This window comes from Nocardioides ultimimeridianus (assembly GCF_054777895.1).
On sequence record NZ_BAAHAB010000011.1, the window covers coordinates 1 to 56985 of the forward strand.

Consider the following 56985-nt stretch of genomic DNA (forward strand, 5'->3'; position numbering starts at 1 on the left):
GCGGGCTCCGGCGGCGACGTACCGCACGCGCTGCGCGAGCTCGCCGCCCTCCCCGGGGCCGGGGACCTCCGGGTCGCCGCGGCGGCCTGGCAGGTCGCCCACCGCACCGGCCACGGGCTCGCCGACGCGCTGGGCCGCGTTGCTGACGAGCTCCGCGCCGCCGAGCAGACCCGCCGGGTCGTGGCGGGCGAGCTCGCCTCGGCCCGGGCGACCGCGCGTCTGGTGGCCGCCCTCCCGCTGGCGGCGCTGGTGCTCGGCACCGGCGCCGGGTCGGACCCGTGGGCGTTCCTGCTGCACCAGCCGCTGGGCTGGGGCTGCCTGGCGGGCGGGCTGGCCTTCGGCCTGGCCGGGCTGAGCTGGATCGAGGCACTCGCGGCCGACGTGGAGCGGGCCCGATGAGCGCGCTCGTGGTCCTCTGCGCGGCCGCAGGTGTCGCGCTGCTGGTCGCGCCCGACCTCTCCGCCGTGCCGCCGACGCGCCCGGGGCCGTCCGCAACCCCGCCTGCCGACGGTCTGCTGCGCCGGTGGCGGTCGGTCTGGGCGGTGCTCGCAGGCGCGGGCGGCGGGCTGCTCGTCGGTGGCGCGCTCACGGTGCCGTCTGCCCTGGCGATCGGCGCGATCGTGTGGGTGATGGCGGGCCGGATCGAGCCGGCCGCGATACGCCGCAACCGCGAGGACGTACGCCGCGACCTGCCGCACGTCGTCGCCCTGCTCGCCTCCGCCCTTCGGGCCGGCGTCGCGCCCGCGACCGCGATCGGCCTGGTGGCGCGGGCGCTCCCCGGCCCCGCGGCCGACCGGCTGACCGCGGTGGCGGCCCGCCTCGAGCTCGGCGGCGAGCCGGCGGAGGTGTGGCGATCCCTGGCCGCCGACGACGTGCTCGCCCCGCTGGGCCGCACCTTGGCGCGGGTCCACCGCACCGGGGCTCCCGTCGTCGCCGAGATCGAGCGGCTCGGAGCCGAGCTCGCCCGGACCGCCCGCGCCGAGGTGGAGGACCGGGCCCGCGCCGTCGGCGTACGGGCCGCCGTGCCGTTGGGCGTCTGCCTGCTGCCCTCGTTCCTGCTGCTCGGCATCGTCCCGCTGGTGGCCGGGCTGGCCTCCGCGATCAGGTGGTGAGGGGTCCCGCGAGTCCCTCGGACCCCACGTCGGGCCGTTCTCGAGGCCGCGGCCTGTGGAGATCACCGGTCCTCCACAGGCCACGGCACGGGGAGGCGCCCGATGTCGACGCCGAGGCGCAGTGTTGCCCTCCCGCGGCCGCATCGGGTGGCCGCAGACCTGCTGAGGAGAACCAGATGACCTCCACGATCCGACCGGCGCAGCACGACGAGCGCGGCATCACCACGGCGGAGTACGCCGTCGGCACGGCCGCCGGCGCAGGCCTCGCCGGTCTCCTCTTCAAGCTGCTGACCGGCGGCTTCGGGGACCACCTGCTCAAGACACTGTTCGCGCACGTGCTGTCCCTGCTCGGCATCGGCTGAGCCGTGCTACGGACCGAGCGGGGCGCCGCGACGGCAGAGCTGGCGATGGGGCTGCCGCTGCTGTTCGGGGTGACCCTCGGCCTGGTGTGGCTGCTCTCGGTCGGAGCGGCCCAGGTCCGCACCGTCGACGCCGCGCGCGAGGCCGCCCGTGCGGCCGCTCGGGGCGACGACCCGGCGGCCGCGCTGGCGGCCGGGCAGCGGGTGGCGCCCGACGGGGTCACCGTCGCGGTGACCAGCGGCGGAGGGCAGGTGATCGCCACTGCGACCGGGACGGTGGCGGGTCCGGGCGGCCTGTTCGGCTTCCTGCCCGGCGCCCACGTCCACGCGCAGTCGGTCGCCCTCGCCGAGGGCGAGTCGTCGCCATGAGCGCGGACGGGGAGCGGGGTGGCGCGACCGTCCTGGTGGTCGCCGTCCTCGGCGTCCTGCTGTTGCTCGGCGCCGCCCTGGGGGTGGTCGGGGCGATGGTCGCCGCTCACCGCCGGGCCCAGGCGGCGGCCGATCTCGCGGCGCTCGGTGCCGCCCGGGTCCTGCAGGCCGGTGGCGACGCCTGCGGTCGGGCGGCCGGGCTGGCCACCGCCAACGGCGCGGTCCTGACGGCTTGCACGGTGGAGGGCCCCGACGTACGGGTCGAGGTCACGGCCGAAGGACCCCGCTGGCTCGGCCAGACCGCCGACCTGGCGGCCCAGTCCCGGGCCGGGCCGGGCCCGTGATCAGGAGTCGAGCAGGGCGTCCAGCAGCAGGACGGCGCCGCGCTTGTCGAGCGGGTCGTTGCCGTTGCCGCACTTGGGGGACTGGATGCAGGACGGGCAGCCCGCGTCGCACTCGCACGCGGCGATGGCGTCCCGGGTGGCGGTGAGCCAGGTGCGGGCCGTGCGGTAGCCGCGGGCCGCGAAGCCGGCGCCGCCCGGGTGCCCGTCGTGGACGAAGACGGTGAGCTGGCCGGTGTCGGGGTGCAGCGCGGTCGAGACCCCGCCGATGTCCCAGCGGTCGCAGGTCGCGAACAGGGGCAGCAGGCCGATCGAGCAGTGCTCGGCGGCGTGCGCGGCTCCGGGGAGGTCGGCCGGGTCGATCCCGGTCGCCTCGACGACGGCCGGCGGCACGGTCCACCACACGGCGGTCGTCCGCAGGGTCCGCTCGGGCAGGTGGAGCGGGGTCTCGTCGATGACCTCGCCGGAGACGGCCCTCCGGCGCAGGTACGACGTCACCCGGCTCGTCACGTCCACGGTCCCGGTCGACAGCCGGCACTCTCCCCACCGCTCGGACGCGGACTCGGAGACGATCGCGATGTCGGTGATCTCGCGGGCGGTGGTGCTGTAGTCGACGAGGCTGAGCTGCATCACGGCCACGTGCTCCTCGAGGTCCAGCGACTCGACCAGCCACGTCTCGCCGCGGTGCAGGTACACCGCGCCCTCATGGGCGACCGAGTGGGCGCGACCCCCGTCGACGGTGCCCACGACCCGGCCGCTGCCCCCCTCGATGAGCTGGACGGCCGTGCCGCCGGTCGAGCGGATGTCGGCCAGGTCGGCGGCGCGGCGGCTGTCGGTCCAGAACCAACCGGCCGCCCGCCTCCGGAGAAGACCGACCTCCACCAGCCCGCCGAGGACCTCCCGGGTCCGCGGCCCGAAGATCGCGAGCTCGTCGGGTCGCAGCGGCAGCTCCTGCGCGGCCGCGCACAGGTGCGGGCCGAGGACGTAGGGGTTGTCGGTGTCGAAGACGGTGCCCTCGACCGGTGCGCCGAGGAGCGCCTCCGGGTGGTGGACCAGGTAGGTGTCCAGCGGGTCGTCGCGGGCCACGAGCATCCCGAGGGCCGCGCCCCCGCTGCGCCCTGCGCGCCCGACCTGCTGCCAGAACGCCCCACGGGTGCCCGGGTAGCCCGCCACCACGACGGCGTCGAGCCCGTGCACGTCGATGCCCAGCTCCAGCGCGTTGGTGGCGGCCATCCCGAGGAGGCGTCCCGCGCGCAGGTCGGCCTCCAGGGCGCGTCGCTCCTCGGGCAGGTAGCCGCCGCGGTAGGCCGCGACCCGGTCCCGCAGCTCCGGGTCGACCTCGGCCAGCCACTCCGAGGCCCGCATCGCCACCGTCTCCACCCCGCGCCGCGAGCGCACGAACGCCAGCGTCCGCACGTCGTTGAGGACCAGGTCGGTGAGCAGCTCGGCGGTCTCGGAGGTGGCCGGGCGGCGTACCGGTGCGCCCTGCTCGCCGGTGTGCTCGGTCAGCGGCGGCTCCCACAGCGCGATCGCGGTCGCGCCGCGAGGGGAGCAGTCGTCGGTCACCGCCGTCACCGGCAGGCCGGTCAGTCGGGCCGCGGCGACCTCCGGCTCGGCCACCGTCGCCGAGGCCAGGACGAAGACCGGCTCGGCGCCGTACGCCGCACACACCCGACGCAGCCGGCGCACGATCTGGGCGACGTGGGCGCCGAAGACGCCGCGGTAGTGGTGGCACTCGTCGATCACCACGAACCGCAGCGACCCGAAGAAGCGCGCCCAGCGCGCGTGCGCGGGCAGCAGCGAGCGGTGCAGCATGTCGGGGTTGGACAGGACGTACTCGGCGTGGTCGCGCGTCCACTCCCGCTGCTCGGGCGTCGAGTCGCCGTCGTGGGTGGCGACCCGTACGTCGAGCCCCAGCCCCTCGATCGCCGAGCGCTGGTCCTGGGCCAGCGCCTTGGTGGGGGCCAGGTAGAGCACGCTCGCCCCCCGCTGTCCGCGCGGGCCCCGTGCCTCGCGGATCGCGGTGAGCGCGGGGAGCAGGTAGGCCAGCGACTTGCCCGAGGCGGTGCCGGTCGCGAGCACCACGTGCTCGCCGCGCCGGGCCGCCTCCGCCGCGACGACCTGGTGGCGCCAGGGCTGCTCGACCCCGCGCCGGCGGTACCCGGCGAGCACCTCGGGATCGGCCCACGACGGCCACGCCTCCATCACCGCGGCCCGCGCCGGGAGCGTCTCCAGGTGGGTGAGCCGGTCCGCCCGCCCGGGGGCGGACATCAGCCGCTCGAGCACCGCGGCGGGGTCGGTCCCGGCCGTGGTCTCGGGGACCGGAAGTGCGCTCACCGCACGATCGTGACACGCCCCGCCGACGATGGGCAGGCCCACCCGCGACATGGCCGCGACGTGACCGCGGTGTGACAGTCTGCTCGTTGTCGTGCGCATGTTTCTCCGCCGTGGTTTGATAGCAGCGCTGAGACGTCGGGAAATCTCTGGAGTTGTCGTGGACTTGACGCTGTCGACGAGTGTGGTGGGGAGCCGCACCATCGTCGCCGTAGGCGGCGAGATCGATGTGTACACCGCGCCCAAGCTGCGCGACACCATCACCGATCTCGTCGCGGCGGGAACCTATGAGCTGGTCATCGACATGACCGCCGTCGAGTTCCTCGACTCCACGGGCCTCGGTGTCCTGGTCGGCGGTCTGAAGAAGGTGCGCGCCAACGGCGGCAGCCTGGAGCTGATCTGCAACAACGACCGCCTGCTCAAGATCTTCAAGATCACCGGCCTGGCGAAGGTCTTCGTCATCCACGCCTCCTCCGAGGCGGCGCTCGCCTGAGCGAGCAGGCCGCTGAGGCCGACGAGACCCTGAGCGTCTCCACGCTCGAGCTGTTCTTCGACCTGGTCTTCGTCTTCGTCGTCACCCAGCTGTCCACGGTCCTCGAGGAGGGCCGCTGGCACGGCCCGGCGTACGCCGCCCTGGAGCTGCTCGCCGTCTACTGGATGTACGGCGGCTTCTCGTGGCTGACCAATGCGCTCGGTGGCTCGGTCTGGCGCCAGCGCGTGGCGCTCGGCGCCGGCATGTTCGCCTTCTTCGTGGTGTCGCTGGCGGTCCCCGGGGCGTTCGGCAGCGACGCGGTGGCCTTCGGCATCGCCTATCTCGGGCTGACGGTGGTCCACACCATCGCATTCCTGACCCTGGGCCGCTCCGGCACCTTCGGCGCGATGATCCGGATCGGCAGCACCAACCTCGTGGCCGCGGGGCTGATCCTGGCTGCGGCGTACGCCGATCACACCCTGCGCTGGGCGCTCTGGATCGCCGCGGTCCTGCTGCAGTGGGCGCCTCCGCTGCTCGGCTTCGTGGCGGGCTTCCCGGTCGCCGTCGCCCACTTCGCGGAGCGGCACGGTCTGATGATCATCATCGTTCTCGGGGAGTCGCTGCTGAGCATCGCGAGCGCCGCGCTCGGCGAGGACGTGACGATCCACCTGGTGCTCGGCACGACCGGCGGGCTGCTGGCGGCGTTCGCGCTGTGGTGGTGCTACTTCGACGGCGAGGACGACGCGGGCGAGGCTGCTCTGCGCGACTTCGCTCCGGAGCAGCGCGGCATCCGCGCCCTCGTCGGCTACGACATCACCCATGTGCTGATGCTCGGCGGCGTGGTCGCCATCGCCGGTGGCACCCGCGGCGGCCTGCCCGACCTCGCGGCGCCGGCCGACACCGAGTCCGCGGTGCTGGTGGCGGCGGGCGCGTCGGCGTACCTGCTGGGCCTGGTGGGGTTCCGGCTGGTCCTGCGCCACGCGCCGGCGACCCTGCGCGCCGTGGCGGCGCTGGTGGTCCTCGCCGCGATCCCGGTGGGCACCTCCGCGGGCACGTCCGAGGAGCTGGCCGTGATCGCAGCGATCATCACGTCGATGCTCATCGTCGAGCGCCTCACCCGACGCTCTACCGTGGACCCGTGACCCTGGGACCCGAGCTCGCCGCCCGCCTCCGCCCCGCCCTCGAGGACGCCGACTTCACCTACGACGCGGTCAGCGAGCTGCTCGGCGAGGCAGCCCATGCGGCGCTGTCGCGCAACGAGACGACGCCCGCGCTGCGGCGTACCCTGCGCGACTCCGGCCCCCTGGCCACCCTGGTCAAGCTGTTCCTGCTGCAGCGCGAGGTCGACCGCGCCGACGCCGAGCGGGCCCTGCCCGGCCTGGTCGACGAGCTCGCTGCCGCGGGCTTCGTGGCGCAGAGCGTCGGCGAGGTCGCGGCCCGGATGGACTGCCGTCCGTACGCCGTCGAGGGCGCCGACCTCTGGGTCGTGAGCGACCTGACGCCCGGCCTGGACGGCACGCCCACCGTCGTCAGCGGCGACTACGTGCTCGGCATCAGCCAGGCCTCGTCGTCCCTCGCCCAGCTCACGCTGCGCCACGACGTCGACAGCGCGCTCGACCTCGGCACCGGCTGCGGCGTGCAGGCCCTCCACCTCGCCGAGCACGCCGATCGGGTGGTCGCCACCGACGTCAACCAGCGTGCGCTGCGCATGGCGCGGTTCAACGCGTACCTCAACGAGGTCGACGACAAGGTCGACGTGCGCGAGAGCAGCTTCTTCGAGGGCCTGCAGGGCGAGCGCTTCGACCTGATCGCGACGAACCCGCCGTTCGTCATCTCGCCCGCGACCGGCGAGCGCCTGGTCTACCGCGACTCCGGCCTGCCCGGCGACGGCGTCGTCGAGCACATCGTGCGTACGGCGCCGCAGCACCTCACCGAGGGCGGTTGGTGCCAGGTGCTGGCCAACTGGGTGATCGACGAGGGCCGCCCCTGGGACGAGCGGATCGGGTCCTGGCTGCCCGCCGACTGCGATGCGTTCGTGGTGCAGCGCGAGGTGCTGGACCCGGCGTCGTACGTCGAGCTCTGGCTCAAGGACTCCGGCCACCACCCCGCCACCGGCGGCGATCGTCGTCAGTACGCCGAGCGCTACGACACCTGGCTGTCCTGGCTCGAGCACCAGGGGGTCGGCGGGATCGGGTTCGGCTGGATCAACCTGCACCGCTCCGGCGGAGCGCGCACCGTGGAGCTGCTCGAGTGGCCCTACGAGGTGGAGCAGCCGATCGCCCCGGCGATCGGCTCGTGGGCCGACCAGGTGGCCGTCGCCGCGACCGTCGGACCGGACTCCCGGCTGACCCTGCGTGAGGACGTCGTCCAGGAGACGCAGGGCCCGGCCGGTGCCGAGGACCCCTCCACGATCGTGCTGCGCCAGCAGCGCGGCTTCCGGCGTGCGCGTCAGGCCGACACCGTCGTCGCGGCGGTCGTCGGTGCCTGCGACGGCGAGCTGTCCGTCGGGCAGATCCTCGACGCGGTCGCGCAGCTGCTCGAGCGCGACGCCGGAAGCCTGCGCGAGGTGTACCTCCCCGAGATCGCCGACCTGGTCCGCGAGGGCTTCCTCTCCTGACCCGCTGGCACACTGGCGGGGTGACGAACGCAGGCTGGTACCCGGACCCCGCGGGCACGCCGAACACCTATCGCTACTGGGACGGCCGGGCCTGGAGCCAGGTGACCAGCACGGACCCGTTCGGCCAGGGCGGGCCCCAGCAGCCGGCGCCCGCGACCACCCCGCCGCCGATGGTCCCGCCGGCGCCCCCGGCACCGCCCGCACCACCGGCGCCGCCGGCATCCCCCCAACCCCAGGCGTACGGCGCCCTGCCGGACACTCCGCAGCAGTGGAGCCCGATGCCGGGCGCGCCGATCCCGGCCCAGCCCGGCGGCGGCTCGCACACCGGCCGCACCATCGCGATCGTGACCGCGGCCGTGGCCTTCCTGGTGCTGCTCGCCATCATCGCGTTCGTCGCGGTCCGCACCCTGGGCAGCGACGACGCGGGCCCGAGCGCGGAGCCGGCCACCAGCGACACCCCCACGGCCACCGACTCGACCACTCCCGGCACCGCCCCGAGCGGCGGAGTGGTGCCCTCCGCCCCGCTCGGGAGCATCACGCCCACGGCGTTCCAGTGCGACGGTGTCACGCCCCAGATCGGCGGTTCGTCGACGGCCGGCAGGATCCGCGGAGGGGGCCTTTCCGCGCCGGCGTTGGCGGACCACGGCTACAGCGTCGATCGCGCCGATGCCGGCGCCATCACCTTCGCATCAGGCGTCAGCATGGTCAGCAAGGTGGTGTCCCAGGGCTGGATCTCGATGATGGCGCTCGGTTCCCTGCCGAAGGCCAACGGCTTCCACTCGCCGGAGCAGGCCGCGCGCGTGGTCGTCGCGTGCATGGCCGCCGACCCGAACATGTACCGCGGCGCCTACGCAGTTCCGGAGGTGTCGGCCCAGAACACGAAGGTGGACGGGCACGCGGCCTTCTCGCTCGTGCAGCAGATCAAGGTCAACGACCCGACGACCACTGCGCTCGGTGACACCGTCCAGGTGGTGGTCGTGGACACCGGGAACGCCAAGTCGTACGGGGTGTTCCTGATGGGGGTGCCGATCGGCAACAAGTCCCTCGAGGCTCTCGAGAAGTTGACCGCTGCCAACGTACGTGTCGGTTGACGACCCGTCTCCGCTTCGGATCCTCTCCTGAGGAGGTGCTTGGCAACCGACGATGGCAGCGGCCTGTGGATGCCCGGTTTCCCCTTTACGCGGTGGGGTAGGCGGCCTTCACGTCGGCTCTTTCTCGGGAGGTTGAAAATGTTGGTCCAGAGGCGCGCGCATGTCGCGCTATTCGTTCGCATCCTGGTCTTGGTGATGGTGGCGATGGTGGCGACGGTCTCGCTGGCTGAGCGGCGGCCCGGCGGGCGGCCGGAGGCAGTGCCGGAGATCGCTCCAGTCGTGGCGGACTATCCGTGCGAGCACCGCCGGTCGCCCGGTAGGAGATGCCACCCGTTCGTCAGCCCCAGTCGCATCATGGTGCGGGAATTCAAAGGTGGCTACCTGGGGACGGCACGCGGGATCCGGCTACCGTCGTGGGTATTCAGGCGGGCCAAGGAGTACGTCCTGGCACATCCGAGCGTGGCGCCATGCTCCGCGAATCCGGCGTGCTACGGCCCGCTGCTCCGCCAGCGTGGTCTGGCTCCGCGCGGAATCAGTTGGCCCTGGCATTGGGGATGGTTGCAGTGGACCGCGCGCACGCTGAATGATGGCCGATGCGTTTCTGTGCCCACGCCGGCAACGCTGCCCTTGTGGTTCTTCGGCTGCCACAGCACGCCCGACTGGGTCCAGGAAACGCGCCGAGTCGAGGTGATCTGTGGCGGTGCTGGGATCATCATCGGCTTCGCTACGCGCAATCCGATTGCGGTCGGCAGCGGTGTCTCGACCTGTGCTTGGAGTCAGACCAGCTCGAAGTTCTGGAGGTAGGTGAGTTGTCGAATCGACGAGGGGATTTCTGGGGACCTCCCGTGTGGAGGCAGGTACTTATCGGCGTGCTGGGCTTGCTCGTGCTCGGAGCCTGGTTCTACCTCGCCGCGCGGTTCTTGGGAGGTTAGCCGCGCTCGCTCCAAGGGTCCTTCACTGAAGTGAGCCCGCCCACAGAGCGGGCTGCGGGAAGCGGCGGACTGGACAGCACCCGCTACCGTGATCGGCCGTGAGGACCTGACATCGGGGATCGGTGTCCTCCTGAACGGTTCGAGCACAGCAGTCAGACAGCAGATAGGCGCTTCCCAGTGGCACACAAGTTGGTGATCGTCGAGTCACCGGCCAAGGCCAAGACCATCGGCGGGTACCTCGGCGACGGCTTCGTCGTGGAGTCCTCGATCGGTCACATCCGCGACCTCCCGAACAACGCGGCCGACACCCCGGCGAAGATCAAGAACGAGCCGTGGGGCCGGCTGGCGATCGACGTGGACCACGGCTTCACGCCGTACTACGTGGTGCCGCGCGACAAGAAGAGCCACATCTCCAAGCTGAAGCAGCTCATGAAGGACGCCGACGAGCTCTTCCTCGCCACCGATGGTGACCGCGAGGGCGAGGCCATCGCCTGGCACCTGCTGGACGAGCTGAAGCCGAAGAACATCCCCGTGCACCGGATGGTCTTCCACGAGATCACCAAGCCCGCCATCCAGGAGGCCGCCGCCCACCCGCGCGAGCTCGACATGGACCTGGTCGAGGCGCAGGAGACGCGCCGGCTGCTCGACCGGCTCTACGGCTACGAGGTCAGCCCGGTCCTGTGGCGCAAGGTCATGTCCGGCCTGTCGGCCGGCCGCGTCCAGTCGGTCGCAACCCGGCTCGTGGTCGACCGCGAGAAGGAGCGGATGGCCTTCAAGCTGGCCTCCTACTGGGACCTGGAGGGCACCTTCGACGCGGGCGCCGACCGCGATCCGCGGATGTTCCCGGCCAAGCTCTACACCGTCGACGGCTCCCGGGTCGCGTCCGGCGCCAACTTCGGCGACGACGGCGTGCTCAAGGCGTCGGCCAAGAACGTGGTCCACCTGGACCGCGCCAAGGCGGAGGCGCTGTCGGCGGCACTGGCCGACACGACGTACGACGTCCGCTCGGTCGAGTCCAAGCCCTACAAGCGCAGCCCGTACCCGCCGTTTCGCACCACCACGCTGCAGCAGGAGGCGAGCCGCAAGCTCGGCATGAGCTCCTCGACGACGATGAGCGTCGCGCAGCGGCTGTACGAGAACGGCTTCATCACCTACATGCGTACCGACTCGACCACGCTCTCCGGCGCGGCCATCGGTGCGGCCCGGGCCCAGGTCCAAGAGCTGTACGGCGCCGAGTACGTCCCCGACGCGCCCCGCAGCTACGCCAACAAGGTCAAGAACGCCCAGGAGGCGCACGAGGCGATCCGTCCCGCCGGCGACAGCTTCCGTACGCCGGCGCAGACCGGCCTCAAGGGCGAGCAGTTCCGGCTCTACGAGCTGATCTGGATGCGCACCGTCGCCTCGCAGATGAAGGACGCCGTCGGCCAGTCGGTGTCGATCCGGATCGGTGGCTCCGCCGCGACCGGCGAGGACGTCGTCTTCTCCGCGTCCGGCCGGGTCATCACCTTCCACGGCTTCCTCAAGGCGTACGTCGAGGGCACCGACGACTCCTCCGCGTCCAAGGACGACACCGAGACGCGACTCCCGAACCTGCTCGAGGGCGACCGGGTCACCTCGGCCAGCGTCAGCGCGAGCGGCCACGAGACCAAGCCGCCGTCGCGCTACACCGAGGCGACGCTGATCAAGGAGCTGGAGGATCGCGAGATCGGCCGGCCGTCGACGTACGCCTCGATCATCGGGACCATCCTCAACCGCGGCTACGTGTTCAAGAAGGGCACCGCCCTGGTGCCGCACTGGATCGCGTTCTCGGTCACGCGGCTGCTGCAGGAGCACTTCACCCGGCTCGTGGACTACGAGTTCACGGCCGGGCTGGAGGAGATCCTCGACGAGATCGCGCGCGGCGAGAAGGACAAGGTCACCGAGCTCCAGGAGTTCTACTTCGGCTCCGAGAAGCTGGCCGGCGTCAAGCCGCTGGTCGACGGGCTCGGCGACATCGACGCCAAGGAGCTCGCGACCTTCCCGGTGCGCGAGCCCGACGGCAGCGACACCGGCATCGCGCTGCGGGTCGGCAAGTACGGGCCCTACCTCGAGGGCCCCGGCCCGGACGGCGGTGACGGCGCGGCCGTCCGCGCCAACGTGCCCGACGACCTGCCGCCCGACGAGCTGACCGCGGCCAAGGCCCGCGAGCTGCTCGCCAACCCGGCCGGCGAGGAGATCGAGCTCGGCACGCACCCGGAGACGGGGCTGCGGGTCGTGGCGAAGAACGGCCGCTTCGGCCCCTACGTCACCGAGGTCCTGCCCGAGGACGCGCCCAAGAGCGCCAAGCCGCGCACCGGGTCGCTGTTCAAGTCGATGAGCCTGGACACGATCACCCTCGAGGACGCGATCCGGCTGATGTCGCTGCCCCGCGTCGTCGGCGCCGACCCCGAGTCCGGCGAGGAGATCACCGCCCAGAACGGCCGCTACGGCCCGTACCTGAAGAAGGGCACCGACTCCCGCTCGCTGACCACCGAGGACCAGATCTTCGGCATCACCCTCGACGAGGCGCTGAAGATCTACAGCCAGCCCAAGCAGCGCGGCCGCGCCGCCGCCGCGCCGCCGCTCAAGGAGCTCGGCCCCGACCCGGTGTCGGGCCAGCCGATCGTGGTCAAGGCCGGCCGGTTCGGGGAGTACGTCACCGACGGCGAGCACAACGCGACGCTGCGCAAGGACGACACCGTCGAGGCGATCACCCTCGAGCGGGCCGCCGAGCTGCTGGCGGAGCGGCGGGCCAAGGGTCCGGCGAAGAAGGCCACGAAGAAGGCGGCCAAGAAGGCGCCCGCGAAGAAGGCCGCCGCCAAGAAGGCTCCGGCGAAGAAGGCTCCGGCCAAGAAGACGGCTGCCAAGAACAAGAAGACGGCTGCCAAGAAGTCGTAGGTCTCGTATCGAAACCACCGTCGGCGGTACGGCGTACCTTGGCCGCATGCAACGGGTCCGGATCCACAACCTCGGCATCTCCCTGGACGGCTTCGGCACCGGGGAGGGGCAGTCGCTCGAGTCGCCGTTCGGCCACGCCGGGCACCGGCTGATGGAGTGGTTCTTCCCCACGGCGACCTTCCGCGCGATGACCGGGCAGGGCGACGGCCTCCCGGGCTCCGAGGCCGATGACGCGTTCGCGTCGCGCTGGGGCGAGGGGATCGGCGTGGAGATCATGGGCGCGAACAAGTTCGGCCCGCCCGGCTGGCAGGACGACGCTGCGTGGCAGGGCTGGTGGGGCGACGAGCCGCCGTTCCGCACCCCCGTCCTCGTGCTGACGCACCGGCCGCGGCCCTCGATCGAGATGGCCGGCGGCACCACCTTCCACTTCCGCGACGCGTCGGTCGAGGACGCCCTCGCCGAGGCGCGCGAGCTCGCCGGCGACCTCGACGTCCGCATCGGCGGCGGCGTCACGGTCGCGCGCGACTTCCTCGCCGCCGGCCTGGTCGACCACCTGCACGTCGTCGTCTCGCCGATCGTGCTGGGCCGCGGGGTCCGGCTCTGGGACGGCCTGGAAGGCCTCGAGGCGTCCTACGACGTGGCCACCGAGCGCACCCCGAGCGGCGTCACCCACGTGACCTTCGAGCGCTGAGCCCAGGCTAGGTTGTGGCGGTGAGCTCGTCCGGGATGTACGCCGACTCCGGGCTGTTCGTCTGCTTCGAGGGCGGTGAGGGCGGCGGCAAGTCCACCCAGTCCCGGCTGTTGCGCGACCGGCTGGAGGCGGCCGGCCACACGGTGCGCCTGACCTTCGAGCCCGGCGACACCCCGGTCGGCAAGGAGATGCGCCGCATCGTGCTCTCGCCGGAGACCGGCGCGCTCGCCAACCGCACCGAGGTCCTGCTGTACGCCGCCGACAAGGCCGAGCACGTCGACACGGTCGTGCTCCCGGCGCTCGAGCGCGGCGAGGTCGTCATCACCGATCGGTACGTCGACTCCTCGCTGGCCTACCAGGGCGCCGGCCGGGCCGAGGACCTCGCCGGCGTCGAGGCCGTGCAGCGCTGGGCGACCCGCGACCTGCGCCCGCACCTGACCGTGGTGCTCGACCTGGAGCCGGCCGCCGGACTCGGCCGCTTCGAGGGCCGCGACCGGATCGAGGGCGAGTCGCTGGAGTTCCACCAGCGGGTCCGCGCCCACTTCCTCGAGCTCGCGGCCACCGATCAGGAGCACTACCTGGTGCTCGACGCGCGGGGAAGCATCGAGGAGCTCCACGAGCGGATCCACGACCGGGTGGAGGCACTGCTGCGATGACGGTGTGGGACACCCTGGTCGGCCAGAGGCCCGCCATCACGGCCCTCTCGGCAGCCGCCCGCGGCGACGGCATGACCCATGCCTGGCTGTTCACCGGCCCGCCCGGCTCCGGCCGCTCCAACGCCGCGGTCGCGTTCGCCGCGGCACTGCAGTGCCCGCGCGGAGGCTGCGGCGAGTGCCACGAGTGCCACACGGTGCTCGCGGGCAGTCACGCCGACGTGTCCGTCGTCCGCACCCAGAAGCTCTCGATCGGCGTCGCCGAGGTGCGCGACCTCGTGCGCAAGGCGGCACTCACCCCGATGGGCGACCGCTGGTCGATCCTGATCGTCGAGGACGCCGACCGGCTCACCGAGCAGGCCTGCAACGCGCTGCTCAAGGCGATCGAGGAGCCCAACGGCCGCACGGTCTGGATGCTCTGCGCGCCGACGGTCGAGGACGTCCTGCCGACGATCCGCAGCCGCTGCCGGCTGGTCACCCTGTCCACGCCGACCACCGCCGAGGTCGCCGCGTTCCTGACCGCCAAGGGCGTCGCGGAGCCGCTGGCGACGTACGCCGCCCGCGCCAGCCAGGGCCACATCGGCCGTGCGCGGGCGCTCGCGTTCGACGAGGATGTGCGCAAGCGGCGGGGCGACGTGGTCGCGATCCCGATCGGGCTGACCTCGCTCGGCCGGTGCATGGCGGCGGCATCGCTGCTCGCCGACACGGCCAAGGCGGAGGCGGACGCGATCACCAGCCAGCTGGACGCGCAGGAGAAGGCCGACCTGGACGCGGCGTACGGCGTGGTCGAGCGCGGGCGCCGGCCGCGCGAGTACGCCCCCGCGCTCCGCGACCTCGAGAAGGACCAGAAGACGCGGGCCAAGCGCCGCCACCTTGACGTCATCGACCGCGGCCTGACCGACCTGATGTCGGTCTACCGCGACGCGATCGCGGTGGCGGCCGGTGCGGCCGGCGACTTGGTGAACGAGGAGATCCGCGTCGACGTCGTACGGCTCGCGGAGGCGTCCACGCCCGAGCTCAACCTGCGCCGGATCGGCGCGATCTTCGGCGCCCGCGAGCAGATGCTGGAGTTCAACGTGCCACCGGCGCTCGCGCTGGAGTCGATGATGGTGGCGCTCGTGGCGCCGACACGATGAGGGAGACGCGGATGCGCAAGAGGATCGTGGCCGGGCTGGCGGCCTGCCTGCTGCTGGCGGGCTGCATGGACTCCGGCGGCTCCGGTGGCTCGGCGCAGCCCACCCCTGCGGCGACGCACGGCTCGACGTCCACCGGCGCGGGTCTGGGCGGCCTGGCGACGTACTACCAGCAGAAGCTGGACTGGTCGGCCTGCGGCGACGACCAGTGCGCCTCGCTGTCGGTGCCGGTCGACTACGCGCACCCCGCGAAGGCGAGCGTGAGCCTGCACGTCGAGAAGGCGCCCGCGACCGGCGCGAAGCCGATCGGGGCGCTGGTCGTGAACCCGGGCGGCCCCGGCGCACCCGGCGACTACCTGGCCTCGGACGCGAAGAGCTACTTCGCGCCGCCGCTGCGGGCGGCGTACGACATCGTCGCCTTCGACCCGCGCGGGACCGGCAAGTCGGACCCCGTCGACTGCCTCAGCGACACGCAGGTGGACGCGTACATCGCGGAGGACCCCGCGCCGTCCACCCCCGCCGAGGTCCGGCAGTACGTCGCCGCGGGCCGCACCTTCTGGAAGGGCTGCCAGCAGCGCTCCGACGCGCTGATCAGCCATGTCAGCACCGTCGACGCCGCGCGGGACATCGACATCCTGCGGGCCGCGCTCGGGCAGGACAAGCTGGACTACCTGGGCTTCTCCTACGGCACCAAGCTGGGCGCGACCTATGCCGAGCTGTTCCCGAAGAAGGTCGGCCGGATGGTGCTCGACGGCGCCGAGGACGTCGCGCTGAGCACGCGCGAGAGCGCGCTGCACCAGGCGGCCGGGTTCGAGACGGCCCTGCGCTCCTACGTCGGCAACTGCGTCGACCAGGGCGACTGCTTCCTGGGTTCCAGCATCGACGCGGGGCTGGCGAGGATCTCCGCGCTGCTCGCCTCGATCGAGAAGAAGCCGCTGCCCACGAAGTCCGGCCGCGAGCTGACGATCGGCAACGCCGTCTACGGCGTGATCGCGCCGCTCTACCAGCGCGCGGAGTGGAGCTACCTCGACGCCGGTCTGCAGCAGGCGCTGCAGGGCAACGGCACGATCCTGATGCTGCTCTCGGACTCCTACTCCTCGCGCAACCAGGACGGCACCTACGCCGACAACGGCATCGAGGCGATCGGGGTGATCAGCTGCCTGGACGACCCGTGGGCGATCGCCCCGCAGAAGGTGCCCGGCCAGTACCCCGCCTTCGAGAAGGCCTCGCCCACGTTCGGCAAGATCTTCGCCTGGGGCCTGACCTCGTGCTGGGGCGACCCGTTCCACAACACCGACCGCCCCGGCCTGAAGATCGACGGCGCGGGCGCCGCGCCGATCGTCGTGATCGGCACGACCCGCGACCCGGCGACGCCCTATGAGGAGGCGGTCGCGCTCGCGAAGGAGCTGAAGTCCGGCGTACTCATCAGCCGGGACGGGGACGGCCACACCGGCTACGACAAGGGCAACACCTGTGTCGACGACGCCGTCCACTCCTACCTGATCGACGGCCACGTCCCCCAGGACGGCCTGAGCTGCTGATCCCGATTCGGACGCCGCCCGGCGGTCTCGGTATGCTTCCCCGGTCCGCCGACGTGTCGGCGTACGCCGCCTTAGCTCAGTCGGTAGAGCGAATCACTCGTAATGATTAGGTCGTCGGTTCGATTCCGACAGGCGGCTCCGATAGGGCCACTGGCCCGGGGCCAGCTGGTCACCTGCCGTGCCGGCGCTTGCCGGGCACGCCCGTCGCTCGAGCGAGGAGCGCGTCGATCGCAGGTGTGGGAGAGGCGCTGGTCAGCGCGACCTGCACCTTCGGGAACGCGCCGACGACGTAGCGGGCACGCGGGCGTCGCGCCGTGAGCGCCCGCTCGATGGTGCGCGCCACCTTGTCTGCGGGGGCCGCGAGCTTCTGCGACAACGGGATCGACTTGCGGTAGCCGGCGATGTGGCCGGCGTACAGCTCCTGGGCGGGCTGCGACATCGCGGCGACGTAGCCGTCGAAGTCGGCCTCCGCGTTGCCCCAGATGTCGGTGGCGATCTGGGCCGGTTCGACGAGCGAGACCGCGATCCCCCACGGCCGAAGCTCCATGCGCAGGGCATCGGCCGCCCCCTCGAGCGCGAACTTGGAGGCGTTGTAGGCGCCGGTGAGCGGCGTGGCGATCCGTCCGCTCACCGACGACGTGAAGACGATCCGCCCGCGGGAGGCGCGCAGCCGCGGCAGCAGCTCCTGGGTGAGCGCGATGTGCCCGAAGAAGTTGACCTCCAGCTGCGCGCGAAGGGTGGCCATCGGGAGGCCCTCGATCGGGCCGAGCATCGCGACGCCCGCGTTGTTGACCAGCGCATCGAGCACGGTCACCTCCCGCGCGACGCGGTCGATGTGGGCGGGGTCGGTGATGTCGACGACGATCGGCGTGATCCGCCGGGACTCGGCCGCCAGCGCCGTGCCGTCCTCCTCTCGGCGTACGCCGGCGAGGACGTCCCAGCCGGCGCGGGCGAGGCGGAGCGAGGTGGCGCGACCGATGCCCCGCGAGGCGCCGGTGATCAGGACCGTGGGCATGCGCCGACTGTACTGGCGGACCCGCGCGGTCGCCTGCGGCGCGGGGCCTGACCCGAAAACGTGAAAGACCCCGCTGAGAAGTCTCGGGTCAACTCAGCGGGGTCGAGTAGAAGCATGCCCGAACCGGAGGGCGTTCGCAGGAAAACCCGGCAAATCCAGCGTTTGTGCGGACAAGGACCCGCCGGAATCAGCCGTCGAGGCGCTCCAGGAGGGCCTCGGCCCGCGCGCGGAGGTCCTCCATCTCGGCCAGGACCTCGCGGAGCGCGGCGACGTCCTCGAGGACGGTACGGCGCCGGTCGCCGCCCTCGGCGATCCGCACCATCTCGCCCGGCTCCCAGCCGAGCGCGGTCTCGATCGCACGTTGGCTGGTCTCGCCGACCAGGTTCGCGCCGCGTTCGATCTCGGCGACGGTGCGCAGCGAGAGCCCGGCCGCGAGGGCCAGGTCGGCCGAGGTCTTCATCCCGAGCGCGCGGCGTCGGGTCCGGACCGAGTCCGCGAGACGTACGAGATCCATGCCCGCATCGTCGCAGATCCGGGCCTCACTCCTGAGGAGGGCAGAGGCAGAACGGGTGGCCGTCGGGGTCGATCATGACCCGCCACGATCCGCCGACGCTCGAGGCCGGCTGGGTGTCGGCGACGGTCGCCCCCAGGCCGACCGCGTGCTCGGTGGCGGCCTCCAGGTCGGGCACGCGGAAGTCCAGGTGGAACTGCTGCGGGTGCTCCTGGCCCGGCCATTCGGGGCGGCCGTAGTCGGCGACGGTCTGGAAGTTGAAGGTCGCGCCGAGGACCGACGCGGAGGCGTAGCCGTACTCCGGGTAGTCGCCGGTCACCTCGCCGCCCGTGAGGTCGGCGTAGAAGCGGGCGAGGGCGGCGGCGTCGGCGGAGTCGATGGTGAAGGCGATCAGCTCGGTGATGGGGGTGGGGGTGCTCATGACTCCACCCTGCACCCGACCACCGACATCCTCAGGAGTGGGCGTCGGCGGGCGAATCGGGAGGCAACGGCGCCCCGTTCGCTTCGGAAGGCCTCCTCCACTGCCACACGGGGCAGGCTCAGGAGACGAACGCGTCGACGACGATCCCGTTCCCCGTGCTCGCGGCCTGGTGCTGGCCGGCCACCACCACCCGGAGCGTGTGGGATCCCGTGGTGAGGCCGGTGAAGGTGCGCAGGACCCTCGGTGTCGTCGCCGCCGCATAGTTGTCCACGGTCGCCACCGGTACGTCGTCGATGAGCACCGTGGCGATGCCCTGGTCGGGGCCCTCGGCGGTCTCCCAGGTCACGGTGGTCCCGGAGAAGGTGACCATGGCCTGGGCTCCGGGCTGGGCAGTGATCCGCTCGCCGCCTCCGTCGGCAACCGGTGACGACAGGCCCGCCCATCCGGCGTACCTGACACCGAGGCTGTTGTCGTCGACGTGCACCGTCGCACCGACCAGGAACTCGTCGAGCGAGATGGCGATGCCCGTCGATGCGAGGTTGCGGGTGCCGGTCGAGACGAGCCGCGCGAAGTGGACGCCCGCGCCGAGCCCGGTGAGCGACCGGGTGCGGACACCGGGCGTTGCCGAGTACAGGTCGACCGTGCCCAGCCGACGTCCGTCGACGACCAGCCGGGCGATGCCTCGGCCCGGGCCGGTGCACGCGACGTAGCCGAGCCGACCGCCCGCGAACCACAGGCCGGCCGAGCCGGTGCCGACGTGCTCGCCGCCCTTGCTGGCGCCCGCGGTGGCGACCCTGCTCCACCCGCCCAGGCGCACCGCCTGACCGTTCTCCTGGACGGTGTCGCCGACGACGAGGTCGTGGGTCGCGCTCGCGCTGCCGTGCGTGGAGTTGGCGTTGGTGATCCTCGCGACCACCGCATACAGGCCGGACCGGGGGAACGCGTAGGTGATCTCGTCACCGAACCCCATGCGGGTGCCGAGGTGGCTGCCACCGTCCTGGAACCAGGTCCAGACCACCGAGCACGGCGGCTGGTCGCAGGTGCCGGTGAACGTGAAGGTCACCGGGGCGCCGGGCGCAGGGGTGGTGGCGCTGATGGTGAAGTCGGCCGTCGGCAGCGCCGAGGAGACTGCGGGCGTGAGCGCGACGACCGCTGCTGCGGTCAACCCGGCGAGGACGGCACGGACAGGGCGACGAGGTACGGGCTGGACACGCATGGGGAGCCTCCAGACTCACGGCAGGGATGATCCCTCTCTCGCGATGATCCGCGCGCCCCGCTCGGCTGTCAGCATCCCGCTGGGTAAAGACTCGCCCGCCCAAGGTCCGTACAAGGTTCGCCCCCCGCCGGCCGCTCCCGGCCCGATCCTCAGAGGACGAGCCGGCGTACGTCCTCGGTGATGTGGGCCAGGTGCGCGGTGAAGCGGGCCGCGAGGGCGCCGTCGATGACCCGGTGGTCGTAGGACAGGCACAGGGGGAGCATCAGCCGCGGCTCGAACTCCTCGCCGTTCCAGACCGGCGCCATCTTCGAGCGGACCACACCGAGGATCGCGACCTCGGGGGCGTTGACGATCGGGGTGAAGTGGGTGCCGCCGATGCCGCCCAGGCTGCTGATCGTGAACGTCGCGCCCTGCATGTCGGCGGCGGTCAGCTTCCCGTCGCGCGCCTTCGCGGACAGCTCGCCCAGCTCGCGGCTGAGCTCGGCGATGCCCTTGCGGTCCACGTCGCGTACGACGGGGACGACCAGCCCGTCCGGGGTGTCGACCGCGAGACCGATGTGGACGTAGTCCTTGAGCACCAGCTCGTCGCCGGACAGCGAGCTGTTGACCTCCGGGAACTTCCGCAGGCTCGCGGCAGCCGCCTTGAGCAGGAACGCGAGCAGCGTGACGCGGTAGCCCTCGCCCTTCGCGACCGCGTCGAGCTCGCGGCGGTAGGCGTCAAGGTCGGTGATGTCGGCCTCGTCGGCGTGGGTCACGTGCGGGACGTTGAGCCAGGAGCGGTGCAGGTGCGGGCCGGAGACCTTCTTGATCCGCGACAGCGCGACCCGGCGGACCGGGCCGAACTTCGCGAAGTCGACCTCGGGCACCGGCGGGATCCCCGCGCCGCCGGCGGCCCCGGACGGCGCGACGCCCTTCTCGTAGTGGGTGAGCAGGTCCTGCTTCGTGACCCGCCCCTTGATCCCGCTGCCGGCCACCTTCGCCAGGTCGACCTCGAGGTCGCGGGCGAGGCGGCGTACGAGCGGGGTGGCGCGGAGCGCGCCGCTCAGGGACGCCTCCGCGATCGGGGCAGCCTCCTCGACGGCGGCGGGCTCGGCCTCCGCGGGCGCCTGGACCGCCGCGGGCTCCGGGGCCTCCTCGACCGCAGCCGGCACCGTCACGTCGGCCGACTCCGCGACCGCGACGACGGTGCCCTGGCTCACGGTGTCGCCGACCGACAGGGCGACCGACACGATGGTGCCGCCGACGGGTGCGGGCACGTCCATCGTGGCCTTGTCGGTCTCGATGGTGATGAGGGGGTCCTCGGCACGGATGGTGTCGCCGGGGGCGACGTGGACCTCGATGACGGGTACGTCGGCGTAGTCGCCGATGTCGGGAACGCGAATCTCCATGGGGTCTGTCCTCACGCGTGGGCCGGGTCGGCCCGGTCGGGATCGATGCCGTACTTCTCGATGGCCTGGGCGACGACGTCAGGCGTCACGACGCCCTCGTCGACCAGGCGGCGCAGCGCGGTGACGGCGATGAAGTGCCGGTCCACCTCGAAGTGGCTGCGCAGGTTGCGCCGGTAGTCCGACCGGCCGAAGCCGTCGGTGCCCAGCGCCGTGAACGAGCCGGGCACGAAGGCGCGGATCTGGTCGGCGTACGACTTCATGTAGTCGGTGGCCGCGATGACCGGGCCGTTGCGGCCGGCCAGGCACTCCTCGACGTACGACGTGCGCGGCTTCTCCTCGGGGTGCAGGGTGTTCCACCGCTCGACGGCCAGCCCGTCGCGGCGCAGCTCGGTGAAGCTGGGCGCGGACCACACGTCGGCGGTGATCTTGAAGTCCTTGGCCAGCAGGTCGGCGGCCGCGAGGACCTCGCGCAGGATGGTGCCCGAGCCCATCAGCTGCACCTTGGCCTTCGCGCGTCCGCCCGCGGGCCGCAGCAGGTAGAGCCCCTTGAGGATCCCCTCCGCGGCGCCCTCGGGCATCGCCGGGTGCTCGTAGTTCTCGTTCATCAGGGTCAGGTAGAAGAAGACGTCCTCCTGCTCGACGTACATCCGGCGCATGCCGTCGGCGATGATCACCGCGACCTCGTAGGCGTACGTCGGGTCGTAGGCGACGCAGTTCGGGATCAGCGCCGCCTGCAGGTGGCTGTGCCCGTCCTCGTGCTGGAGGCCCTCGCCGTTGAGCGTGGTCCGGCCGGCGGTGCCGCCGAGCAGGAAGCCCCGCGCCCGCATGTCGCCGGCGGCCCAGGCCAGGTCGCCGATCCGCTGGAACCCGAACATCGAGTAGTAGATGTAGAACGGGATCATCGGGGTGTCGCTGGAGGAGTACGACGTGGCCGCGGCGATCCACGACGACATCGCGCCGGCCTCGTTGATGCCCTCCTGCAGGATCTGCCCGGAGGCGTCCTCCTTGTAGAACATCAGCTGCTCGGCGTCCTCGGGCGTGTAGAGCTGCCCGGACTGGGAGTAGATGCCGACCTGGCGGAACAGGCCCTCCATGCCGAAGGTGCGCGCCTCGTCGGGGACGATCGGGACGATCCGCTTGCCGATCTGCTTGTCGCGCAGGAGCTTGGTGAGGATCTGGACGAACGCCATCGTCGTGGAGACCTCGCGGCCGTTCGTGCCGGCCAGCTGCGGCCCCGCGAAGTCCTCGACGGCCGGGATCTCCAGCGCGGCCGACGTGCGGCGGCGGGTCGGCAGGTAGCCGCCCAGCTCCTGGCGGCGCGCGTGCAGGTAGGCGTGCTCCGGCGTGCCCTCCGCGAACGAGACGTAGGGGTGGTCCATCAGGTGCTCGTCGTCGACCGGGATCGAGAACCGGTCGCGGAAGGCGCGCAGCGCGGGCTCGGCCACCTTCTTGGACTGGTGCGCGATGTTCTGCGCCTCGCCCGCCGCGCCGAGGCCGTAGCCCTTGACGGTCTTGGCCAGGACCACGGTGGGCGAGCCGGTGTGGGCGTTGGCGGCCGCGTAGGCGGCGTACACCTTCTGCGGGTCGTGGCCACCGCGGGTGAGCCGCCAGATCTCGTCGTCCGACCAGTCGGCGACCATCGCCCTCAGCTCCGGGTCGACGCCGAAGAAGTGCTCGCGGACGTAGGCGCCGTCCTTGGACTTGTAGGTCTGGTACTCGCCGTCGACGCACTCCATCATCCGGCGCTTCAGCGCGCCGCTGGAGTCCTGCTTGAGCAGCTGGTCCCAGCCCGAGCCCCAGATCAGCTTGATGACGTTCCACCCGGCACCGCGGAAGACGCCCTCGAGCTCCTGGATGATCTTGCCGTTGCCGCGCACCGGCCCGTCGAGGCGCTGCAGGTTGCAGTTGATGACGAAGACCAGGTTGTCGAGCTTCTCGCGGGCGGCCATCGAGATCGCGCCGAGCGACTCCGGCTCGTCGGTCTCGCCGTCGCCGAGGAACGCCCAGACCTTCCGGCCGGCGGTGTCGGCGAGGCCGCGCGCGTGCAGGTACTTCAGGAACCGGGCCTGGTAGATCGCCATCAACGGCCCCAGGCCCATCGAGACGGTCGGGAACTGCCAGAAGTCCGGCATCAGCCAGGGGTGCGGGTACGACGACAACCCGTTCCCGCCGGTCTCCTGGCGGAAGCTGTCCAGCTGCGCCTCGGTGAGCCGGCCCTCGAGGAACGCGCGCGCGTAGATGCCCGGCGACAGGTGGCCCTGGACGTAGACCAGGTCGCCGCCGTTCTTCTCCGACGGGGCGTGCCAGAAGTGCTGGAAGCCGACGTCGTACAGGGTCGCGGCGGACTGGAAGCTGGACAGGTGGCCGCCGAGCTCGGTCGAGTCCTTGTTGGCGCGCAGCACCATGGCCAGCGCGTTCCAGCGGATCGCGGAGCGGATCCGGTGCTCGATGTCGCGGTCGCCGGGGTGGGTCGGCTCCTCGTCGACGGGCACCGTGTTCACGTACGGCGTCGTCGCGCGGAACGGGACCCGGGCGCCGAGCCGCTGGGCCTCGTCGATGAGCTGGTCGAGCAGATACTTCGTCCGCGGCTCGCCGTCGTACTCCAGGACGGCGGCGAGGGCGTCGCGCCACTCCTGCGTCTCGGCGGGATCGAGGTCGGTCATCAGGCGGGGGCCCTTCAGGTGGGGAAGTGACGTGCGCCACCCATTCTGCGTCCTCAGGACTCATGCGTCCAATGCCTAATCCACGGGATATCCATGCATTAGATGCATGTCAGTGGGCGGTGAGCGCCTTCCTCGCGTTGTGCAGCGCGTGCGCACGGAAGTGCTCCGAGGCGGGCGGGAGCCGGCGGTCCCGGATCCATGCCAGGCCGATCTCGCGGACCGCCCGCACGCCGGCGATCCGCAGGTGCGGGGCGGCGGGGGCGCCGACGCTGTGCGGGTCGGGGAGCAGGGCGACCCCGAGTCCGGCGTACACGAGACCGCGGAGCGTCTCGACCTCCTCGCCCTCGAACCCGAACCTCGGCTCGAAGCCCGCCTCGCGGCACAGGTCCTGGGTCACCGCGCGCAGGCTGAAGCCCGGCTTGAGCACGATGAACGTCTCCTCGGCGACGTCGCGCAGCCGGATCGAGCGGCGCCGGGCGAGCCGGTGGTTCGGTGGGACGACCAGGCGCAGCGGCTCGTCGAGGAGGACCTCGCTCTCGATCTGCGGGTGCAGCGGCCGGTCGCCGGTGATGGCCAGGTCGATGGCGCCCGAGAGCAGGTCGTCGACGAGGCCCGCGTCGCCGTGCTGGCGCAGGTCGAAGCGCACATGCGGGCGCTCGGCGCGGAACGTGCGGACCAGCTCCGGCACCAGCCACGTGCCGAGGGTGTGCAGGAAGGCGAGCGGCACGAACCCGCCGTCCGCCGAGGCCATGTCCCGCACCGCTCCGAGCCCGAGGTCGTAGGCATCGAGCATCCGCCGGGCGTGGACCGCCATCTCGTGGCCGGCGGGCGTGAGCACCAGGCCGCGCCCGACCCGCTGGAACAGGGCTGTTCCCGCCTCCCGCTCGAAGCGCGCCAGGGCGCGGGACATCGCCGGCTGGGTGCGGTGCGCCCGGTCGGCCGCCTCGGTCACGGTCAGGCCGTCGGCGACGGCGAGGAATGAGCGGATGGTCTCGATCTCCACCCACCCATGCTCTCAGTGCATGGGTCAGGAGCCCAGCAGCTCGGCGAGGATCGCGTCGCGAACCTCCGGGAGCCGGTCGCCCACCCCCGCCGCGACATCGGCCAGGTCCGCGCCCGCCCGGGCCCGGTCGGCGTCGCTGAGGACCAGCCGGTCGAGGACGTCGTACGGGTCCCAGCGGTCGTAGACGATGCACTGGAACCGCGCGCCGTCCTTGGTACGCCGCTGCGAGATCCCCACCGCCTTGCGGCCGCCCACGAGCACCTCGCCCGGCCCGAGCGCGCCGAAGCAGACCTGCCGGCCCCACGCGGTCGACTCCAGGCCGCCGCGGTGCAGCTCGGCGTCGAGGCCGACCGAGAGCAGCGCGCGCAGCCACGCCTCACCCAGCCAGTACGTCGAGGCGCGGACGTCGTCGCTCCACCGCGCATCCCCGCGCGGGACGACCACGTCCAGCCACAGCGAGTGCGCGGGATCGACGTACACGGCCCCACCCCCGCTGCGCCGTCGTACGACGGAGACGCCCTCGGCCGCCGCTCGCTCGAGGTCCGCTGCCGACTCCTGCTGCGCGCTGCCGAGGACGAGCGCGCGCTCCGCGGGGGTGAACAGCCATGCCTCGGCCCCCTCCAGACCGGCGGGGATCACGCGGGCGTGGAAGTCGGCGACCGAGCCGTCGACGTGCAGCAGGCGCATGTCCGAGATTGTGCAGGACGGCCGGGGTGGCCCGGAACAAACACACCCGCGGGTCGTGTGGGGCGACCTGCGGGTGTGAAAGACCCCGCCGCGAAGTCTCGGGTCAACGCGGCGGGGTCGAGGTGAAGCATGCCGGTCGGGGGAGCCGCTGTCCCCGGAACCCCGGATTTTGCCCGGACCGGACTAGACCTCTGGTCCGCTGACTCCTCAGATCGTGGTGGCCGGAGCCGACTGGACGGACCTCAGCCCGTCATCTTCGAGGAGACCCATGTCCGTCCTACGCCGTCTGACCGTCAGCATCCTGTGCTGCCTCGCCCTGGGAGTGGGGATGCTGGCCGTCGCGCCGGCCGGCCCCGCCCGAGCCGCCGACTCCGCCGCCTGCACGAATGCCAAGGACGCGGCGGCCCACGCCCTGCACCGCGAGCGCGTCACCCACCACCGCCTGGTCAAGGCGAAGCGGGCGCTCAAGAAGGCCAAGCACAGCCAGCACCACCGCAAGGCCAAGGTGAAGAAGGCGCGCAAGCTGGTCCACAAGCGGACCCGCCAGCACCACCGCGCTGTCGTCGCGCTGCGCCACGCCCGCGCGGCCCAGGCGACCGCCTGCACCAACAACGGTGGCGGCGGCGGTACGACGCCCGACCCGGCCGCGGGCCTGGGCAGCCTCCTCGGTCTGCTCACCGCCGGCCTGAACGGCGGCTCGATCCCGGCGCTGGACGCCAGCCAGCTGACCACGCTGCTCGACACCCTCTACCCGGGCGCCAGCAGCTCGCTCAACCCCGACCAGCTCACCGCGATCCTGAACTCCTTCGGTGGCGCCTCCTCGCTCGACCCGACCACGCTGACGAACCTGCTCGCCGGCCTGCCGGGTGCCGACCAGCTCGACCCGAGCCAGCTCACCGGCCTGCTGACCGGCGGCTCGCTCGACCCGTCCCAGCTCACCGCCCTGCTGACCACCCTCACCGGTGCCCTCGGCGACCTGGGTGCGACCGGCCTGAGCAACCCGGCCGACCCGAGCACGGTCATCACCGAGCTGCTGGGCTCGCTGCTGGGTGCGCAGACCGACCCGGCGCAGGCCCTGGGCACGCTGCTGGGCGCGCTGTCGGCCGCCGGCAACGGCGGCACGCTGCCGGCCCTGGACCCGTCGCAGCTGACCACGCTGCTGGACACCCTCTACCCGGGCGCCAGCACCACCCTCGACCCGACCCAGCTGACCGCGCTCCTCGGCGCGTTCCCGGGTGCGGGCTCGCTGGACGCCACTCAGCTGACCGGCCTGCTCAGCGGCCTCGGCGCGAGCGGGATCGACCCGAGCCAGCTCCAGACGATGCTGACCGGCGCCGGGACCCTCGACCCGTCCCAGGTGACCGCGCTGACCGACGAGATCACCACGGTGCTGTCGAGCATCACCGGTGGCTCGTTCTCCAGCCCGAGCAACCCGCTGAGCACGGTCACCAACACCCTGCAGACCCTGCTCGGTGGCATCATCTGCGGCCTGCTGGGCTGCTGACGCGTCAGTCCTCGCCGGCCGCAGCGCGCTGCGCGTCGGCGAGGATCGACTGAAGGGACCAGAGGAGATGCTCGCGGCCGTGCTCGGCCGCGAGCATCTCGTATCCCACCAGGGTGCTCATGCCCCACACCGTGAAGGCCTCGGCGCGCTCGGGGCCGACGACGGCCTCCATGGCCTCGTGCACGACCTCGTAGCGGCCCTCGTCCACGCGCTTCTGCACCTCGCCCACGCGCGGGTCGATCGCGGCCCACACCCGGATCGCGCCCTCGGTGCGGTGCAGCAGCGCATGGCTGGCCTCGAGCAGCAGCTGCAGCCGGGCGATGGGGTCCTCGGTCTGCCGGGCGATGTCGATGGTCTGCTGGGTCCGCTCCGCGACCCAGTGCGCGAGCAGCGAGTCGGTGAAGTCCTGCCAGTTGTCGAAGGAGTGGTAGAACGACCCGGTCGTCACGCCGAGCCGGCGACACAGCGCGGCCAGCTTGAGCCCGCCGTACCCCTCGGTCGCGAGGATCTCCTCGCCGGCGGCGTACCAGCTGTTGCGCAGGGCCTCGTTGCGGCGTACGCCGGACTCGCTCATCGGCTGCGTTCCTCCCTCGACGGTGGCGACATCGTAGGACCGCCGCGGCCGGCCCGTCCGGACGTCTGTTGATTCCCCTCCGCTCAGGGAGATCGGAACCATTTGTCTACTGATTCAGTAGAGATTGAATGGTCCGCATGTCCCACACCACGACGCACCGCCGACGACGGCTCGCCGCCACCTTCGCCCTCCTCCTCGCCGCGCTCGCAGCCCTGACCGCGTGCTCCGCCAACGCCGAGGGCGGCGGCTCGAACGTCGTGCGCTACCAGGGGTACGCCGGCGCGGTCGACCCGCTGCTCTTCGCCGACGCGCTCGGCAAGCTCGACGGCGTCGAGCTCAAGCGGGTCGGCGACGTGACCGGTGGCCCGCAGGCCCTGCAGGCGCTGGTCTCCCACCAGACCGACATCGGCGCCTCGGCGTTCTACGGGGCGATCGCCCAGCTGGTCTCCACGGGCGCCCCGATCAAGGCGGTGTTCCCGTCCTACGGCGCGAACAGCAAGACCGGCATGAAGCTGGTCGTCCTCGACGGCTCCGCCATCACCGACGCCAAGAGCCTGATCGGCAACCGGATCGCGGTCAACACCCTGGGCGCCAACGCGGAGGCGTTCCTCGACACCTGGTTCCAGCAGCAGGGCCTGACCAGCGACGAGATCAGCAAGATCACGCTCGTCCCGCTGCCGCCGCTCAACACCCCCGACGCCCTCGCCAAGGGCCAGGTCGACGCCGCGGTCGTGAACTACATCGCCTACCAGCAGCTCGCCGCGGAGCACCCGGTCAAGGAGATCACCGACGACGTCAAGGCCCTCGGCGGCCCGTACGTCGGCGGCGCGTTCACCATGCGCGACGACTTCATCAAGGACAACCCGGACGTGGCCAAGAAGGTCGTCGCGGGCATCGCCACCGCGGTGCAGTACCTCGAGACGCACACCAAGCAGCAGGTCTTCGACATCTACTTCCCCTACCTCAAGAGCCACGGCCTCGGCGACTACATCGAGGCGATCCAGGCCAACTACCCCGGTGACCTCGGCCTGCCCGCCAAGCCGGTGATCGAGCCGCAGGACATCTCCCGGTGGACCGACTGGCTCGAAGGGCGCGGCGAGATCAAGTCCGGCTTCGACGTCTCGGCGGTCTACACCAACGACCTCAACCCGAACGCCTGAGGAGGGGCCATGAGCTCACGGATCGAGCTGAGCGGCGTCCGGCAGACCTTCTGGGTCCGCGGCGACGACGACAAGCAGCTGCGCGAGTTCGTCGCGCTGGACGACCTGGACCTCACCATCCAGGCGGGCGAGTTCCTCACCCTGGTCGGCCCGTCGGGCTGCGGCAAGTCCACCGTGCTCGACCTGATCGCGGGTCTGGCGACGCCCTCGTCGGGCCGGCTGACCGTGGACGGGCGGCCGATCACCGGGCCGGGCCTGGACCGCAGCGTGGTGTTCCAGCAGTACACCCTCCTCCCGTGGCGCACCGCCGCCGCCAACATCGAGTTCGCGCTCGAGGCCAAGGGCGGCCTGACCCGGCGCGAGCGGGCGGCCAAGGCCCGGGAGTACCTGCAGCTGGTGGGCCTCACCGAGTTCGCGAACCGCTACCCGCACGAGCTCTCCGGCGGCATGAAGCAGCGGGTCGCGATCGCGCGGAGCCTGTCGTACGAGCCCGAGGTGCTGCTCATGGACGAGCCCTTCGGCGCCCTCGACGCGCAGACGCGCGAGCGGCTCCAGGAGGAGCTGCTGGGGATCTGGCGGCGCACCGGTACGACGGTCGTGTTCATCACCCACGACATCGAGGAGGCCGTCTTCCTGGGCCAGCGGGTCGCCGTCATGAGCGCCCGGCCCGGGCGGATCCGGGAGGTGATCGGCGTCGACCTCGACCGCAGCGACGCGGGGGAGACCGACGTCCGCGCCACCCGCCAGTTCGCCGACTACCGGCACCGGATCTGGTCGCTGCTGCGCCAGCAGCACCTGACCGCCGCCGGGTCCCACCGCAGGGAGGAGGCAGCCGATGTCCAGCTTGCTGGCTGAGAAGACCGAGGCGCGGCCGAACCCGCGCCAGGAGGAGTCCGCCCGCGCGAAGGGGGTCTCGCTCCGGCGTACCAAGGTGGTCACGGTCGCCCGCGGCGTCGCCGGCCTCCTCACGGTCGCCCTGATCTGGGAGTTCGTGCCCCGGCTCGGGCTGGTCGACGACTACCTGATCCCGCCGCTGCACGTGGTGCTGCGCGAGTGGTGGTCGATCGCCACGGACGGCTCGCTGCTGCGGAACCTCCGGGCCAGCGTGGTGCGGTCGGGCGTCGGCTTCGTCGTCGCGATCGCGTTGGCGATCCCGCTCGGCGCGGCGATCGCCTGGTACCGCCCGGTGCGGGAGTTCTTCACCCCCGTGCTCGAGCTGTTCCGCAGCACCGCTGCCCTCGCGATCCTTCCGGTGTTCACGCTCGTGCTGGGCATCGGGGAGACCTCGAAGATCGCGATCGTCGCCTACGCCTGCTTCTTCCCGGTGCTGCTCTCCACCATCTCCGGCGTGGCCACCGTCGACCCGCAGCTGCTGCGCTCGGCCAAGGTGCTCGGGCTCTCGCCGGTGCAGACCTTCCGCAAGGTCGTCTTCCCGGCCGCGATCCCGACCATCTTCACCGGCATCCGGATCTCCGGCGCCGCCGCGATCCTGGTCCTCATCGCCGCCGAGATGATCGGCGCCACCGCGGGCCTGGGCTTCCTCATCAACTACTCGAACATGAACTTCCTGATCCCCAAGATGTACGCCGCGATCCTCACCACCTCGATCCTCGGCGTCGCCGTCAACTACGGCCTGGTCTGGCTGGAGCGGCGCTTCTCGCGCTGGCGTCCGGCCTGATCCCACCCTCATCCCAGGAGAACCCCGATGACCGCACCGAAGCGTCAGCTCAACCTCAACGCGTTCCTGATGGACACCGGCCACCACGAGGCCTCGTGGCGCCACCCGGAGTCGTCGGTGGAGCGCGCCAACGACATCGACTACTACATCGAGCTCGCACAGAAGGCCGAGGAGGCCAAGCTGGACGCGATCTTCTTCGCCGACGCGCCCGGCATGTTCTCGGCCACGCCGTACCGCCCCACCGGGCACCTGGAGCCGATCACCCGGCTCGCCGCGATCAGCACGCGCACCTCGAAGATCGGGCTGATCGCCACGGCCTCGACGACCTTCTACGAGCCCTACAACCTGGCCCGGCTGTTCTCCTCGGTCGACTTCTCCTCCCACGGCCGCGCCGGCTGGAACATCGTCACGACCCAGTCCGACGCGGTGGCCCGCAACTTCAACCTCGCCGAGATCCCGACGCCCGAGGAGCGCTACGCCCGGGCCCAGGAGTTCATCGACGTCGTCACCAAGTTGTGGGACTCGTGGGAGGACGACGCGATCCTCGCCGACCGCTCCACCGGCCACTACTTCGATCCCGAGAAGGTGCACGCGATCGAGCACGTCGGCCGCTACTACCAGGTCGCCGGCGCACTGGCGGCGCCCCGATCGCCGCAGGGCCGGCCGGTCTACATCCAGGCCGGGTCCTCCAACGAGGGGCGGGCGTTCGCGGCCCGCAACGCCGAGGCGATCTTCACCGCGCACCAGACCATCGGCGACGCGCAGGCGTTCTACGCCGACATCAAGGCGCGCGCCGTCGGGCTGGGCCGCAACCCCGACCACGTGAAGGTGCTGCCCGGCATCAGTGCCTTCCTCGGCGACACGGAGGCGGAGGCCCGCGAGCTGCAGGCCTACGTCAACTCGCTCACCGTGCCGGCGTACGGACTCGCCCAGCTCGAGGCCCTCGGCGGCATCTCCCTGAGCCACCTCGAGCTCGACGAGAAGGTGCCCGCCGAGCTGTTCGTGGGCTCCGGCGACGTGCTCGACAACAACCGCTCCCGGCTCATGGTCGTCGCCAACATCGTCGAGCGCGACCGGCCCACCCTGCGCGAGCTGCTGCACCGCCTGGCCGGCGGCCGCGGCCACAACGTCGTGGCCGGCACGCCGCTGCAGGTCGCCGACCTGATCACCGAGTGGTTCCAGAACGGGGCGGCCGACGGCTTCAACGTGATGCCGCCGCTGTACCCCCAGCTGCTCGACGCCTTCACCACCACGGTGGTGCCGATCCTGCAGGAGCGCGGTCTGTTCCGGACCGAGTACGCCGGCGACACGCTGCGTGATCACTACGGGTTGCCACGGCCCGAGAGCGTGTACGCCGCCGGGCGGGCTGTTGGGAAGGAAGCAGCGACCGCCTGATCCTGTTGCCCTGCAGGACGGGGGATCCACCGACCAGCCTCGGTGGATCCCCCCTTTCTCTCCTCGAAACCCTGGACGCGGACGAGAACCTGTTCCAAGATGCCGGGATGCCGATGACGGGGTGCGCGTGCGGGTACGTCCCGGGTGGGGGCGAGGCCTGGCGCAGTCCCTGGGCTTCGTACGCCTGGCTCCGCGACGAGGACCCGGTGCATCACGTCGTCCCGCCGCGGCGTCCCGAGGACGACTTCTTCGTGCTCAGCCGGTACGACGACGTGCTGGCCGCCGCGCTCGACGCGGAGACCTTCTCCAGCGCCAGCGGCCTGACCACGTCGTACGACGACCTGGCGCTGCTCGGCCTCGACGCGAGTCCGCCGATGGTGATGACCGACCCGCCGACGCACACCGCGTTCCGCCGGCTGGTGGCCCGCGGGTTCACGCCGCGCCAGGTCGGCGAGATCGAGCCCGTGGTGCGGTCGTTCGTGCGGGAGCGGGTCGCGCGGCTGGCCGACGCCGGCGGCGGCGACGTGGTGGCCGAGCTGTTCAAGCCGCTGCCCAGCCTGGTGGTGGCCCACTACCTCGGCGTTCCGGAGGCCGACCACGAGCGGTTCGACCGGTGGTCCTCGGCCATCGTGGCCGCGAACGCGGACGGCGGCCCGGAGGCGGCCGTGCTCGGCGCCGCCGAGGCCGTGGGCGAGCTGATGGGCTACTTCGCCGAGCTGGTCGACCGGCGGCGTACCGAGCAGGCGCGGGGGGTGATGGCCGCCGACACCGTGTCCCACCTGGTCGCGGCCTCCTCCGCCGAGGAAGGGCCGGACCTGCTGGGGGTGCTGGGGTTCGTCTTCACCATGATCACCGGCGGCAACGACACCACCACCGGCCTGCTCGGCGAGGCGGTCCAGCTGCTGGCGCTGCACCCGGACCAGCGCGAGGACCTCGCCGACGACCCGGCCCTCATCCCGCACGCCGTCGAGGAGTTCCTGCGGCTCAGCAGCCCGGTGCAGGGGCTGGCCCGCACCACGACCCGCGACGTCGAGCTGCACGGCGTGAGGATCCCCGCAGGACGCCGGGTCCTCCTGCTGTACGCCGCCGCCAACCGCGACTGGCGGGTCTTCGGCGCCGACGCCGAGCAGCTCGACATCCGCCGCCGCCCCACCCGGATCCTCGCCTTCGGGCAGGGACACCACCACTGCCTCGGCTCGGCCGCCGCCCGCCTCCAGGCCCGGGTCGCGCTCGAGGAGCTCCTCGCCGCGATCCCCGACTTCGCCGTCGATGCGGCCGGTGTCACCTGGGCGCCCGGGGCGTACGTGCGGCGGCCGCTGTCGGTGCCGCTGCGCGTGCTGTAGGGCGCTACAGCACCGCCGCGCCGGCCGAGCGACCCCGCGGCAGCACCGCCAGCGGATCGTCGTACACCGGGCACAGCGCGATCGTGCACGCCGCCGTCGCCTGGATGCCCGACCCGAACCGCGTGAACGACACCGGTACGTCGGTCAGCGCGCCGCCCTGCAGCGCGGTCAGGATGTCCTCGAACACCGGCGGGCAGCCGGTGAACGCCTGTCCGACGAGCACCACGCGGTCGGGCGCGGTCATGTCGCGCACCACGCCGGCCGCCTCGCCGAGAAGCCGCGCCCGCTCGCGCAGCAGCCGTAGCACGGCCTTGTCCCCGGCCCGCTCGTAGACGGCCTCGATCTCGGTGCTGCTCGTCCAGCGCTTGGCCGCCCGGACCACTGCGCCGTCGCCGGCGGCGGCCTCCAGGCAGCCGGTGCGGCCGCAGCCGCACGCCACCGGCGCGCCCGTCGGGAGATGGGCGAGGCTGCCGACCCGCGACACCTCGACGACCTCGCCCTTGTCGACGGCCAGCGCGAACCCGAGGGTGTCGCGGGCGTAGACGTAGAGCGTCACCCCGGGCGTGCCGTGCCGCCGGTGGAAGAACTCGCTCGCCGCCACCGCGGCGATGTGGTCGCCGGTGTGCACGTCCAGGCCGGTGAGCTCGTGCAGCTCCTCGCCGTACGCCGACGGGTCGATGCCGAGCTCCCGCCAGGGCCCGACCAGGCCGGCAGCCAGGGGCGCGCGGGAGGGCAGCGAGCCCAGCAGCCGGGCCGCGACGCGGCCCAGCGCGTCGAGGTCGGGCGCCTCGCCGAGGGGCCGGCGCACCGTCTCGTGGGTGACGACCCGGCCGGTCAGGTCGCCGAGCGCGACGGTCGCGATCCGCCGCCCGACATGCACGCCGACGACCACGAAGTGATCCGGATCCACCTCGACCGGCACGCCCGGCCGGCCGATCGAGCCGGAGCGGATCCGGTCGGGGCGCTCGCGCAGCATCCGCGCCTCGGCCAGCGCGGTCACGACGCGGCCCACCGTGGCGGGGCTGAGCCCGCTGCGGGCGACGATCTCGTCGCGGGTCACCAGGCCCCCGGCGCGGACCTGCTCGAGCACCTGCGCCGACGTACGTCCGAAGCGGCCGCGGGCCACGGTGATGATGGGGGAGCGATGCAGCACCACGGGAACTCCGATCCAATGTCTAGAAACCGACTAGACAAACTGTAGAACATGCCGTGAACAAAGCCGGACTCCGTCTCGCGAGCGGCGCGGCGGGTTCGCCTCAGCCGGATCGGAATCCTTGTCCCCTCCAACCGTCCAGCGGACCTTTGACGCCATGACCATCCAGATCGAGTCCCCCGTCCTCACCACCACCAAGCTCGGCTCGCGCATCGGCGCCCGCATCGACGGCGTCCGGCTCTCCGGCGACCTGCCCGCCGAGACCGTGGCGCAGATCCGCGCCGCGATCCTGGAGCACAAGGTCGTGTTCCTGCGCGGCCAGGACCACCTCGACGACGCCGGCCAGATCGCGTTCGGCGAGCTGCTCGGCCCGCTCACGACCGCCCACCCGACGGTCAACACCGGCAGCGCCCGGGTCCTGTCGCTGAAGGCCACGCGCGGCATGGCCGCCAACTCCTGGCACACCGACGTCACCTTCGTCGACCGGGTCCCGGCCTTCTCGATCCTGCGCGGCGTCACCATCCCCGAGTACGGCGGCACCACCAACTGGGCCAACACCGCAGCGGCGTACGACTTCCTGCCGCCGCAGCTCAAGGCCCTCGTCGACGGCCTGTGGGCCGTCCACAGCAACGACTACGACTACGCCCACCAGTTCGGCGAGGACGGCGCCACCAAGCCGGAGGACACCGACTTCTATCGCGAGCAGTTCGCCTCGACGATCTACCAGACCGAGCACCCGGTCGTCCGCGTCCACCCGGAGACCGGCGAGCGCGCGCTGGTGCTCGGCCACTTCGTCAAGCAGTTCTCCGGCTTCAACGCCAAGGAGTCGGCCGTCCTGTTCAACCTGCTGCAGGACCGCGTCACCAAGCTCGAGAACACCGTGCGCTGGACCTGGCAGCCCGGCGACGTCGCCATCTGGGACAACCGCGCCACCCAGCACTACGCGGTCGCCGACTTCGACACCCAGGTCCGCGAGGTACGCCGCATCACCGTCCAGGGCGACGTCCCCGTCTCGATCGACGGCCGGCGCAGCCAGGTGCTGCAGGGCGACTCGGGCGTCTACAACCGCCTCGACGAGCTCATCAGCTGACCGTCGCGCGCCAACGATGCGCTGAGGTGTCTACAGGTGGCACCTCAGCGCATCGTTGCGTGTTGCGGGAGGAATGCAGGATGGCGCCATGCTGCTGTTCGGTGAGACCGCCCACGAGTACGTCGACTTCGCCGGCTACTGCGAGGGAGACTCCCCGACCTTCGTCGAGTGGGCGCGGGGCGTCGCCGGCGACGAGGAGGTCCTCGACTGGCTGAGTGAGCTGCCGGCGAACAAGCGGCAGCCCAACCTGGTCTTCGCGGCGGCGCGCCTCCACGGCGTGCCTGCCCCCGGCCCGTACTCCGGCCTGCGGGCCGCCCTGCTCGCCGACGAAGGGTCGATCCGCGCCACGATCCTCGCCCATGCCACGCAGACGAACGAGGTCGGCCGGCTCGCCACCCTGGTGCCCGCGCTCGGCAGGATCGACGGGCCGCTCGCACTGATCGAAGTCGGCGCCTCGGCCGGGCTGTGCCTGTATCCCGACCGTTGGGCCTACGCCTGGCAGCTCGGCTCGAAGGTGGTTCGTCTCAGCGAGGGTCCCGAGCTGTCGTGCCGGGTCGAGGGACCCGCCCTGCTGCCGGCACGGCTGCCGGACATCCGCTGGCGGGCCGGCATCGACCTCAACCCCCTCGACGTCACGGACGTCGAACAGATGGACTGGCTCGTCACCCTGGTGTGGTCCGAGCAGGACGACCGCCGTGAGCGATTGCGACAGGCGATCAGGATCGCGGCCCAGGACCCGCCGCGGATCGTCGCGGGCGACCTCCTGACCGAGCTCCCCGTCATGATCGAGGAGGCGTCGGCTCACGGGACCGTCGTGGTGTTCCACTCGGCCGTCATCGCCTACCTCGAGCCCGAGCGTCGCCTCGAGTTCGACCGGCTGATGCGCGGCATGGTCGCCGCGGGCCGCTGCCGCTGGATCAGCAACGAGGCGCCGAAGGTGCTGCCCTCGATCACCGCCACCAGCTCGCAGGTGCCCGACGCGGCGCACACCTTCGTCCTCGGGATCGACGGCGTGGCGGTCGGCCACACCCACGGCCACGGCTCAGCGCTGCGCTGGTTCGGTCACTGATCGGACGGACGGAACCGCGCCGCCCCACCCGCCTTCGCCAGATCGGCGACGGCCAACACGTCGGGGTCCGAGAGCGACTCGATCTCGAGGATCTTGCCGGTGGACTCGTCGATGACGAAGGAGAACACCACCTTCGGGACGCCCTGCAGCTGCCAGGTCGCGGCGGCGTACCCGTCCAGCAGGATCGGTACGACGGCACGGGCCTGGCCGCAGAAGCGGCCCGCGACCGCGTCCGCGCCGACCAGCAGGGCCTCGGCGCCCATCGCGACGGTGTTGGCGTCGGCCCGCACGACCGCGTTCGGGTCGAGCAGGTCGAGCAGGGCGCCGAAGTCGCCGGCCTTGGAGGCCGCGAAGAAGGCATCGACGACCCGCTGCTGGCGGGCCTTCGCCTCGGCGAGCTCGGCCGTCTCGGGCCGCTGCACGCGACGGCGGCCCCGGGAGGCGAGCTGGCGCACGGCCGCCGAGGTGCGCCCGGTGATCGCGGCGACGTCGTCGAACGGCACCCCGAACAGGTCGTGCAGCACGAAGCACAGCCGCTCGGCGGGGGAGAGGAGGTCGAGCACCACGAGCAGCGCGGCGTCGACCGACTCGGCCAGCTCGGCCTCGTCGAGCGGGCCCGCCTCGCCCGACTCCACCTCGGCCACCGCCTCCAGCGGCGCCTCGGCCCGGCGCCCGCGGGCGCGCAGCCGGTCCAGGCACAGCCGCGAGGTCACCGTGGTCAGCCAGGCGGCCGGGTTGTCGATGTCGTCCCGGGCGGCGGAGGACCACCGCAGCCACGCCTCCTGCAGCACGTCGTCGGCGTCGTCGGGCGAGCCGAGCATCCGCATCGCCACCGCCCGCAACCGCCCACGCTCCGCCTCGAACAGGTCCGTCTCCACCGGCACATCATCCCCTTCCGCCGTACAGCGGCGCGTCGTCCGTCACTCCTCACCGGCTCGACGCGCGACACGCTCGCGATGTGACACCGCCCGCCCGTAGCCTCGGTCCCATGACCCCCAGCGACCTGCTCACCGACGCGCTCGGCCGCGTGCTCGAGGAAATCGAAGCCGTCCTCGACGGGCTCGACGAGGACGCCCTGACCGCACGCCCGACCCCCACCGCCAACAGCATCGCGTGGCTGGTCTGGCACCTGACCCGCGTCCAGGACGACCACGTGGCCCACGTCGCCGGCACCGAGCAGGTCTGGACCAGCGAGGGGTACGCCGAGAGGTTCGGCCTGCCCTTCCCCGTCGAGGCCCACGGCTACGGCCACACCTCCGAGGAGGTCGGTCAGGTGAGGGGCATCCCGGCGGGCGACCTGCTCGCCTACTACCGCGAGGTCCACCGGGCCTCGCTGGCCTTCATCGCGACGGTCACCGAGGCCGACCTGGACCGGGTGGTCGACACCCGCTGGGATCCGCCGGTCACCCTCGGCGCCCGGCTGGTCAGCGTGGTCAACGACTGCACCCAGCACGTCGGCCAGGCGGCGTACCTCCGCGGCCTGCTCGGAGGCTGAGTGCCCGAGCAGGATCCCCGCGACCTCGCCCGGACGCTCGACCTCTGCCTGCGCGTCGGGGAGGTGCTGCTGTCCTCCGGCGCCGGCGCGGCCGACGTCACCGCGACCATGCGCGTCGTCGCGCAGGCCTACGGCATCCGCAACCCGAGCGTCGACGTCACCTTCACCCAGCTCGCGATGAGCGCGCAGGCAGGGCCGGACGAGACTCCGGTGCTGCAGATGCGCGGCGTCACCCAGCGCGACATCGACTACGAGGACCTCACCCGGGTCGACCAGTTGGTCCGCGACGTCGCCGCCGGCCGGATCGACGTCGCCGAGGCCCGGGCGCGCGTCGCGCGCATCGTCTCCTCGGGGCACGCCCGCCGGCGCTGGGCGGTGACCCTGGGCTGGGGCGTGATGTGTGCGGGCGTCGGCCTCCAGCTCGGCGGCGCCGCGGCCGTGGTGGCGGTCGCGTTCGTGGCGGCGGTCGCCATCGACCGGCTGCAGCTGGTGATGAGCCGCGCGCGGCTGCCGTTCTTCTACCGACAGATCGCGGGCGGCGCCATCGCCACCCTGCTGGCCGCCGTCGCCACCCGGGCAGCCGACCCGTGGGTGCACATGGACGCCTCGGCGGTCGTCAGCGCCAACATCATCATGCTGCTCTCCGGCATCGGCTTCATGGGTGCGATCCAGGACGCCCTCTCGGGCTTCTACGTGACCGGTGGCGCGCGGCTGCTGGAGGCGGTGCTGGCCACCGCCGGCGTCATCGGCGGCGTGACCGGCGGCCTCAGCCTCGCCGCCGCGGTCCACCTCGACCTCCCGACGCTGGTGCCCGCGCGCACCGACCTGACCGGGATCGGCGTCGCCGCCCTCGGTGGGGCCATCGGCTCGGCGGCGTTCGCGTTCTCGTCGTACGCCCCCCGCCGCGCGCTCGTGCCGATCGGGCTCCTCGGCGCGGCCGCGCTCGCGACAGACCTCGCCATCGCGGCGCACGACTTCGCGGGCGCCTGGTCGGTGGGCGTCGCGGCGTTCGGCGTCGGCCTGGTGAGCTTCGCCGTGGCGGCCCGGCTCCGCGTCCCGCCGCTGGTGGTCGTCGTCCCCGCGATCGTGCCCATGCTGCCGGGCCTCTCGATCTACAAGGGGCTCTCGCTGCTCGGCGCCTCCGACCACCCGGCGCCGGCCGAGGGCCTGCTCGCGATGGTCGCCGCCGGCTCGATCGCCATCGCCCTGGCCGCCGGCGTCATCCTCGGTGAGTACGTCGCCCAGCCGGTCGCCCGCGAGGCCCGCCGGGTCCCGCAGCGCCTCGCCGGCCCGCGGCTCGTGGGCGTCACGCGTCTGCGGCGCCGCGCGGGTCGTCAGGCTGAGCGGGCCGGAACCCGCACCGCTCAGCCTGACGACTCCAGCCGGTAGCGCCAGAACACCGGCACCAGCAGCACCGCGACCACGCAGCCCACGACGACGAGCACCCCGCCGCCCGCGGCGGTGATCGAGGTGCCCACCAGAGCGGCCGCGGCACCGTGCGCGACGTCGGCCATCCGCGGGCCGCCGGCGACCACGACGATGAAGATGCCCTGCAGCCGGCCCCGGACCTCGTCGGTCGCGGAGGACTGCAGCATCGAGGTGCGGAACGCCGCCGACGCCATGTCGGCCGCACCCCCGACCATCAGCATCACGACGGCGCCGCTCAGCCACAGCGAGGACGAGCCGTGCGCGGCCATCCCCACGCACACGCCGAAGCCGACCATCGACAGGCCCCACACGATGATCGACCACACGACGGCCCGCCCCTGTGCGGAGATCCGGGACACCCAGCCGGAGAACACCCCGCCGAGCACCGCCCCGGCCGGGATCCCCGCGAACAGCAGCGCGAACGCCAGCCCGCCGTCGGTCGGCCCGCCGAAGCTCTCGTGCGCGATCTGCGGGAACAGCGCCCGCGGCATGCCGAAGAGCATCGCGATGATGTCGACGACGAAGGACATCCGCAGCACCGGGTGGTCCTTGAGGTAGGCGATGCCGTCGACGACCGAGCGCAGGCCCGGCGTACGGCCCACGACTCCCTGGATCGGCAGCGGCGGCAGCTTCCACACGGCCCACCAGGTGGCGAGCAGGCAGCAGGCGTCGATCAGGTAGAGCCAGGAGAACCCGGTGACCGGGATCAACGCGCCGCCGACCAACGGTCCGGCGATGCCGCCGGCCTGCATGACCGTCATGTTCAGCGAGTTGGCGGCCGGGAGCAGCTCGGGCTCCAGCAGCCGCGGCAGGAGCGCGGAGCGGGTGGGCTGGTTGACGGCGAAGAAGGCCTGCTGCACCGCGAACAACCCGAGCAGCAGCCACACGCTGCCGACCCCCGCCGCCGCCTGCGCCCAGAACAGCGCGCTGATCACGATCAGCCCGGTCGTGGTGATGCGCATGATCGTGCGGCGGTCGAAGTGGTCGGCCAGCGCGCCGCCCCACAGCCCGAAGACGACCAGCGGCACCAGCCCGAAGACCCCCGTCAGCCCGACGTACGCCGAGGACCCGGTCTCGGCATAGATCTGGGCCGGCACGGCGACCACCGTGAGCTGGGCACCGATGACGGTGATGATGTTGGCGGACCACAGCCGCCGGAAGTGCGGGTTCTGCAGCGGACGGGTGTCGGCGAGCATCCCGCGTAGATTCACCAGGGAATCCTAGAGAGGCCTGTCGAAACCACGCACAGCCGTTCGTGGGGAGGGTGAGAGGCGGCCGGATCGGCCGCCCGGACCTGAGGAGAAGAACATGACGCACTACCTGATGTCCGTGCACGGCCCCGCCGAGCGCAGCGAGTACGGCGACTACGGCTCCAAGGAGGCCATGGAGCAGGCGTTCGCCGACACCGGTGCGTTCAACGAGCAGCTCAAGGCCGACGGCTACTGGGTGTTCGCGGGAGGCCTGGAGCAGGCCACGACGGCCACCGTCGTCGACGGCACCGGGGACACCCCGGTCATCACCGACGGCCCCTACCTGGAGTCCAAGGAGTACATCGGCGGCTTCTGGGTGATCGACGCCCCCGACCTCGACGTCGCGCTCAAGCTGGCCGCTGCCGGCTCCAAGGCGTGCCGCGGCAAGGTCGAGGTCCGCCCCTTCGAGGGCCTCGCCTGACCATGGCCGAGGCACGGGCGGCGGTCGAGCGCGTCTTCCGCGAGGAGTACGGCCGGCTGATCGCCACGTTGGTACGCCGCTTCGGCGACATCGACCTCGCCGAGGAGATGGCGGCCGAGGCCCTGGTCGTCGCCCTGGAGCGGTGGCCGGCCGACGGCGTACCCCCCAATCCCGGCGGGTGGCTGACCACCACCGCCGCCCGCCGGGGGATCGACCGCATCCGCCGCGAGAAGCAGCGCGATGCCAAGCACCAGGCGGCCCTGATGATCACCGACGACACCGTCCCGGACCCGACCGGGCCGGTCGAGGACGACCGGCTCCGGCTGATCTTCACCTGCTGCCACCCGGCCCTGGCGCCGGAGGCGCGGATCGCGCTGACGCTGCGCCTGCTCGGCGGGCTCACCGTCCCCGAGATCGCGCGTGCGTTCCTGGTGCAGGAGACGACGATGGGCCAGCGGATCTCGCGGGCCAAGGCCAAGATCAGGGCCGCCAACATTCCGTACGTCGTCCCGCAGGCCGAGGACCTGCGCCGCCGGATCGACGCGGTGCTCACCGTGCTCTGGCTGATCTTCAACGAGGGCTACCTGGCCTCGGGGGAGGGCGAGCCGATCCGGCGCGACCTGACCGCCGAGGCGATCCGGCTCACCCGGCAGGTGCACGCGCTGCTCCCCGACGACCCGGAGCCCACGGGGCTGCTCGCCCTGATGCTGATGACCGAGGCGCGGGCCGCCGCGCGGGTGCGCGGCGGATCGCTGGTGCCCCTCGACGAGCAGGACCGCGGCGGCTGGGACCGCTCGCTCATCGCGGAGGGTCACGACCTGGTGCGCGCCTGCCTGCGCCTCAACCGGCCGGGCAGGTTCCAGCTGCTGGCGGCGGTCAACGCGGTCCACACCGACGCGCCGAGCGCCGACGCGACGGACTGGTCGCAGGTCGCCGCGCTCTACGCGCAGCTGGCGCGGATCGACCCGTCGCCGATCGTGGCCCTCAACCGGGCGGTGGCCGTCGCCGAGCTGGACGGCCCGGCGGTGGGACTGGCGCTGGTCGACGACCCGGCCGTCGCCGGACCGCTGCGGGGCTATCACCCCTGGCACGCGACCCGGGCCGACCTGCTGCGCCGACTGGGGCGCAGCGTCGAGGCCGCGTCCGAGTACGACGCCGCGATCGCCGCCACCGACAACGCCGCCGAGCGCGCCTACCTCACCCGGCGCCGGGGCGAGCTGGTCGGGTGAGCCGATCGCTCAGAGCGCGATCGCACGGTTGACCCACGTCGACGCGACGACCATGCCGACCTTCTCGTAGAGCGCCAGCGCTCCCGTCCGGGAGTCGGTGGCCAACGTGAGTCCCTCGGCGCCATGCGAGGCCCCGGCCGCGTACGCCGCGAGCAGGAGCGACTGCGCCAGGCCGCGGCCCCGGTGCGCCGGGTGGACGGCCAGGCGCTCGACCTCCACCTCGCGGTCCTCGCCGGCAGCCGGGGCTGTGGTCAGGAACGCGACGCCCGCCACGTCGCCGTCGGGCGCGACCACCAGCGGCAGGTGCCAGGGCTCGAAGCCGGGCCGCTGCCACACGGCAGCCGCGAAGTCGTCGTACGGCGTCCGGGCCCGGTCGGACCACTCCAGGAAGGCGTCCTCGAGGACCTGCCAGACCTGCTCGCGGTCCTCGGGCGCGGCCGGCCGGACGGCGTACCCCTCGGGAAGCGGACGCTCGGCGATGCGGCGGCCGGCGGGCAGGCGGAGCACCCAGCTGGTCCAGCGCACGCGGTAGCCCAGGGCGGTCAGGAGACGGTCCCCCGGAGATCCCGCGGGCACGGGCATGCCGAGCTCGGTCGCGCCGCGGGACCGAGCACACTCCTGCGCCCACGCTGCCAGCCAGGTGCCGATGCCGCGGCCGCGGACGTCGGGGTGCACGGCCGCGTCGTACCGGTCAGCCCCGAGGTGCTCGGCGTACGCCACCATGCGGCCGGCCTCGAGAACGGCCACCGAGCTCGCCGCGAGGTCGTAGGACGGGCGCTGCCAGTCGGCGACCAGATCCGCTACGTCGACCCCGACCGTGCCGACGTCCGCCAGCTCCTGGGCTGCGATGACGGCATGGACGGCGGGGGCGTCGGTGGGCTCCAGGGAGCGGGACGTCATCCCCTCGGGAAGCGAAACGGCGAGCACCCGGGAAGTGTTGCTCCCACGGGCGCTCGCCGCCAGCGACGAACGCGATCAGGTCGTGATCAGGCGTTCTTGATCGCGCTGATGTCGAACTCGAGCTTGATCTTCTCCGAGACCAGCACGCCGCCGGTCTCGAGCGCGGCGTTCCAGGTGAGGCCGAAGTCCTTGCGGTTGAGCTCGGCGGAGCCCTCGAAGCCGACCCGGATGTTGCCGAACGGGTCCTTGGCCGAGCCGGTCTCCTCGAAGGTGATCGTCAGCGGCTTGGTCACGTCCTTGATGGTGAAGTCGCCGGTGATCGTCCACTCCGAGCCGTCGCGGGACACCGCGGTGGAGACGAAGGTCCACTCCGGGAACTTCTCGGTCTCGAAGAAGTCGGGGGACGTCAGGTGGCCGTCGCGGTCGGCGCTGCCGGTGGAGACGCTGGCCGGGTTGATCGTGACCTTCACCGACGAGGCGGCGGGGTTCTCGGCGTCGACGTGGGCGGTGGCGCTCCAGTCGGTGAACTGGCCGCGCACCTTGGTGACCACCGCGTGCCGGGCGACGAAGCCGAGGCGCGAGTGGGCGGTGTCGAGGGTGTAGTCGCCGGTGAGGGAGTCGATCGCGGTGCTGGTCTGCTCGGTCATGAGGTTCTCCTTGGTCGTGGTGGCTGAGGGATCCACCGCTACGGGCAGATCGTTGAATCATCAACCATAACCGGGAGGGCTGAACGGCTATTCCGCGTCAGCGGAATTTCTCGAGAACAAAAATGGCCGCGACCGCGGGGCGCCCCCAGGGCGCTCCGCGGTCGCGGTGTTGAGTGTGGGGAAGGCCGGTCAGGCGGCGTGGCCGGCGGCGTGGCTCGCCTGGCCCACCGTGATCCAGCACGCCTCCATGTGGGTGCGGCCGTCGGCATCGGTCACGGGGATCCAGCGCATCTCCAGATGCTCGCTGTTGGTGTCGTACATGAGTCACCTCCTGTTCATCTTCTGTTCACCAAGGTAGCACGGCCCCCACAGGGCTGCCAGGAATTGCCCGAAACTCCGACCGATCGCTCCCCCTGGTGGTCCGTTCGGGGCAGATACCGGTCCGGGTGCTCCACGTGAGCGTCGCGCCGTCGTACTTCTAGGAGTCTGCGGTGAGTGGTCCTGATACATCCGGGCCAGAAAGGCCGGTTCTGCCCGATTTCGGGCAGGAAATGGACAAACCGCACGAGGTGAGCGCAGGATTCTGCTCATGTCCGTCGATCGAGGCCTCCTCAGCCACGTCATGGCGGGCACCGGGCTGTCGGAGGCGGAGGCCACCCGGGTGATCGAGGACGTGGTCGCCTTCCACCACGAGCCGGTGGAGGACGTCGTACGCCGCCGTCACGCCGAGCTCAAGACCTACGGCGTCAAGAACGCCGACATCTACACCCGGCTGCGCGCCGAGCTCGCTGAGCGGGTCGTCGCGGCGCCGGACCTCTCGGAGCGGCAGCTGCGCCGCATGATCTACGGATAGGTCTCGATTCGCCGGAGGCTCGTTCCTCCGCGAGTCGACCAACGAAAGGCTCTCTCCATGTGCGGCATCGTCGGATACATCGGCAACCAGCAGGCGGCCCCGCTGCTGCTCGAGGGCCTCGCGCGCCTCGAGCACCGCGGCTACGACTCCGCGGGCGTCGCGGTCGTCGGCAGCACCGGCATCCGCGTCGCCAAGCGCGCCGGGCGGGTGCGTGACCTGGAGGACGGGCTGCCCAAGCGGTTCTCCGGGCGCGCCGGCGTCGGCCACACCCGCTGGGCCACCCACGGGCCGGCCAACGACGTGAACGCGCACCCCCACACCGACGCCAAGGGCCTGGTCGCGGTCGTCCACAACGGGATCATCGACAACGCCGCGACGCTGCGCGCCGAGCTGGCCGACGACGGCGTGGACCTGGCCTCCGACACCGACACCGAGGTGCTCGCCCACCTGGTCGGCCGCTCCGACGCCGCCACCTTGGAGGAGAAGGTGGTCGAGGCGCTCGGTCGCGTCGAGGGCACCTACGGGGTGGCCTTCGTGCACGCGGACTTCCCCGACCGGATCGTCGTGGCGCGCAACGGCAGCCCGCTGATCATCGGCGTGGGCGACAAGGAGATGCACGTCGCCTCCGACCTGGCGGCGCTGGTCCGCTACACCACGACCGTCGCCCACCTGGCCGACGGCGAGATGGCCACGCTGACCGCGACCGGGTTCACCACCTTCCGGATCGGGGCCGGCGGTGCGGTCGAGGCCGGGACCCGTCGGGTGACCGAGGTCGACGTCGCGTACGACGAGTACGACGCGGGCGATCACGACTCCTTCATGCACAAGGAGATGCGCGAGCAGCCGGCCGTGGCCGAGCGGGTGCTGCGCGGTCGCCTCGACGAGCGCTTCGGCACCGGCCACCTGGGCGGGCTCAACCTCGAGACCCGCGACCTGCGCGCGTTCCGCCGGGTGAAGATCCTGGGCTGCGGATCGGCGTACTACGTCGGTCAGATGGGTGCCGCGCTGATCGAGGAGCTGGCCCGCATCCCCGCCGACGCCGAGGCCGCCTCCGAGTTCCGCTACCGCAACCCGATCGTCGAGCCGGACACGCTCTACGTCGCGGTCAGCCAGTCCGGCGAGACCATCGACACCCTGCTCGCGGTCCAGGAGGTACGCCGCAAGGGCGGCTTCGTGGTCGGTCTGGTGAACGTGGTCGGCTCCGCCATCGCCCGCGAGGTCGACGGCGGCATCTACCTGCACGCCGGTCCCGAGGTCGCGGTCGCCTCCACCAAGGCGCTCACGAACTCCTTCCTCGGCTTCGCCATGCTCGCGCTGCAGCTCGGCCGGGTCCGCGACCTCTCGATCGCCGACGGCAAGCGGCTGATCGCGGGGCTCAACGCCCTGCCCGACCAGATCCAGCAGGTCCTCGACATGGAGGAGGAGCTCGCGACCGTCGCCGAGCGGCTCGCGCAGGCCGACAGCCTGTTCTTCGTCGGGCGGGTGCGCGGGTTCCCGGTCGCCCGGGAGGGCGCGCAGAAGTTCAAGGAGATCAGCTACCGCCACGCCGAGGCCTACCAGACCTCCGAGCTCAAGCACGGCCCGCTCGCGCTGATCTCCCCGGAGGTGCCGACCGTCGCGATCGTGCCCGACGACGAGCTCGTCGAGCGCAACGTGGCCGCCCTGCACGAGATCGCCGCGCGCGGCGGCCCGCTGGTCGTCGTCACCCACCCCGGGATCGACGTGGGCGAGATCGAGTGCACCCGGATCGACGTACCTCGCAGCGAGCGGGAGCTGGACCCAATCCTGCTGACCATCCCGCTGCAGGTGCTCGCCTACCGTGCCTCGCTGGCGCTCGGGCTCGACGTCGACAAGCCGCGCAACCTCGCCAAGTCGGTCACCGTCGAGTGAGGAGATGCTGCGACGCCGTGTCGCCCACATCTGCCGATTCTGTGGCCAACCGGGTGTGACGGGCATTACGGTCAGCCCAGCGGTCCGTGGGGGACCAGGTCACTACAGGGGGTTCGATGCGCGCGTTCACAGCGATCGCACTGGCGGCGCTGCTGGCGCTCGGCCTGAGCGGATGCGGCAGCAAGGACACGGCCACCACCTCGGCGAGCAAGCAGGACTACTGCAACGCGGTCCGCAAGCTCGCCGGGAAGCACCGGCCCGCGCCCCAGCGGTTCGCGACCCTGGTCCAGGACGCCGGCAATGTCGCCACCGGCGATGTCGCGGGCGACTGGCACGACATCTCGGTGGCCGTGCTCGCCTACGCCGCCGCGAGCAAGCGCAGCCTGCGCGATCCCGCGCACCCGCCGTACGGGCTGAACGCCGCCCAGACCCGCGCCCTGAACCGGCGCATCCTCGAGGCTGCCTACCGCACGAACGTCGGTCCGGTGAGCCGGCAGGTGAAGGCCGTACGCCGCCAGATCCGCAGCGCCTGCGGTGTCGGTAGCACGCTCTGAGCCGGGCCGGACGAGCGGGTGAGCCAACGCACCGCGCCGAGAAATGCGCCGGGAGTGTCTCACGGCACTACCGTTGACCAGTGACTTCCCCCGACGTGCCCGCCGACGAGACGACCACCGAGACCACTGAGGCGACCACCTTCGCCGACCTCGGCCTGGGTGCCGACGTCCTCAAGGCGCTCAAGGCCGTCGGCTACGAGAGCCCGTCGGCGATCCAGGCCGAGACCATCCCGCACCTGCTCGAGGGTCGCGACGTGGTCGGCCTGGCCCAGACCGGCACCGGCAAGACCGCCGCGTTCGCGCTGCCGATCCTGGACCGGCTCGACCTGTCCCAGAAGACCCCGCAGGCGCTGGTTCTCGCGCCCACCCGCGAGCTCGCGCTGCAGGTCTGCGAGGCGTTCGAGAAGTACGCCGCCCACTCCCGCGGCGTGAAGATGCTGCCCGTCTACGGCGGCCAGGCCTACGGCGTACAGCTCAGCGCCCTCCGTCGTGGCGTGCACATCGTGGTCGGCACCCCGGGCCGGATCATGGACCACCTCGAGAAGGGCACGCTCGACCTGACCGAGCTGCGCTTCCTGGTCCTCGACGAGGCCGACGAGATGCTCAACATGGGCTTCGCCGAGGACGTCGAGACGATCCTCGCCGACACCCCGAAGGACAAGCAGGTCGCGCTGTTCTCGGCCACCATGCCGCCGCAGATCCGCAAGCTCTCGCAGACCTACCTGAACAACCCGGTCGACGTCACGATCGAGCGGAAGACCCGCACCGCGGAGAACATCCGCCAGCGCTACCTGATCTCCAGCTACCCGCAGAAGGTCGACGCCCTCACCCGCATCCTCGAGGTCGAGAACTTCGAGGCGATGATGGTCTTCGTCCGCACCAAGAGCGAGACCGAGCTGCTCGCCGAGAAGCTCCGCGCGCGCGGGTACGGCGCCGCGCCGATCAACGGCGACATCCCGCAGGCGACGCGCGAGCGCACGGTCAACCAGCTCAAGGCCGGCAAGCTCGACATCCTGGTCGCCACCGACGTGGCCGCCCGGGGCATCGACGTCCCGCGGATCACCCACGTCGTCAACTACGACATCCCCACCGACACCGAGGCCTACGTGCACCGGATCGGCCGCACCGGCCGCGCCGGTCGCAGCGGCGACGCGATCTCGTTCATCACCCCGCGCGAGCGCTACCTGCTCAAGCACATCGAGCGCGCCACGCGCTCCACGCTCGAGGAGATGAAGCTCCCCAGCGTCGAGGACGTCAACGAGACCCGGCTCGCGCGCTTCGACGACCAGATCACCGAGGCGCTCAACTCGCCGCAGATCGACTTCTTCCGCGACGTCGTCAGCCACTACATCAAGGAGCACGACGTCCCCGAGGTCGACGTGGCCGCCGCGCTGGCGATCGCGATGCAGGGCGAGACCCCGCTGCTGCTCGAGCCCGAGTCGGAGTACCAGCGCCGCCAGCGCGAGCAGGCCGAGCGCGGCGACCGCAACGACCGTGGTGCGCGTGACCGGGGCGACCGTCCCGACCGGGGCGAGCGCGGGGACCGGGGCCAGCGTGACCGCGGCGCCCGCAGCGGCGCCCCGCTGGCGTCGTACAAGATCCAGGTCGGCAAGCGCCACCGGGTCGAGCCGCGGATGATCGTCGGAGCGCTCGCGAACGAGGGCGGCCTGGACCGGCGCGACTTCGGCCGGATCACGATCCGCGGCGACTACTCCGTGGTCGAGCTGCCGGCGAACCTGCCGCAGCAGGCCTGGGACAAGCTCAAGGAGACCCGGATCAGCGGCAAGCTGATCGAGCTCGCGCGCGACTTCGGTCCGCCGAAGGGCCGCACCCCGCGCGACTGATCGCCGGGTGATGGTGGGCTGATGGTCGGCGAGGAGAACAGGGTCGCGAGCGTGGCCGGCACCGCCGGCCTCGTGGTGCTCGTCGTCGCTCTCCTCATCGCCGCCGTCCGCTGGGGCTCCCACGGCAACGACCCGCTGGGGGCGGACCCGAACCCCTCGGCAGCGGTGGCCACCGGAGCCGGTACGCCGACCGCACCCGTCCGCAGCGGCACCGCCCGGGTCGCCGACCGCCGCCGCGGCGCCATCGCCAAGGTCCCGCGGGCGGTCATCATGCGTCAGCTCGCGCGGCTCGCCGAGCGGATCGCGCGCCACACCCCGATGCCGACGACGCCCGCGGACATCTCGCCGGGCTCGAACCAGGCACTCGGCTACCACCTGCTCATCGAGTTCGGCTTCGCCGCCGACCAGTGGCCGTACCTGAACGCGCTGTGGACCCGCGAGTCCGGCTGGAACCACCTCGCCGAGAACCCGCACTCGGGCGCGTACGGCATCCCGCAGTCGCTGCCCGCCACCAAGATGGCCGTCGTCGGCCCGGACTGGCGCACCAACCCCGAGACCCAGATCAAGTGGGGCCTGGCCTACATCGGCGCGCGGTACGGCACCCCGCAGGGCGCGTGGGCGCACGAGACGAAGTTCGGCTGGTACTGAGGGTGGAGCTGCTCTCCGCCCTCAACGGCGACGCCCCCGAGGTGGACGCGATCGGCGCGCGGGTGCTCGACGCGGCGTACGCCGTGATCTGCCGGGTCGGCGCCCAGCGGATGACGATGGAGGAGGTCGCGCGCGAGGCCGGCATCTCCCGGATCACCGTCTATCGCCGGTTCGCCGGCAAGGACGCCCTCGTCGAGCAGGTCGTGGCGCGGGAGTTCCGGCGCTACTTCGACCGCTTCCGCGCCGACATCGCGCCCGGGCGCACGGCGGGCGACCGGGTCGTCCTCGGCTTCGTGAGCTCGCTGCGGACCATGCGCGACAACCCGGTGGTCGGTGGCCTGATGACCGGTGAGCGCGGCCTTCTCCTGACCTCGCTGCTCGCCGAGGGCGGCACCCTCGACGCCGTCCGCGGCTTCGTGGCGGGCCAGCTGCGCAGCGAGCAGCGCGCCGGCCACATCTCGCCCGAGATCGACCCGGAGCTCGTCGCGGAGATCATGGTCCGGCTGACCACCTCGTTCCTGGTCACGCCGAGCACCCTCATCGACGTCGACGACGAGGCCGCCCTGCGCCGGGTCGCCGAGCAGGCGCTGGTCCCCCTCCTCGTCCCCTGACGTTCCGCGAGTTCGGTCTTGTGGTCGACCCAAACCAGGGTTTGGGTCGACCACAAGACCTAACTCGCGATCTGGGGTCAGAAGGACTGGCGGTTGGCGTCGGGCATGACGATGTCGATCCGCTGGCCGCTGGAGAGGTAGAACAGGGCGCCCTGGCGGAGGAACTCGTCGAAGGTGTCGTAGAGGTCGCCCATCAGCGGCAGGTTCAGCCCCGCCTCGCGCATCGCGATGAAGCCCGGCCAGCCGGCCGCGATGCCCGCGTCGAGGAGCGGTTGGCGCGGGAGGGCGAGCATGTCGGCGTACGCGCCGCCGAGGACGTAGCGGGTCATGGCCTGGAGCATCGGCCGGGACAGGAAGCCGCCGTCGGCGTCGGAGCCGAGGTTGACCAGGATCTGCGCGAGCTTGAGGCCCTCGGACGTGGGCGCGATGACGGGGTCGAGCAGCTGCGCCTTCTGCGCGTAGGCGTCCGCCCACGTGGCCGGGATGAACTGGTCCTGGATGCCGAGCAGGTGTGCGGAGACCTGCCAGAGATGGAGGTACGCCGCCTTGTCGGCCACAGCGACGGGCACGTTCCACCTCTCCAGGTTCTGCATCACGAAGGTGGCCAGGCTGTGCCAGGTGATGAGCAGGTCGCGCTGGCTGATCGGTCGGGACTGGTCGGCGGTCGGCTGCCAGTACGGCGACTGCGGCAGCAGCGTGCGGACGGCGGCGTGGACCAGCCGGGTCTTGACCGCGGTCACCACCATCGAGCCGGCCGGCTGGTAGGCGTCGATCGCGCCGATGTCGTAGCCGAGCTTGGCGGTCTTGGCGATCCGGTCCTTCATCGTGGCGCCGCCGCGGGAGTAGTAGACCGCGCGCGCCTCGTGCGGGATCAGGCAGCTCATCATCCCGCTGCCCATGCCGTAGAGGACCGCGATCACGTCGCCCTGGACCTTGTTGAACCGGGCCGCGCGGGTGAGCTGGGCCTGGTCGGCCCAGGTCGGGAGCTGCCGGGCGGTCGCGATGAAGTCCGCGACGTCGCCGGGGGTGGCGCCCGGCACGGCGTCGGCGTTGGTCACCCAGGTGGCCAGCGCGGCGTTGACCTCGGCGACCCCGCCGCGGCCGAGGACGGCTGCGGCGAGCCAGTCGGCCGGGTCGTCCCAGACGGTGCTCGGGTCGGTCGTCGTCGTGCCGCCGGCGATGGAGCCGGACGACGACCAGCTCCATCCCGCAGGAGCGCTCGCGAGCTGGACCGCGCCGAGCGCGCCCAGCGCCGTGCCGCCGACCAGGATCCGCCGCCTGCTCATCTCGCTCATGCGTCCACCTTCGTGATACACGGATACAGTATTTGTATCTCTGTAACCGCGATCACACCATGGCTCGCCGCCTCTCGACAAGACCCCTGTCGTCGGCTTGAGTGATCCAGGTCACATCACTGCCGCGCTCCCGCGGCCGTCCCGGAGGTGCTCGTGTCCAGCTCCCGCCGTCTCGCCCTGTCCCTCGTCACCGGCCTGCTGGCGGTCGCCGGCCTGATCGGGCTCCCGTCCGCCGCGCATGCGGCAGGTCCGTCGTACGTCGCGCTCGGGGACTCCTACTCCTCCGGCGTCGGCACGCGCACCTACCTCGACGACGGCACCAGCTGCCAGCGCTCGACGTACGCCTATCCCTACCTCGTCGCGCAGCAGAAGGGGTACGCGCTCAACTTCCAGGCATGCTCCGGCGCGACCACCTCCACGGTGACCAGCAACCAGCTCGGCGCGCTCAGCAGCACGACCCGCTACGTCACCATCTCCGTCGGCGGCAACGACGCGGGCTTCACGGATGTGATCACCGAGTGCGCCAAGCCGGCGTGGATGTCGGACTGCAACGGCAAGGTCGCGACCGCGCAGAGCTTCATCACCAACACCCTGCCCGGACGGCTCAACACCCTGTACACCTCGATCCGGAGCCGGGCGCCGTACGCGAAGGTCGTCGTGGTCGGCTACCCGCACCTGTTCATGGGCGAGGACTGCAACGCGGCCACCTGGTTCTCGCCCTCGGACGAGTCACTGCTCAACCAGACCGCGGACCTGCTCGACTCGAAGCTGTCCTCCGCGGCGTCGGGCCACGGCTTCACGTTCGTGAACCCGGTCAGCAGGTTCACCGGTCACGCGATCTGTGACAGCACCGAGTGGCTCAACGGGCTGTCCAACCCGATCAGCGAGAGCTACCACCCGAACAAGCTCGGGCAGTCGCAGGGCTACACGCCGCTGGTCGGGGCGGTGCTGGTCGGGTAGCTGGTCGGGTGGCTCGCCGGACCGGTCGGTGGCGGCTGGTAGAACCGTCGTCATGCGGCGGCTCTCGGTGGCACTGGTCCTGTCCCTCACCAGCCTGGGGCTGGCCGCCTGCGGGAGCGGAGGCGCGGACGACCCGGTCCAGCGACAGGTCCAAGCGCTCGCGACCGCGCTGAGCTCGGCCGCGGTGCCCACCAGCTTCGACGGCGTCACCTTCACCACGTCGAGCGCCTCGGTCGCCAAGGAGTACGCCGAGGTCGTCGACGGGATGGACGGCCTCGTCCCGACCGTCACCGTCGGATCGGTCGGCAGCGGGTCCGCGCAGCTGCACTGGTCGTGGCCGCTCGTGGCCGGGCACGACCCGTGGACCTACGACTCCACCGTGCCGCTGTCCGGCCAGGGTGCCGCCACCGCCGTGGTCTGGGCGCGCAGCGACGTGCAGCCGAAGCTCGGCAAGGCCGACGTGCTCAACGCCCTCACCCTGCCCGGCCGGCGCGGGGCGATCACCGGCGCGCACGGCTCGGTCATCGTCACCGACCGCCCCGTGGTGCACGTCGGCATCGACCGGAGCCGCGTGCCGGTGGCCCGGGCCGCGTCCTCCGCGCGCACGCTCGCGGGGATCGTGGGGATCGACCCGGCGGCGTACGTGAAGGCGGTGCGGGCGGCCGGCGACAAGGCCTTCGTGGAGGCGATCACCTACCGCAAGGGCCAGGTGCCGTCCGAGGTCGAGCACGCCTCGCTGCCCGGCCTGCTGAGCGTCGCCGGGACGCTGCCGCTGGCGCCGACCAAGGAGTTCGCCGCCCCGCTCCTCGGCCGCGTCGGCCCGGTCACCGCCGAGGCCATCAAGAAGGACCCCACCCTCAAGGTGGGCGACGAGATCGGGCTGTCCGGCCTACAGGCGCGGTACGACGACCAGCTCCGCGGCGTGCCCGGCCGCGAGGTGCGCGCCGAGACCCCCGGCACCACGGTCACCCCGCTCACCCTGGTGCGGATCGGCGGCAGGGCCGGCAAGCCGCTCGGGCTGAGCCTCGACGTACGGCTCGAGCAGAAGGCCGAGGAGCTGCTGGCCGGTGTCGGCCCGGGGAGCGCGCTGGTCGCGATCCGCCCCAGCACCGGCGCGATCCTGGCCGCGGCCAACGGGCCGGGCACCGACGGGCAGAACTTCGCCACCTACGGGCGGTTCGCGCCCGGCTCGACGTTCAAGATGATCGGCAGCCTCGCGCTGCTCCGCTCCGGCCTGACCCCGAGCAGCACCGTCACCTGCCCGTCGGCGGTGAGCGTGGACGGCAAGAGGTTCGAGAACGACAGCGACTACCCGCCGTCGGCGCTCGGCAGCATCCCGCTGAGCACCGCGCTGGCGTGGTCCTGCAACACCGCCTTCATCGGCCAGCGCGACACCATCGCGCAGGGCGGGCTGGCCAAGGCCGCCGCGACGCTCGGGTTCGGCATCGACCACGACACCGGCTTCCCGGCGTACTTCGGGCAGGTGCCGGCCGCGGCCAGCGAGACCGAGGGCGCCGCGGACATGATCGGGCAGGGCAAGGTCCTCGCCTCGCCGATGGCCATGGCCACGGTGATGTCGTCGATCGTGGCCGGCCACACCGTCGTACCGCATCTGGTCGACGGGGTCACCTCCCCGGTGCCGTCCGGCGTCGCCGCGCTGACCCCGGGCGAGGCCCGGCAGCTGCGCGCGATGCTGCGCGGCGTCGTCACCGGCGGCACCGGTCGCGGCCTGCTCGGCCTGCCCGGCCCGCCCGTGATCGCGAAGACCGGCACCGCCGAGTTCGACGCGGGCAGTGGCGCGACGAAGACCCACGCCTGGATGGTCGCCGGCCAGGGCGACCTCGCGGTCGCGGTGTTCGTCGACGTCGGGGTGACGGGTGCGCAGACCGCCGGGCCGATCCTGGCCGACTTCCTGCGCGCGGCCCGCTAGGGCAGCTGCCAGACCAGCAGGTCGGTGGGCACCGCGGCCGTGATGTCGTACGCCGGCTCGCCACTCAGCAGGAACGCGTCCCCGGTCTGCAGCGGCTCGGCCAGGGACGACCGCAGCAGCGCGCCGTTGGCGACGAACGCGTGCACCCGTGGGGCCGCCGGCAGCGTCGTGGTCGCGCCCGCCTCGAGGTGGACCGGCGTGAGGACGGCGTCGCCGGCGGCCGTCGGGACGGTGAGCGCCCCCGTGCCCGTGCGGTACGCCGGCTCCGCGCCGGCCGCGGCGTCCCCGGCCCGCAGCCACACCTGGATGAAGCGCGCCGGCCCGTCGGTGCTCGCGTGCTCGGCGTGCCGGACCCCGGCGCCGGTCGAGAGCCAGCCCCACTCCCCGGCGCCCACCTCGGCCGACGAGCCGGACGAGCCGGACGAGCCGGACGAGCCGGACGAGCCGGACGAGCCCGACGAGTCACGGTGCACGAGCCTCCCCGACACCACCCACGACACGATCTCCAGACCGCTGTGCGGGTGCTCGTCGAACCCCTGCCCGGAGCCGAGCAGGTGGTCGTCGTGGCAGACCATCGGCCCGAAGTCGAGCCGGTCGGGGTGGTAGTGCTGGCCGAAGGCGAAGCCGTGCCGGGTCATGCGGCCCGTCCCGCGATCGGCGAAGCGCTCGGTTCCCCTGCGGATGTCGACAGTCACGTGGATGATTGTGCCTGTGCCGTTCACTGTGCGGACGGAGCGGTTCCCGGCGGGGTTCCGGTTCGGGACCGCCACTTCCGCCAGCTTGGTCGAGGGCGCCTCGGACGAGCGCGGCCGGACCATCTGGGACACCTTCGCCGAGACGCCCGGGCACATCATCGACGGCTCGACACCGGCGGTCACGTGCGACCACGTGCACCGGTACGCCGAGGACCTCGACCTGCTGCGCGAGCTCGGCGCGCCGTCGTACCGCTTCTCGGTGGCGTGGTCCCGGGTCCTGCCCGAGGGCCGCGGCCGGGTCTCGGCGAGCGGCCTCGACTTCTACGACCGCCTGGTCGACGGCCTGCTCGAGCGCGGCATCGAGCCCACCGCGCTGTTGCACCACTTCGACGTGCCGCAGGCGCTCGACGACCGGGGCGGGTGGGCGGACCGGGCGAGCGTCGACGCCTTCGAGGAGTACGCCGGCGTGGTCGGTGAGCGGCTCGTCGACCGGGTCGCCCACTGGATCCCCATGCACGAGCCGACCTCGGTGGTGATCCTCGGCTACGGCATCGGCCAGCACGCGCCGGGCCACCAGCTGGTCTTCGACGCCGTACCCATCGCGCACCACCTGCTGCTCGCGCACGGCCGGGCCGTCGGCGCATTGCGGGGGCTGGGCGCGCGGAGTGTCGGGTGCTCCAACGGGCACGCGCCGATCTGGCCGGCGTCGCTCGACGACGCCGACCTGGCGGCCTCCAAGCTGTTCGACGCGATCTGGAACGGGATCGCGCTGGAGGGGATGCTGCACGGCCGCTACCCGGGCGACCTGATGCCGGTGATGGAGGAGGTCGTCCAGCCCGGCGACATGGACACGATCAGCCAGCCGCTCGACTTCTACGGGGTCAGCTACTACGGCGCGCACCGCATCCGGGCGGCCGACCCGGGGTCGCCGTCCCCCATCGAGCTCGCCGAGATCGTCGGCTACGACCGCACCGACAGCGGCTGGGCCGTGGTGCCCGAGGCCCTCACCGACTGGCTGACCGCGACCGCAGAGCGCTACCCGGACGTGCTGCCGCCGGTCGTGGTGACCGAGTGCGGCGCGTCGTACGCCGACGAGCCGGACGCCTCGGGCGCGATCCGTGACGACGCCCGGATCACCTACCTGGCCTCGCACGTGAACGCGGTGGGTGACGCGATCGCGCGCGGCGTGGACGTCCGCGGGTTCTTCGTCTGGGGCCTGCTCGACGGCTGGGAGTGGGACGACGGGTTCCTGACGCCGTACGGGCTGGTGCATGTCGACCACCGCACCCAGGTGCGCACGCCCAAGGAGTCCTTCGCCTGGTACCGCGCGCTCGTCGGCGAGCACCGGCGGCGGAGGGTGGGGTGAGCGGCGTGAGCAGGGGGAGCAGCGGGGTGGACGAGCTCGCCGGCCGGCTGCCGGCCGGCTTCCGGTTCGGCACCAGCACGGCGGCGTACCAGATCGAGGGGGCGGTGGCCGAGGACGGCCGCGGCCCGTCCATCTGGGACACCTTCTGCGCCGAGCCCGGTCGGGTGGCCGACGGGTCGAGCGGCGAGGTGGCGTGCGACCACTACCACCGCGTCGACGAGGACGTCGCGCTGATGCAGGGCCTCGGCACCACCGGCTACCGGTTCTCGATCGCGTGGCCGCGGGTCGTGCCGACGGGCTCCGGCGCAGTGAACGCGGCCGGGCTCGACTTCTACGACCGGCTCGTCGACACGCTGCTCGCCACCGGCCAGGAGCCGATGGCGACGCTGTACCACTGGGACCTGCCGCAGCCGCTGGAGGACGCCGGGGGCTGGCTGTCGCGCGACACCGTCGAGCGCTTCGGTGCGTACGCCGAGGCGGTGGCCGCGCGGCTCGGCGACCGGGTCACGGACTGGGTGCCGATCAACGAGCCCAACGT

Annotated in this window: 54 protein-coding genes and 1 tRNA gene (1 of these 55 only partly in view); 37 read left to right on the forward strand and 18 right to left on the reverse strand. The window is 72.2% G+C overall.

Going from position 1 to position 56985, the window contains the following annotated elements; genetic code table 11:
- The 5 genes from ACYU8V_RS11450 to ACYU8V_RS11470 form a co-directional block, all read left to right on the forward strand.
- Positions 1-399, forward strand: a 399-nt coding sequence (locus ACYU8V_RS11450; RefSeq protein ID WP_460847461.1) for a type II secretion system F family protein, incomplete at its 5' end; no start/stop codon positions are given.
- Positions 396-1112, forward strand: coding sequence for a type II secretion system F family protein (locus tag ACYU8V_RS11455; protein ID WP_460847462.1), 717 nt, complete (start codon positions 396-398; stop codon positions 1110-1112). The genes ACYU8V_RS11450 and ACYU8V_RS11455, both read left to right, overlap by 4 nt.
- A 176-nt stretch (positions 1113-1288) precedes the next feature.
- Positions 1289-1474, forward strand: a complete 186-nt coding sequence (locus ACYU8V_RS11460) for a DUF4244 domain-containing protein (protein ID WP_460847464.1) — start codon at positions 1289-1291, stop codon at positions 1472-1474.
- A 3-nt stretch (positions 1475-1477) separates the two neighbouring features.
- A complete protein-coding gene (locus ACYU8V_RS11465; RefSeq protein ID WP_460847465.1) occupies positions 1478-1840 on the forward strand; it encodes a TadE family type IV pilus minor pilin in 363 nt (120 codons plus the stop codon).
- On the forward strand, positions 1837-2184 hold the full coding sequence (locus tag ACYU8V_RS11470; RefSeq protein ID WP_460847467.1) for an Rv3654c family TadE-like protein: 348 nt from the start codon (positions 1837-1839) through the stop codon (positions 2182-2184). The genes ACYU8V_RS11465 and ACYU8V_RS11470 overlap by 4 nt, the downstream gene beginning before the upstream one ends.
- Here ACYU8V_RS11470 and ACYU8V_RS11475 read toward each other — a convergent pair whose 3' ends face one another.
- On the reverse strand, positions 2185-4518 hold the full coding sequence (locus ACYU8V_RS11475) for a DEAD/DEAH box helicase (protein WP_460847469.1): 2334 nt from the start codon (positions 4516-4518) through the stop codon (positions 2185-2187).
- Between the two features lie 157 nt (positions 4519-4675).
- Here ACYU8V_RS11475 and ACYU8V_RS11480 point away from each other — a divergent pair, with 157 nt between their 5' ends.
- The 10 genes from ACYU8V_RS11480 to ACYU8V_RS11525 all read left to right on the forward strand — a co-directional run bounded on the left by ACYU8V_RS11480 (position 4676) and on the right by ACYU8V_RS11525 (position 16699).
- Positions 4676-5008 carry an STAS domain-containing protein gene (locus tag ACYU8V_RS11480; protein WP_460847471.1) on the forward strand — a complete coding sequence of 111 codons (333 nt, stop codon included), beginning with the start codon at positions 4676-4678 and terminating at the stop codon, positions 5006-5008.
- A gap of 29 nt (positions 5009-5037) precedes the next feature.
- Complete coding sequence (locus tag ACYU8V_RS11485; RefSeq protein WP_460847951.1) at positions 5038-6129, forward strand: low temperature requirement protein A; 1092 nt, start codon at positions 5038-5040, stop codon at positions 6127-6129.
- The gene (locus ACYU8V_RS11490) at positions 6126-7604 is read left to right on the forward strand and encodes a DUF7059 domain-containing protein (protein ID WP_460847473.1); all 1479 of its coding nucleotides are present in this window, start codon (positions 6126-6128) and stop codon (positions 7602-7604) included. Before ACYU8V_RS11485 ends, ACYU8V_RS11490 begins: the two co-directional genes overlap by 4 nt.
- Positions 7605-7624: 20 nt before the next feature.
- Complete coding sequence (locus tag ACYU8V_RS11495) at positions 7625-8695, forward strand: DUF2510 domain-containing protein (RefSeq protein WP_460847474.1); 1071 nt, start codon at positions 7625-7627, stop codon at positions 8693-8695.
- A 1109-nt stretch (positions 8696-9804) separates the two neighbouring features.
- Complete coding sequence (gene topA / locus ACYU8V_RS11500; protein ID WP_460847476.1) at positions 9805-12543, forward strand: type I DNA topoisomerase; 2739 nt, start codon at positions 9805-9807, stop codon at positions 12541-12543.
- A 46-nt stretch (positions 12544-12589) separates the two neighbouring features.
- Positions 12590-13234: a dihydrofolate reductase family protein gene (locus ACYU8V_RS11505; protein ID WP_460847478.1), complete on the forward strand. Its 645-nt coding sequence runs from the start codon at positions 12590-12592 to the stop codon at positions 13232-13234.
- A 20-nt stretch (positions 13235-13254) separates the two neighbouring features.
- Entirely contained in the window at positions 13255-13890 is a 636-nt protein-coding gene (tmk, locus tag ACYU8V_RS11510; RefSeq protein WP_460847480.1) for a dTMP kinase, read from the forward strand.
- On the forward strand, positions 13887-15023 hold the full coding sequence (locus ACYU8V_RS11515) for a DNA polymerase III subunit delta' (RefSeq protein WP_460847481.1): 1137 nt from the start codon (positions 13887-13889) through the stop codon (positions 15021-15023). Before tmk ends, ACYU8V_RS11515 begins: the two co-directional genes overlap by 4 nt.
- Before the next feature lie 11 nt (positions 15024-15034).
- Entirely contained in the window at positions 15035-16561 is a 1527-nt protein-coding gene (locus ACYU8V_RS11520; RefSeq protein ID WP_460847482.1) for an alpha/beta hydrolase, read from the forward strand.
- A gap of 65 nt (positions 16562-16626) precedes the next feature.
- Positions 16627-16699, forward strand: a tRNA-Thr gene (locus tag ACYU8V_RS11525).
- A gap of 31 nt (positions 16700-16730) precedes the next feature.
- On the opposite strand, the gene ACYU8V_RS11530 is transcribed toward ACYU8V_RS11525, so the two are convergent.
- From ACYU8V_RS11530 to ACYU8V_RS11565, 8 genes are all read right to left on the reverse strand, one after another.
- Positions 16731-17576 carry an SDR family oxidoreductase gene (locus ACYU8V_RS11530; protein WP_460847483.1) on the reverse strand — a complete coding sequence of 282 codons (846 nt, stop codon included), beginning with the start codon at positions 17574-17576 and terminating at the stop codon, positions 16731-16733.
- Between the two features lie 187 nt (positions 17577-17763).
- Positions 17764-18090 (reverse strand): helix-turn-helix domain-containing protein, encoded by a 327-nt coding sequence (locus tag ACYU8V_RS11535; RefSeq protein ID WP_460847485.1) that lies wholly within the window; start codon positions 18088-18090, stop codon positions 17764-17766.
- Positions 18091-18115: 25 nt separating this feature from the next.
- Positions 18116-18508, reverse strand: coding sequence for a VOC family protein (locus ACYU8V_RS11540; protein WP_460847487.1), 393 nt, complete (start codon positions 18506-18508; stop codon positions 18116-18118).
- A 118-nt stretch (positions 18509-18626) separates the two neighbouring features.
- Entirely contained in the window at positions 18627-19724 is a 1098-nt protein-coding gene (locus tag ACYU8V_RS11545) for a PKD domain-containing protein (protein WP_460847489.1), read from the reverse strand.
- A 149-nt stretch (positions 19725-19873) separates the two neighbouring features.
- On the reverse strand, positions 19874-21112 hold the full coding sequence (locus tag ACYU8V_RS11550; protein ID WP_460847490.1) for a 2-oxo acid dehydrogenase subunit E2: 1239 nt from the start codon (positions 21110-21112) through the stop codon (positions 19874-19876).
- An 11-nt stretch (positions 21113-21123) separates the two neighbouring features.
- Positions 21124-23775 (reverse strand): pyruvate dehydrogenase (acetyl-transferring), homodimeric type, encoded by a 2652-nt coding sequence (gene aceE / locus ACYU8V_RS11555; protein WP_460847491.1) that lies wholly within the window; start codon positions 23773-23775, stop codon positions 21124-21126.
- A 109-nt stretch (positions 23776-23884) separates the two neighbouring features.
- Positions 23885-24778: a LysR family transcriptional regulator gene (locus ACYU8V_RS11560; protein ID WP_460847492.1), complete on the reverse strand. Its 894-nt coding sequence runs from the start codon at positions 24776-24778 to the stop codon at positions 23885-23887.
- A gap of 24 nt (positions 24779-24802) precedes the next feature.
- Positions 24803-25465, reverse strand: coding sequence for a lipoyl protein ligase domain-containing protein (locus ACYU8V_RS11565; protein WP_460847493.1), 663 nt, complete (start codon positions 25463-25465; stop codon positions 24803-24805).
- Between the two features lie 268 nt (positions 25466-25733).
- Here ACYU8V_RS11565 and ACYU8V_RS11570 point away from each other — a divergent pair, with 268 nt between their 5' ends.
- Positions 25734-26969, forward strand: coding sequence for a hypothetical protein (locus ACYU8V_RS11570; RefSeq protein ID WP_460847495.1), 1236 nt, complete (start codon positions 25734-25736; stop codon positions 26967-26969).
- 4 nt (positions 26970-26973) lie between these two features.
- Here the strand turns inward: ACYU8V_RS11570 and ACYU8V_RS11575 are convergent, their stop codons facing one another.
- A complete protein-coding gene (locus ACYU8V_RS11575) occupies positions 26974-27543 on the reverse strand; it encodes a TetR/AcrR family transcriptional regulator (protein WP_460847496.1) in 570 nt (189 codons plus the stop codon).
- Between the two features lie 137 nt (positions 27544-27680).
- Between ACYU8V_RS11575 and ACYU8V_RS11580 the strand changes: the two genes are divergently transcribed.
- From ACYU8V_RS11580 to ACYU8V_RS11600, 5 genes are all read left to right on the forward strand, one after another.
- On the forward strand, positions 27681-28703 hold the full coding sequence (locus ACYU8V_RS11580; protein WP_460847498.1) for an ABC transporter substrate-binding protein: 1023 nt from the start codon (positions 27681-27683) through the stop codon (positions 28701-28703).
- Positions 28704-28712: 9 nt separating this feature from the next.
- Complete coding sequence (locus ACYU8V_RS11585; protein ID WP_460847499.1) at positions 28713-29558, forward strand: ABC transporter ATP-binding protein; 846 nt, start codon at positions 28713-28715, stop codon at positions 29556-29558.
- A complete protein-coding gene (locus tag ACYU8V_RS11590; RefSeq protein ID WP_460847500.1) occupies positions 29539-30381 on the forward strand; it encodes an ABC transporter permease in 843 nt (280 codons plus the stop codon). Before ACYU8V_RS11585 ends, ACYU8V_RS11590 begins: the two co-directional genes overlap by 20 nt.
- Before the next feature lie 27 nt (positions 30382-30408).
- Complete coding sequence (locus ACYU8V_RS11595; protein WP_460847502.1) at positions 30409-31776, forward strand: LLM class flavin-dependent oxidoreductase; 1368 nt, start codon at positions 30409-30411, stop codon at positions 31774-31776.
- A 107-nt stretch (positions 31777-31883) separates the two neighbouring features.
- Positions 31884-33119, forward strand: coding sequence for a cytochrome P450 (locus ACYU8V_RS11600; protein WP_460847503.1), 1236 nt, complete (start codon positions 31884-31886; stop codon positions 33117-33119).
- Positions 33120-33123: 4 nt separating this feature from the next.
- On the opposite strand, the gene ACYU8V_RS11605 is transcribed toward ACYU8V_RS11600, so the two are convergent.
- The gene (locus tag ACYU8V_RS11605; protein WP_460847505.1) at positions 33124-34275 is read right to left on the reverse strand and encodes an ROK family protein; all 1152 of its coding nucleotides are present in this window, start codon (positions 34273-34275) and stop codon (positions 33124-33126) included.
- A 154-nt stretch (positions 34276-34429) separates the two neighbouring features.
- Between ACYU8V_RS11605 and ACYU8V_RS11610 the strand changes: the two genes are divergently transcribed.
- Positions 34430-35362 (forward strand): TauD/TfdA dioxygenase family protein, encoded by a 933-nt coding sequence (locus tag ACYU8V_RS11610; RefSeq protein ID WP_460847507.1) that lies wholly within the window; start codon positions 34430-34432, stop codon positions 35360-35362.
- Between the two features lie 88 nt (positions 35363-35450).
- Positions 35451-36431 (forward strand): DUF2332 domain-containing protein, encoded by a 981-nt coding sequence (locus ACYU8V_RS11615; RefSeq protein ID WP_460847509.1) that lies wholly within the window; start codon positions 35451-35453, stop codon positions 36429-36431.
- Here the strand turns inward: ACYU8V_RS11615 and ACYU8V_RS11620 are convergent.
- A complete protein-coding gene (locus tag ACYU8V_RS11620; protein ID WP_460847510.1) occupies positions 36425-37309 on the reverse strand; it encodes a sigma-70 family RNA polymerase sigma factor in 885 nt (294 codons plus the stop codon). The genes ACYU8V_RS11615 and ACYU8V_RS11620 overlap by 7 nt on opposite strands.
- Before the next feature lie 110 nt (positions 37310-37419).
- Here ACYU8V_RS11620 and ACYU8V_RS11625 point away from each other — a divergent pair, with 110 nt between their 5' ends.
- Positions 37420-37926, forward strand: coding sequence for a mycothiol transferase (locus tag ACYU8V_RS11625; RefSeq protein WP_460847512.1), 507 nt, complete (start codon positions 37420-37422; stop codon positions 37924-37926).
- A complete protein-coding gene (locus ACYU8V_RS11630; protein ID WP_460847513.1) occupies positions 37927-39315 on the forward strand; it encodes a threonine/serine exporter family protein in 1389 nt (462 codons plus the stop codon). It abuts the gene before it with no gap.
- Here the strand turns inward: ACYU8V_RS11630 and ACYU8V_RS11635 are convergent.
- The gene (locus ACYU8V_RS11635; protein ID WP_460847514.1) at positions 39291-40565 is read right to left on the reverse strand and encodes an MFS transporter; all 1275 of its coding nucleotides are present in this window, start codon (positions 40563-40565) and stop codon (positions 39291-39293) included. The two genes, ACYU8V_RS11630 and ACYU8V_RS11635, sit on opposite strands and share 25 nt — an antisense overlap.
- A gap of 97 nt (positions 40566-40662) precedes the next feature.
- On the opposite strand from ACYU8V_RS11635, the gene ACYU8V_RS11640 reads away from it, so the two are divergent.
- Both ACYU8V_RS11640 and ACYU8V_RS11645 read left to right on the forward strand, forming a co-directional pair.
- Complete coding sequence (locus ACYU8V_RS11640; RefSeq protein WP_460847516.1) at positions 40663-41025, forward strand: YciI family protein; 363 nt, start codon at positions 40663-40665, stop codon at positions 41023-41025.
- 2 nt (positions 41026-41027) lie between these two features.
- Positions 41028-42254, forward strand: a complete 1227-nt coding sequence (locus ACYU8V_RS11645; RefSeq protein WP_460847517.1) for an RNA polymerase sigma factor — start codon at positions 41028-41030, stop codon at positions 42252-42254.
- A gap of 9 nt (positions 42255-42263) precedes the next feature.
- Here ACYU8V_RS11645 and ACYU8V_RS11650 read toward each other — a convergent pair whose 3' ends face one another.
- The 3 genes from ACYU8V_RS11650 to ACYU8V_RS11660 form a co-directional block, all read right to left on the reverse strand.
- Positions 42264-43181 (reverse strand): GNAT family N-acetyltransferase, encoded by a 918-nt coding sequence (locus ACYU8V_RS11650; RefSeq protein WP_460847518.1) that lies wholly within the window; start codon positions 43179-43181, stop codon positions 42264-42266.
- Positions 43182-43240: 59 nt separating this feature from the next.
- Positions 43241-43801 (reverse strand): YceI family protein, encoded by a 561-nt coding sequence (locus ACYU8V_RS11655; protein WP_460847519.1) that lies wholly within the window; start codon positions 43799-43801, stop codon positions 43241-43243.
- A 189-nt stretch (positions 43802-43990) separates the two neighbouring features.
- Complete coding sequence (locus tag ACYU8V_RS11660) at positions 43991-44122, reverse strand: hypothetical protein (protein ID WP_460847521.1); 132 nt, start codon at positions 44120-44122, stop codon at positions 43991-43993.
- 268 nt (positions 44123-44390) lie between these two features.
- On the opposite strand from ACYU8V_RS11660, the gene ACYU8V_RS11665 reads away from it, so the two are divergent.
- The 6 genes from ACYU8V_RS11665 (at position 44391) to ACYU8V_RS11690 (ending at position 50201) form a co-directional block, all read left to right on the forward strand.
- Positions 44391-44654 (forward strand): hypothetical protein, encoded by a 264-nt coding sequence (locus tag ACYU8V_RS11665; RefSeq protein ID WP_460847523.1) that lies wholly within the window; start codon positions 44391-44393, stop codon positions 44652-44654.
- 57 nt (positions 44655-44711) lie between these two features.
- Positions 44712-46544 (forward strand): glutamine--fructose-6-phosphate transaminase (isomerizing), encoded by a 1833-nt coding sequence (gene glmS, locus ACYU8V_RS11670; RefSeq protein WP_460847525.1) that lies wholly within the window; start codon positions 44712-44714, stop codon positions 46542-46544.
- A 116-nt stretch (positions 46545-46660) separates the two neighbouring features.
- The gene (locus tag ACYU8V_RS11675; protein WP_460847526.1) at positions 46661-47098 is read left to right on the forward strand and encodes a hypothetical protein; all 438 of its coding nucleotides are present in this window, start codon (positions 46661-46663) and stop codon (positions 47096-47098) included.
- Between the two features lie 80 nt (positions 47099-47178).
- Positions 47179-48942, forward strand: a complete 1764-nt coding sequence (locus tag ACYU8V_RS11680) for a DEAD/DEAH box helicase (protein WP_460847528.1) — start codon at positions 47179-47181, stop codon at positions 48940-48942.
- A gap of 21 nt (positions 48943-48963) precedes the next feature.
- Complete coding sequence (locus ACYU8V_RS11685; RefSeq protein WP_460847529.1) at positions 48964-49590, forward strand: aggregation-promoting factor C-terminal-like domain-containing protein; 627 nt, start codon at positions 48964-48966, stop codon at positions 49588-49590.
- Between the two features lie 2 nt (positions 49591-49592).
- A complete protein-coding gene (locus ACYU8V_RS11690) occupies positions 49593-50201 on the forward strand; it encodes a TetR/AcrR family transcriptional regulator (RefSeq protein ID WP_460847530.1) in 609 nt (202 codons plus the stop codon).
- A gap of 77 nt (positions 50202-50278) precedes the next feature.
- On the opposite strand, the gene ACYU8V_RS11695 is transcribed toward ACYU8V_RS11690, so the two are convergent.
- Positions 50279-51496: an oxygenase MpaB family protein gene (locus ACYU8V_RS11695; RefSeq protein WP_460847531.1), complete on the reverse strand. Its 1218-nt coding sequence runs from the start codon at positions 51494-51496 to the stop codon at positions 50279-50281.
- A gap of 153 nt (positions 51497-51649) precedes the next feature.
- Here ACYU8V_RS11695 and ACYU8V_RS11700 point away from each other — a divergent pair, with 153 nt between their 5' ends.
- Both ACYU8V_RS11700 and ACYU8V_RS11705 read left to right on the forward strand, forming a co-directional pair.
- Complete coding sequence (locus ACYU8V_RS11700) at positions 51650-52456, forward strand: SGNH/GDSL hydrolase family protein (RefSeq protein ID WP_460847533.1); 807 nt, start codon at positions 51650-51652, stop codon at positions 52454-52456.
- 52 nt (positions 52457-52508) lie between these two features.
- Positions 52509-54386 (forward strand): penicillin-binding transpeptidase domain-containing protein, encoded by a 1878-nt coding sequence (locus tag ACYU8V_RS11705; RefSeq protein WP_460847534.1) that lies wholly within the window; start codon positions 52509-52511, stop codon positions 54384-54386.
- On the opposite strand, the gene ACYU8V_RS11710 is transcribed toward ACYU8V_RS11705, so the two are convergent.
- Positions 54383-55081, reverse strand: a complete 699-nt coding sequence (locus ACYU8V_RS11710) for a pirin family protein (protein ID WP_460847535.1) — start codon at positions 55079-55081, stop codon at positions 54383-54385. The genes ACYU8V_RS11705 and ACYU8V_RS11710 overlap by 4 nt on opposite strands.
- Before the next feature lie 16 nt (positions 55082-55097).
- On the opposite strand from ACYU8V_RS11710, the gene ACYU8V_RS11715 reads away from it, so the two are divergent.
- Both ACYU8V_RS11715 and ACYU8V_RS11720 read left to right on the forward strand, forming a co-directional pair.
- The gene (locus ACYU8V_RS11715) at positions 55098-56447 is read left to right on the forward strand and encodes a glycoside hydrolase family 1 protein (protein WP_460847537.1); all 1350 of its coding nucleotides are present in this window, start codon (positions 55098-55100) and stop codon (positions 56445-56447) included.
- A 5-nt stretch (positions 56448-56452) separates the two neighbouring features.
- On the forward strand, positions 56453-56985 hold the start of the coding sequence (locus ACYU8V_RS11720; RefSeq protein ID WP_460847539.1) for a GH1 family beta-glucosidase. Its footprint extends 865 nt past the window's final position; 533 of the gene's 1398 nt are visible here — the first part of the coding sequence; it begins with the start codon at positions 56453-56455; the stop codon falls past the right edge of the window.

What these genes read in the sequence shown, in the direction of transcription:
- ACYU8V_RS11645 (WP_460847517.1), top strand. Translation starts at nt 41,028, where the DNA reads ATGGCCGAGGCACGGGCGGCGGTCGAGCGCGTCTTCCGCGAGGAGTAC.
- ACYU8V_RS11660 (WP_460847521.1), bottom strand. Translation starts at nt 44,122, where the DNA reads ATGTACGACACCAACAGCGAGCATCTGGAGATGCGCTGGATCCCCGTG.
- ACYU8V_RS11505 (WP_460847478.1), top strand. Translation starts at nt 12,590, where the DNA reads ATGCAACGGGTCCGGATCCACAACCTCGGCATCTCCCTGGACGGCTTC.
- ACYU8V_RS11665 (WP_460847523.1), top strand. Translation starts at nt 44,391, where the DNA reads ATGTCCGTCGATCGAGGCCTCCTCAGCCACGTCATGGCGGGCACCGGG.
- ACYU8V_RS11590 (WP_460847500.1), top strand. Translation starts at nt 29,539, where the DNA reads ATGTCCAGCTTGCTGGCTGAGAAGACCGAGGCGCGGCCGAACCCGCGC.
- ACYU8V_RS11545 (WP_460847489.1), bottom strand. Translation starts at nt 19,724, where the DNA reads ATGCGTGTCCAGCCCGTACCTCGTCGCCCTGTCCGTGCCGTCCTCGCC.
- ACYU8V_RS11600 (WP_460847503.1), top strand. Translation starts at nt 31,884, where the DNA reads ATGCCGATGACGGGGTGCGCGTGCGGGTACGTCCCGGGTGGGGGCGAG.
- ACYU8V_RS11580 (WP_460847498.1), top strand. Translation starts at nt 27,681, where the DNA reads ATGTCCCACACCACGACGCACCGCCGACGACGGCTCGCCGCCACCTTC.
- ACYU8V_RS11610 (WP_460847507.1), top strand. Translation starts at nt 34,430, where the DNA reads ATGACCATCCAGATCGAGTCCCCCGTCCTCACCACCACCAAGCTCGGC.
- ACYU8V_RS11615 (WP_460847509.1), top strand. Translation starts at nt 35,451, where the DNA reads ATGCTGCTGTTCGGTGAGACCGCCCACGAGTACGTCGACTTCGCCGGC.
- ACYU8V_RS11460 (WP_460847464.1), top strand. Translation starts at nt 1,289, where the DNA reads ATGACCTCCACGATCCGACCGGCGCAGCACGACGAGCGCGGCATCACC.
- ACYU8V_RS11540 (WP_460847487.1), bottom strand. Translation starts at nt 18,508, where the DNA reads ATGAGCACCCCCACCCCCATCACCGAGCTGATCGCCTTCACCATCGAC.
- ACYU8V_RS11575 (WP_460847496.1), bottom strand. Translation starts at nt 27,543, where the DNA reads ATGAGCGAGTCCGGCGTACGCCGCAACGAGGCCCTGCGCAACAGCTGG.
- aceE (WP_460847491.1), bottom strand. Translation starts at nt 23,775, where the DNA reads ATGACCGACCTCGATCCCGCCGAGACGCAGGAGTGGCGCGACGCCCTC.
- ACYU8V_RS11640 (WP_460847516.1), top strand. Translation starts at nt 40,663, where the DNA reads ATGACGCACTACCTGATGTCCGTGCACGGCCCCGCCGAGCGCAGCGAG.
- ACYU8V_RS11530 (WP_460847483.1), bottom strand. Translation starts at nt 17,576, where the DNA reads ATGCCCACGGTCCTGATCACCGGCGCCTCGCGGGGCATCGGTCGCGCC.
- ACYU8V_RS11585 (WP_460847499.1), top strand. Translation starts at nt 28,713, where the DNA reads ATGAGCTCACGGATCGAGCTGAGCGGCGTCCGGCAGACCTTCTGGGTC.
- ACYU8V_RS11675 (WP_460847526.1), top strand. Translation starts at nt 46,661, where the DNA reads ATGCGCGCGTTCACAGCGATCGCACTGGCGGCGCTGCTGGCGCTCGGC.
- ACYU8V_RS11595 (WP_460847502.1), top strand. Translation starts at nt 30,409, where the DNA reads ATGACCGCACCGAAGCGTCAGCTCAACCTCAACGCGTTCCTGATGGAC.
- ACYU8V_RS11550 (WP_460847490.1), bottom strand. Translation starts at nt 21,112, where the DNA reads ATGGAGATTCGCGTTCCCGACATCGGCGACTACGCCGACGTACCCGTC.
- ACYU8V_RS11470 (WP_460847467.1), top strand. Translation starts at nt 1,837, where the DNA reads ATGAGCGCGGACGGGGAGCGGGGTGGCGCGACCGTCCTGGTGGTCGCC.
- ACYU8V_RS11625 (WP_460847512.1), top strand. Translation starts at nt 37,420, where the DNA reads ATGACCCCCAGCGACCTGCTCACCGACGCGCTCGGCCGCGTGCTCGAG.
- ACYU8V_RS11520 (WP_460847482.1), top strand. Translation starts at nt 15,035, where the DNA reads ATGCGCAAGAGGATCGTGGCCGGGCTGGCGGCCTGCCTGCTGCTGGCG.
- ACYU8V_RS11535 (WP_460847485.1), bottom strand. Translation starts at nt 18,090, where the DNA reads ATGGATCTCGTACGTCTCGCGGACTCGGTCCGGACCCGACGCCGCGCG.
- ACYU8V_RS11685 (WP_460847529.1), top strand. Translation starts at nt 48,964, where the DNA reads ATGGTCGGCGAGGAGAACAGGGTCGCGAGCGTGGCCGGCACCGCCGGC.
- ACYU8V_RS11705 (WP_460847534.1), top strand. Translation starts at nt 52,509, where the DNA reads ATGCGGCGGCTCTCGGTGGCACTGGTCCTGTCCCTCACCAGCCTGGGG.
- ACYU8V_RS11455 (WP_460847462.1), top strand. Translation starts at nt 396, where the DNA reads ATGAGCGCGCTCGTGGTCCTCTGCGCGGCCGCAGGTGTCGCGCTGCTG.
- ACYU8V_RS11570 (WP_460847495.1), top strand. Translation starts at nt 25,734, where the DNA reads ATGTCCGTCCTACGCCGTCTGACCGTCAGCATCCTGTGCTGCCTCGCC.
- ACYU8V_RS11515 (WP_460847481.1), top strand. Translation starts at nt 13,887, where the DNA reads ATGACGGTGTGGGACACCCTGGTCGGCCAGAGGCCCGCCATCACGGCC.
- ACYU8V_RS11655 (WP_460847519.1), bottom strand. Translation starts at nt 43,801, where the DNA reads ATGACCGAGCAGACCAGCACCGCGATCGACTCCCTCACCGGCGACTAC.
- ACYU8V_RS11695 (WP_460847531.1), bottom strand. Translation starts at nt 51,496, where the DNA reads ATGAGCGAGATGAGCAGGCGGCGGATCCTGGTCGGCGGCACGGCGCTG.
- glmS (WP_460847525.1), top strand. Translation starts at nt 44,712, where the DNA reads ATGTGCGGCATCGTCGGATACATCGGCAACCAGCAGGCGGCCCCGCTG.
- ACYU8V_RS11565 (WP_460847493.1), bottom strand. Translation starts at nt 25,465, where the DNA reads ATGCGCCTGCTGCACGTCGACGGCTCGGTCGCCGACTTCCACGCCCGC.